The sequence below is a fragment of the Pseudoduganella sp. jia 9 genome (genome assembly GCF_055502615.1).
Genome location: NZ_JBUPWE010000021.1, coordinates 1 through 57,671 on the forward strand (window position 1 = coordinate 1; position 57,671 = coordinate 57,671).

The 57,671-nt window shown below is 62.5% G+C and carries 54 protein-coding genes and 1 pseudogene (1 of these 55 running past the window's edge); 34 read left to right on the top strand and 21 right to left on the bottom strand.

The window, feature by feature from the left end:
• Positions 1 to 191: flagellin (locus ACY34H_RS24915; RefSeq protein WP_464980159.1), on the top strand; the 191-nt coding region annotated here is incomplete at its 5' end.
• 239 nt (positions 192 to 430) lie between these two features.
• Here the strand turns inward: ACY34H_RS24915 and ACY34H_RS24920 are convergent.
• Positions 431 to 586, bottom strand: a pseudogene (locus tag ACY34H_RS24920) (IS1595 family transposase); the annotation flags it as partial.
• Positions 587 to 841: 255 nt separating this feature from the next.
• Between ACY34H_RS24920 and ACY34H_RS24925 the strand changes: the two are divergent.
• The 8 genes from ACY34H_RS24925 (at position 842) to ACY34H_RS24960 (ending at position 8,789) form a co-directional block, all read left to right on the top strand.
• The gene (locus ACY34H_RS24925; protein ID WP_464980160.1) at positions 842 to 2,308 is read left to right on the top strand and encodes a flagellin N-terminal helical domain-containing protein; all 1,467 of its coding nucleotides are present in this window, start codon (positions 842 to 844) and stop codon (positions 2,306 to 2,308) included.
• A gap of 112 nt (positions 2,309 to 2,420) precedes the next feature.
• Entirely contained in the window at positions 2,421 to 2,792 is a 372-nt protein-coding gene (locus ACY34H_RS24930) for a flagellar protein FlaG (protein ID WP_464980161.1), read from the top strand.
• Positions 2,793 to 2,950: 158 nt separating this feature from the next.
• On the top strand, positions 2,951 to 5,605 hold the full coding sequence (gene fliD / locus ACY34H_RS24935) for a flagellar filament capping protein FliD (RefSeq protein WP_464980162.1): 2,655 nt from the start codon (positions 2,951 to 2,953) through the stop codon (positions 5,603 to 5,605).
• Positions 5,606 to 5,631: 26 nt separating this feature from the next.
• A complete protein-coding gene (gene fliS, locus ACY34H_RS24940) occupies positions 5,632 to 6,093 on the top strand; it encodes a flagellar export chaperone FliS (protein WP_464980163.1) in 462 nt (153 codons plus the stop codon).
• 10 nt (positions 6,094 to 6,103) lie between these two features.
• Complete coding sequence (locus tag ACY34H_RS24945; protein ID WP_464980164.1) at positions 6,104 to 6,430, top strand: flagellar protein FliT; 327 nt, start codon at positions 6,104 to 6,106, stop codon at positions 6,428 to 6,430.
• A 28-nt stretch (positions 6,431 to 6,458) separates the two neighbouring features.
• Entirely contained in the window at positions 6,459 to 7,685 is a 1,227-nt protein-coding gene (locus ACY34H_RS24950; RefSeq protein ID WP_464980165.1) for a flagellar hook-length control protein FliK, read from the top strand.
• Positions 7,675 to 8,031: an EscU/YscU/HrcU family type III secretion system export apparatus switch protein gene (locus ACY34H_RS24955; RefSeq protein WP_464980166.1), complete on the top strand. Its 357-nt coding sequence runs from the start codon at positions 7,675 to 7,677 to the stop codon at positions 8,029 to 8,031. Before ACY34H_RS24950 ends, ACY34H_RS24955 begins: the two co-directional genes overlap by 11 nt.
• A complete protein-coding gene (locus ACY34H_RS24960; protein WP_464980167.1) occupies positions 8,031 to 8,789 on the top strand; it encodes a flagellar brake protein in 759 nt (252 codons plus the stop codon). Before ACY34H_RS24955 ends, ACY34H_RS24960 begins: the two co-directional genes overlap by 1 nt.
• Before the next feature lie 196 nt (positions 8,790 to 8,985).
• Here ACY34H_RS24960 and fliE read toward each other — a convergent pair whose 3' ends face one another.
• Entirely contained in the window at positions 8,986 to 9,327 is a 342-nt protein-coding gene (gene fliE, locus ACY34H_RS24965) for a flagellar hook-basal body complex protein FliE (protein WP_464980168.1), read from the bottom strand.
• A gap of 274 nt (positions 9,328 to 9,601) precedes the next feature.
• Here fliE and fliF point away from each other — a divergent pair, with 274 nt between their 5' ends.
• The 13 genes from fliF to fliR all read left to right on the top strand — a co-directional run bounded on the left by fliF (position 9,602) and on the right by fliR (position 20,893).
• Positions 9,602 to 11,323, top strand: coding sequence for a flagellar basal-body MS-ring/collar protein FliF (gene fliF, locus ACY34H_RS24970; RefSeq protein ID WP_464980169.1), 1,722 nt, complete (start codon positions 9,602 to 9,604; stop codon positions 11,321 to 11,323).
• A complete protein-coding gene (gene fliG / locus ACY34H_RS24975) occupies positions 11,316 to 12,314 on the top strand; it encodes a flagellar motor switch protein FliG (RefSeq protein WP_131144344.1) in 999 nt (332 codons plus the stop codon). Before fliF ends, fliG begins: the two co-directional genes overlap by 8 nt.
• Positions 12,315 to 12,342: 28 nt before the next feature.
• Complete coding sequence (locus ACY34H_RS24980) at positions 12,343 to 13,110, top strand: flagellar assembly protein FliH (RefSeq protein ID WP_464980170.1); 768 nt, start codon at positions 12,343 to 12,345, stop codon at positions 13,108 to 13,110.
• Positions 13,111 to 14,520 carry a flagellar protein export ATPase FliI gene (gene fliI, locus ACY34H_RS24985; protein ID WP_464980171.1) on the top strand — a complete coding sequence of 470 codons (1,410 nt, stop codon included), beginning with the start codon at positions 13,111 to 13,113 and terminating at the stop codon, positions 14,518 to 14,520.
• A gap of 34 nt (positions 14,521 to 14,554) precedes the next feature.
• A complete protein-coding gene (gene fliJ / locus ACY34H_RS24990) occupies positions 14,555 to 14,995 on the top strand; it encodes a flagellar export protein FliJ (protein ID WP_464980172.1) in 441 nt (146 codons plus the stop codon).
• A gap of 62 nt (positions 14,996 to 15,057) precedes the next feature.
• Entirely contained in the window at positions 15,058 to 16,248 is a 1,191-nt protein-coding gene (locus ACY34H_RS24995; RefSeq protein WP_464980173.1) for a flagellar hook-length control protein FliK, read from the top strand.
• A gap of 155 nt (positions 16,249 to 16,403) precedes the next feature.
• Positions 16,404 to 16,925, top strand: coding sequence for a flagellar basal body-associated protein FliL (gene fliL / locus ACY34H_RS25000; protein WP_464980174.1), 522 nt, complete (start codon positions 16,404 to 16,406; stop codon positions 16,923 to 16,925).
• A 42-nt stretch (positions 16,926 to 16,967) separates the two neighbouring features.
• Complete coding sequence (gene fliM / locus ACY34H_RS25005; RefSeq protein ID WP_464980175.1) at positions 16,968 to 17,951, top strand: flagellar motor switch protein FliM; 984 nt, start codon at positions 16,968 to 16,970, stop codon at positions 17,949 to 17,951.
• A gap of 9 nt (positions 17,952 to 17,960) precedes the next feature.
• Complete coding sequence (gene fliN, locus ACY34H_RS25010; protein WP_137314279.1) at positions 17,961 to 18,377, top strand: flagellar motor switch protein FliN; 417 nt, start codon at positions 17,961 to 17,963, stop codon at positions 18,375 to 18,377.
• Positions 18,374 to 19,015 (top strand): flagellar biosynthetic protein FliO, encoded by a 642-nt coding sequence (fliO, locus tag ACY34H_RS25015; RefSeq protein ID WP_464980176.1) that lies wholly within the window; start codon positions 18,374 to 18,376, stop codon positions 19,013 to 19,015. The genes fliN and fliO overlap by 4 nt, the downstream gene beginning before the upstream one ends.
• Complete coding sequence (fliP, locus tag ACY34H_RS25020) at positions 19,005 to 19,760, top strand: flagellar type III secretion system pore protein FliP (RefSeq protein ID WP_464980177.1); 756 nt, start codon at positions 19,005 to 19,007, stop codon at positions 19,758 to 19,760. The genes fliO and fliP overlap by 11 nt, the downstream gene beginning before the upstream one ends.
• An 18-nt stretch (positions 19,761 to 19,778) precedes the next feature.
• Positions 19,779 to 20,048: a flagellar biosynthesis protein FliQ gene (gene fliQ / locus ACY34H_RS25025; RefSeq protein ID WP_464980178.1), complete on the top strand. Its 270-nt coding sequence runs from the start codon at positions 19,779 to 19,781 to the stop codon at positions 20,046 to 20,048.
• Between the two features lie 20 nt (positions 20,049 to 20,068).
• On the top strand, positions 20,069 to 20,893 hold the full coding sequence (gene fliR / locus ACY34H_RS25030) for a flagellar biosynthetic protein FliR (protein ID WP_464980179.1): 825 nt from the start codon (positions 20,069 to 20,071) through the stop codon (positions 20,891 to 20,893).
• 279 nt (positions 20,894 to 21,172) lie between these two features.
• Here fliR and flgL read toward each other — a convergent pair whose 3' ends face one another.
• The 11 genes from flgL to flgB all read right to left on the bottom strand — a co-directional run bounded on the left by flgL (position 21,173) and on the right by flgB (position 32,031).
• Complete coding sequence (gene flgL / locus ACY34H_RS25035; RefSeq protein WP_464980180.1) at positions 21,173 to 22,411, bottom strand: flagellar hook-associated protein FlgL; 1,239 nt, start codon at positions 22,409 to 22,411, stop codon at positions 21,173 to 21,175.
• Positions 22,412 to 22,426: 15 nt separating this feature from the next.
• Positions 22,427 to 24,319, bottom strand: a complete 1,893-nt coding sequence (gene flgK / locus ACY34H_RS25040; RefSeq protein ID WP_464980181.1) for a flagellar hook-associated protein FlgK — start codon at positions 24,317 to 24,319, stop codon at positions 22,427 to 22,429.
• A gap of 98 nt (positions 24,320 to 24,417) precedes the next feature.
• A complete protein-coding gene (gene flgJ, locus ACY34H_RS25045) occupies positions 24,418 to 25,404 on the bottom strand; it encodes a flagellar assembly peptidoglycan hydrolase FlgJ (RefSeq protein ID WP_464980182.1) in 987 nt (328 codons plus the stop codon).
• A gap of 12 nt (positions 25,405 to 25,416) precedes the next feature.
• Positions 25,417 to 26,523: a flagellar basal body P-ring protein FlgI gene (locus tag ACY34H_RS25050; protein ID WP_464980183.1), complete on the bottom strand. Its 1,107-nt coding sequence runs from the start codon at positions 26,521 to 26,523 to the stop codon at positions 25,417 to 25,419.
• A gap of 1 nt (position 26,524) precedes the next feature.
• The gene (locus ACY34H_RS25055; RefSeq protein ID WP_464980184.1) at positions 26,525 to 27,181 is read right to left on the bottom strand and encodes a flagellar basal body L-ring protein FlgH; all 657 of its coding nucleotides are present in this window, start codon (positions 27,179 to 27,181) and stop codon (positions 26,525 to 26,527) included.
• Positions 27,182 to 27,190: 9 nt separating this feature from the next.
• On the bottom strand, positions 27,191 to 27,973 hold the full coding sequence (gene flgG / locus ACY34H_RS25060) for a flagellar basal-body rod protein FlgG (protein ID WP_464980185.1): 783 nt from the start codon (positions 27,971 to 27,973) through the stop codon (positions 27,191 to 27,193).
• Positions 27,974 to 28,032: 59 nt separating this feature from the next.
• Positions 28,033 to 28,776 carry a flagellar basal-body rod protein FlgF gene (gene flgF, locus ACY34H_RS25065; protein ID WP_464980186.1) on the bottom strand — a complete coding sequence of 248 codons (744 nt, stop codon included), beginning with the start codon at positions 28,774 to 28,776 and terminating at the stop codon, positions 28,033 to 28,035.
• Positions 28,777 to 28,884: 108 nt separating this feature from the next.
• Positions 28,885 to 30,417 carry a flagellar hook protein FlgE gene (locus ACY34H_RS25070; protein ID WP_464980187.1) on the bottom strand — a complete coding sequence of 511 codons (1,533 nt, stop codon included), beginning with the start codon at positions 30,415 to 30,417 and terminating at the stop codon, positions 28,885 to 28,887.
• Positions 30,418 to 30,483: 66 nt separating this feature from the next.
• Positions 30,484 to 31,170 (bottom strand): flagellar hook assembly protein FlgD, encoded by a 687-nt coding sequence (locus tag ACY34H_RS25075; protein ID WP_464980188.1) that lies wholly within the window; start codon positions 31,168 to 31,170, stop codon positions 30,484 to 30,486.
• A 14-nt stretch (positions 31,171 to 31,184) separates the two neighbouring features.
• Positions 31,185 to 31,589: a flagellar basal body rod protein FlgC gene (gene flgC / locus ACY34H_RS25080; protein WP_131144323.1), complete on the bottom strand. Its 405-nt coding sequence runs from the start codon at positions 31,587 to 31,589 to the stop codon at positions 31,185 to 31,187.
• A 25-nt stretch (positions 31,590 to 31,614) separates the two neighbouring features.
• Positions 31,615 to 32,031, bottom strand: a complete 417-nt coding sequence (gene flgB / locus ACY34H_RS25085; protein ID WP_464980189.1) for a flagellar basal body rod protein FlgB — start codon at positions 32,029 to 32,031, stop codon at positions 31,615 to 31,617.
• A gap of 150 nt (positions 32,032 to 32,181) precedes the next feature.
• On the opposite strand from flgB, the gene flgA reads away from it, so the two are divergent.
• The 3 genes from flgA (at position 32,182) to ACY34H_RS25100 (ending at position 33,774) form a co-directional block, all read left to right on the top strand.
• Positions 32,182 to 32,871, top strand: coding sequence for a flagellar basal body P-ring formation chaperone FlgA (gene flgA, locus ACY34H_RS25090; RefSeq protein WP_464980190.1), 690 nt, complete (start codon positions 32,182 to 32,184; stop codon positions 32,869 to 32,871).
• A gap of 109 nt (positions 32,872 to 32,980) precedes the next feature.
• On the top strand, positions 32,981 to 33,286 hold the full coding sequence (gene flgM, locus ACY34H_RS25095; protein ID WP_464980191.1) for a flagellar biosynthesis anti-sigma factor FlgM: 306 nt from the start codon (positions 32,981 to 32,983) through the stop codon (positions 33,284 to 33,286).
• A gap of 20 nt (positions 33,287 to 33,306) precedes the next feature.
• Positions 33,307 to 33,774, top strand: a complete 468-nt coding sequence (locus ACY34H_RS25100) for a flagella synthesis protein FlgN (protein WP_464980192.1) — start codon at positions 33,307 to 33,309, stop codon at positions 33,772 to 33,774.
• Between the two features lie 122 nt (positions 33,775 to 33,896).
• Here ACY34H_RS25100 and motD read toward each other — a convergent pair whose 3' ends face one another.
• The 6 genes from motD to ACY34H_RS25130 all read right to left on the bottom strand — a co-directional run bounded on the left by motD (position 33,897) and on the right by ACY34H_RS25130 (position 40,403).
• Positions 33,897 to 34,685: a flagellar motor protein MotD gene (gene motD / locus ACY34H_RS25105; protein ID WP_464980193.1), complete on the bottom strand. Its 789-nt coding sequence runs from the start codon at positions 34,683 to 34,685 to the stop codon at positions 33,897 to 33,899.
• Between the two features lies 1 nt (position 34,686).
• Positions 34,687 to 35,433, bottom strand: coding sequence for a flagellar motor protein (locus tag ACY34H_RS25110; protein WP_464980194.1), 747 nt, complete (start codon positions 35,431 to 35,433; stop codon positions 34,687 to 34,689).
• The gene (locus tag ACY34H_RS25115; protein WP_464980195.1) at positions 35,415 to 36,146 is read right to left on the bottom strand and encodes an RNA polymerase sigma factor FliA; all 732 of its coding nucleotides are present in this window, start codon (positions 36,144 to 36,146) and stop codon (positions 35,415 to 35,417) included. The genes ACY34H_RS25110 and ACY34H_RS25115 overlap by 19 nt, the downstream gene beginning before the upstream one ends.
• A gap of 16 nt (positions 36,147 to 36,162) precedes the next feature.
• Positions 36,163 to 36,993: a MinD/ParA family ATP-binding protein gene (locus ACY34H_RS25120; RefSeq protein WP_464980196.1), complete on the bottom strand. Its 831-nt coding sequence runs from the start codon at positions 36,991 to 36,993 to the stop codon at positions 36,163 to 36,165.
• A gap of 77 nt (positions 36,994 to 37,070) precedes the next feature.
• Positions 37,071 to 38,543, bottom strand: coding sequence for a flagellar biosynthesis protein FlhF (gene flhF, locus ACY34H_RS25125; protein WP_464980197.1), 1,473 nt, complete (start codon positions 38,541 to 38,543; stop codon positions 37,071 to 37,073).
• A gap of 960 nt (positions 38,544 to 39,503) precedes the next feature.
• Positions 39,504 to 40,403, bottom strand: a complete 900-nt coding sequence (locus ACY34H_RS25130) for a serine/threonine-protein kinase (RefSeq protein WP_464980198.1) — start codon at positions 40,401 to 40,403, stop codon at positions 39,504 to 39,506.
• A gap of 2 nt (positions 40,404 to 40,405) precedes the next feature.
• On the opposite strand from ACY34H_RS25130, the gene ACY34H_RS25135 reads away from it, so the two are divergent.
• Complete coding sequence (locus tag ACY34H_RS25135; protein WP_464980199.1) at positions 40,406 to 41,389, top strand: DUF4214 domain-containing protein; 984 nt, start codon at positions 40,406 to 40,408, stop codon at positions 41,387 to 41,389.
• A 255-nt stretch (positions 41,390 to 41,644) separates the two neighbouring features.
• On the opposite strand, the gene flhA is transcribed toward ACY34H_RS25135, so the two are convergent.
• On the bottom strand, positions 41,645 to 43,801 hold the full coding sequence (gene flhA / locus ACY34H_RS25140) for a flagellar biosynthesis protein FlhA (RefSeq protein WP_464980200.1): 2,157 nt from the start codon (positions 43,799 to 43,801) through the stop codon (positions 41,645 to 41,647).
• Positions 43,802 to 43,825: 24 nt separating this feature from the next.
• Entirely contained in the window at positions 43,826 to 44,971 is a 1,146-nt protein-coding gene (flhB, locus tag ACY34H_RS25145) for a flagellar biosynthesis protein FlhB (protein WP_464980201.1), read from the bottom strand.
• A 471-nt stretch (positions 44,972 to 45,442) separates the two neighbouring features.
• Between flhB and ACY34H_RS25150 the strand changes: the two genes are divergently transcribed.
• The 8 genes from ACY34H_RS25150 to ACY34H_RS25185 form a co-directional block, all read left to right on the top strand.
• Positions 45,443 to 46,222 (top strand): hypothetical protein, encoded by a 780-nt coding sequence (locus ACY34H_RS25150; protein ID WP_464980202.1) that lies wholly within the window; start codon positions 45,443 to 45,445, stop codon positions 46,220 to 46,222.
• A gap of 74 nt (positions 46,223 to 46,296) precedes the next feature.
• The gene (locus ACY34H_RS25155) at positions 46,297 to 47,343 is read left to right on the top strand and encodes a DUF4214 domain-containing protein (RefSeq protein ID WP_464980203.1); all 1,047 of its coding nucleotides are present in this window, start codon (positions 46,297 to 46,299) and stop codon (positions 47,341 to 47,343) included.
• A 20-nt stretch (positions 47,344 to 47,363) separates the two neighbouring features.
• A complete protein-coding gene (locus ACY34H_RS25160) occupies positions 47,364 to 49,373 on the top strand; it encodes a glycosyltransferase family 2 protein (RefSeq protein ID WP_464980204.1) in 2,010 nt (669 codons plus the stop codon).
• A 19-nt stretch (positions 49,374 to 49,392) separates the two neighbouring features.
• Positions 49,393 to 51,750, top strand: a complete 2,358-nt coding sequence (locus tag ACY34H_RS25165; RefSeq protein ID WP_464980268.1) for a glycosyltransferase family 2 protein — start codon at positions 49,393 to 49,395, stop codon at positions 51,748 to 51,750.
• Positions 51,747 to 52,955, top strand: coding sequence for a glycosyltransferase family protein (locus ACY34H_RS25170; protein ID WP_464980205.1), 1,209 nt, complete (start codon positions 51,747 to 51,749; stop codon positions 52,953 to 52,955). Before ACY34H_RS25165 ends, ACY34H_RS25170 begins: the two co-directional genes overlap by 4 nt.
• A gap of 119 nt (positions 52,956 to 53,074) precedes the next feature.
• The gene (locus ACY34H_RS25175) at positions 53,075 to 55,513 is read left to right on the top strand and encodes a glycosyltransferase family 2 protein (protein WP_464980206.1); all 2,439 of its coding nucleotides are present in this window, start codon (positions 53,075 to 53,077) and stop codon (positions 55,511 to 55,513) included.
• A gap of 15 nt (positions 55,514 to 55,528) precedes the next feature.
• Positions 55,529 to 57,133, top strand: a complete 1,605-nt coding sequence (locus ACY34H_RS25180) for a glycosyltransferase family 4 protein (RefSeq protein ID WP_464980207.1) — start codon at positions 55,529 to 55,531, stop codon at positions 57,131 to 57,133.
• Positions 57,134 to 57,300: 167 nt separating this feature from the next.
• On the top strand, positions 57,301 to 57,671 hold the 5' end (the start) of the coding sequence (locus tag ACY34H_RS25185; RefSeq protein ID WP_464980208.1) for a polysaccharide pyruvyl transferase family protein. It continues 679 nt past the right edge of the window; 371 of the gene's 1,050 nt are visible here — the first part of the coding sequence; its start codon is at positions 57,301 to 57,303; its stop codon lies beyond the right edge, outside the window.

Consider the following 57,671-nt stretch of genomic DNA (forward strand, 5'->3'; position numbering starts at 1 on the left):
TCTCGTCGGCGATCTCGAACCTGCAAAGCACGACGGAAAACCTGTCTGCATCGAAGAGCCGCATCGTCGACACCGACTTCGCCGCGGAAACCGCGAGCATGACCCGCGGCCAGATCCTGCAGCAGGCCGGTACTGCGATGCTGGCCCAGGCAAACCAGCTGCCGAATGGCGTGATGAGCCTGCTGCGTTAATCCGAACGCATGAAGTAACGACAACATCCCCGGCTGGGCAACCAGCCGGGGATTTTTTTCGTCCGCCTTTCCCACCGCCGCCGGAAATTCTGGCCCACGCCCCGTGACGAAGGTGCGTAAAAAAGTATGGCGCTGTTCGCGTGAAGTCGGTTTTGCCTGTGAGTACGAAACTTTCCTTGCCTGTCACTGTCGCGGGGCGTCGGTGCCGCTAGCGATCAGGGGCAACAGCGCAACGGAGCCAACTGGCCGGCGGTCACCGGACCGCGGCCGGTCACGAAGTCGCAGGTTTGCCGGGTGCGGTCGCGGGCAACGAGGATGCAGTCCAGTTCCGCACTGATGCCGCCCCGGGACGCCTTGACGCCGCGTTTGCGCGGCGGGTGGTCCAGGTTCCGCGTTCACCGATTTAAAGCGAACAGCGCCAAAAATTATTTCGCCTCACCCCTCAAGTTTGCTGATGAGCAGCCGACTAAGCGCGCATTCCCGGCATTTATTAAGTCTTACAAGAAAAAATTTCCTCACAAAAATACTCTAAAGGTTCCCGTGTGGAAACCGTTATCTGGAGCAACAGCGGCTTGATCGTCTCGGAACACGGAGGCGGGCCAAAGTGAAAGAGCAAATGCCGATTTGAAGTACCTGTCCGGAGTAATACCATGGCTTCCCCAATCAACACCAACGTTGCATCCCTGAACTCCCAGCGCAATCTGTCGCAGTCGCAGTCTGCCCTGTCCACTTCGCTGCAGCGCCTGTCGTCCGGCCTGCGCATCAACAGCGCGAAAGACGACGCCGCCGGCCTGGCGATTTCCGACCGCATGAGCTCGCAGATCCGCGGCATGACGCAAGCGACCCGCAACGCCAACGACGGCGTGTCGATGGCGCAGACCGCCGAAGGCGCGCTGTCCTCGTCCGGCGACATCCTGCAGCGTATCCGCGAACTGGCCGTGCAGTCGTCGAACGCCTCGAACTCGGCATCGGACCGCCAGGCACTGCAGACCGAAGTCACGCAGCTGGGCTCCGAACTGAACCGTATCGCACAAACCACCTCGTTCAACGGCCAGGCGCTGCTGGACGGCTCGATGGGTACGGCCAACTTCCAGGTCGGTGCCGATGCCAACCAGCTGATCTCGTCCACCGGTGCGAACTTCCTGACCAGCACGTATGGCAACAACAACGTGTCGGCCGACACGGTCCAGGCTGCTTCGGCCACGTCGGTCAGCAGCTCGGGCACGCTCGACATCTCCGGCGTGCGCGGCAGCGCAACGCAGATCACCACCACCGACACCGATACCGCCAAGTCGATCGCCGCCAAGGTCAATGCACAGACGTCGGCGACCGGCGTGACCGCATCGGCCAAGACCGAAGTGCTGCTGAATATGGGCGCCGAGGACTACTCGTTCGACCTGAAAGGCGACAACGGCGACGCGGTCAAGATCAACTTCAGCGTTTCCGGCACCGGTGAAACGGCCGCCGACTATGCCGCCGGTATCAATGCGATCAATGCCCAGTCCGCCAAGACCGGCATCACCGCGGAATACGATGCCACCAACAAGGGCATGAAGCTGACGCATGCGAGCGGCGCAAACATCGACATCGCCAATACCCGCGCCACCAGCAATACGGCGACGTTTACCGCGAGCACGTATGACGCCGCCGGCACTCCGACCGCATCGGCTCTCGACATGAAGACCACGGGTAACACCGCCGTGGCCAATGGCCAGCTCAGCTACGACTCCGAAGGCGCGTTCAAGGTCACGGATGACACCGGCCTGTCGGGTACCGGTTCGGTTGTCTCGACGTCGGACCTGAAGTCGGTCGCTTCGCTGGACATCTCCGACTTCAAGGGTGCCCAGGCAGCAATCAAGATTGCCGATGCCGCACTGGCAACCGTGAACACCCAGCGTGCCGCCTACGGTGCACTGCAATCGCGCTTCTCGTCGGCGATCTCGAACCTGCAAAGCACGACGGAAAACCTGTCTGCATCGAAGAGCCGTATCGTCGACACCGACTTCGCCTCGGAAACCGCCGCCATGACCCGCGGCCAGATCCTGCAGCAGGCCGGTACCGCGATGCTGGCCCAGGCGAACTCGCTGCCGAACGGTGTGATGAGCCTCCTGCGTTAATCGGTACGACACGTGACCCGGCCGGCTCCGCGCCGGCCGTTCACGGAACGCATTCCGCGGTTCCCCGCCTGGTTCATCCGGTCGGGGAATTTTTGCCATTTCAGGAGCCATCATGACAATCGACAAGCTCGGCATGTTTTCAGCCAGGCCAGAGCGCAGCTTCGTTGCAGAAAGCACCACCACGCCGGCAGCACGGCCGGCCGCGGCCGCGAAGCCTGCGGCGGCGGAGACGACGCCAGCGGCCACATCCGTGGCGGAGACCGCGCCGGCAGACGAGCTGGCCAGCGCAGTAAAAAAGCTCAACGAATCAGTGCACGCGCAAAGCATCAGCTTCGAGATCGACGAGGAAAGCAAGCGTACCATCGTCAAGGTCATCGATACCGATACGAAAGAGGTGGTGCGCCAGCTGCCCACCGAAGAAGCTCTGCAGATCGCCAAGTCGCTCGACAAGGCATTCGGCCTGCTGATCCACCAGCAAGCCTGACCCACCGTTCCGGGGCCGCCGCCGACCCGGACGTCGGCCCCGCCTGCTTTGCGCTACCATCGGCCTGATCGCGCAAACTGGCCTTTATTTCCCCCTCTCAAGTCTCGTTTGATTCTGCCGATAATGAACTACATTATCGCTTTCTCAGGAGCAAAGCCGTGGCTACCATCACTACCTCTGGCAGCGTGCTGGACGTCAACAGCATCGTTTCCCAGTTGATGACCGTCGAGCAGCAACCGCTGGCCAAGTACGACCAAAAGACTGCCTCGTACCAGGCCACGCTGTCGGCTTACGGTTCGCTGTCGGGCGCCGTGGGGGTGTTCCAGTCGTCGCTCGGCGGGCTGACCAAGGCCACCGACTTCAACGCGCTCAGTGCCACCCCCGGCAACAAGGACATCTTTTCCGCGTCGGCCAGCTCGAAGGCCGTGGCCGGCAACTACAAGGTCAACGTCACGCAGCTGGCGCAGGCACAAACACTGACCACGCCGGGCATCACCAGCAACAAGTCGGCCATCGGGCTGGGCGGCAAGACAACCATTTCGTTCCAGTTCGGCAGCGTGACCGGCGGGTTCGGCCTGGCCGGGACCAAGCTGGGCAATAACATCGCCACGAGCGGCATCAGCAACGGTTCACTGACGATCAACGGTACCGCCATTGCGACCGACAGCACCACGACCAGCGCGCGTGCCCTGGCCGAAGCCATCAATGCCAAGAGCACGACTACCGGCGTCACCGCCACCGCCAACCCGGCGGAAACCGATGCCACGCTGTTCGGCGGCTTCGGCGGCGTTTCCACGGCCGGCGGCGGCACTTATTCGCTGAAAGTGGGCGGCGTGGAAATCGGTGCGCAGGCGACAGGGAAAGCGTCCGGCGCCGGCGTGACGGCGGCATCGATCGACACCGCGCTCGCCGGCCCGTCCACCGTGCTCACCGCATTGACCGATGCCGGTATTTCCTTCACCGGTACCGCCGCGGCCGGTACGTTGAAATTCACCCGCGCCGATGGCGCCAGCATCGAAGTCGAGGAAGCGGTCACGGGCACCGTCACAGGGGGCATCGGCAAGAGCGCCGCGCAAGCCAATGTCGGCTCGAGCGTCACGGCCACCAGCGGTATCTCGCTCAATTCAACGGATGCCAGCCCGATCACAGTCGCCGGCAGCAACCCGGCCGCCGCCGGCCTGACTGCCGGCACCGGCGGCACCTACCTCGGTGGCGGTTTTACCCAGGACGCGAATATCGCTTCCGGCACCGTGACGATCGATTCCAGCAACAATTCTCTGGAAGGCATCCGCGACGCCGTCAACAAGGCCAACCTCGGTGTCACCGCGACCATCGTCTCGGACGGCAGCGACAAGCCGTATCACCTGGTCTTCACGTCCAACACCACCGGCGCCAACGCGTCGATGAAGATCGGCTTGTCCGGCACCGAAACCGATCCGCCCGATGCCGCGCTGGCCGACCTGCTGGGCTATGATCCGGCCGGCACGCAGAAGATGACGCAAACGTCCGCAGCGCAGGACACCAAGCTCACCGTCAATGGCATCGCCGTCACCAGCAAGTCGAACAATGTGAGCGAAGCGATCCAGGGCGTGAGCCTGACGGTTACCCAGACCGGTGCCAGCACGCTGGCCGTCAGCCGTAATACCTCCCAGGTAAAGAGCAACGTCGAGGCGTTCGTCAAGGCCTACAACGACCTGAACGGCACGCTGAAGAAACTTACCGGCTACAACGCCGAAACCAAGGCGGCCGGCGCGCTGCAGGGCGATGCCACCGCGGCCTCGATCCAGTCGCAGGTGCGCCGCATGATGACGTCGAACATCACCGGCATTTCGGGCGCGTTTACCAACCTGGGCCAGGTCGGCATCAGCTTCGCGAAGGATGGCACGCTGTCGCTCGACTCGAGCAAGTTCCAGAAGGCGATCGACAGCAATTTCGCCGATATCGGCAGCTTGTTCGGTGCGGTCGGCAATACTACCGACAACCTGGTGTCGTTCACCTCGTCCACGGCCGCCACCAAACCCGGCACGTACGACCTGGCGATCACGCAGATGGCGACGCAGGGTGCGCTGACCAGCGGCGCGGCGGTGCCGGCCAGCACCACCATTGCCGCCAATACCACGTGGGCCGTCACGCTGAACGACACCACACCCAGCGAAAGCAAGAACACGGCCACGGTAACGATCCCGGCAGGCACCTATACGCCGGCCGAACTGGCCAAGGTCGTGCAGTCGTCGATCAACGGCACGTCGGCGTTTTCCAGCAACGGCAAATCGGTAACGGCATCGATCGACAGTGACGGCAAGCTGGTCGTCTCGTCGGCGAAATACGGATCGGTGTCGAACATCGCGCTCAGCTCCACCAGCGGCACCACGACCGCCAGCCTGTTCGGCGGCGCCACCGCGGTGGCCGGCCTGGATGTCGCCGGCACGCTGGGGGGCCACCCGGTGATCGGCTCGGGGCAGACGATGACGGGCCTGGCCGGCACGGACGTCGAAGGCCTGAAGATCGAGATCACCGGCGGCACCGCCGGCCCGCGCGGCACGGTCAGTTTCTCGCAAGGCTATGCCTACCAGCTGAACAACCTGGCAACCAGCATGCTGGGCAAGACCGGCCAGATTACCAGCCGCACGGATGGCATCAACAAATCGATCAAGGATGTGCAAAAGCAGCGCGATGCATTCACCGACAAGCTGACCGGCATCGAAGCGCGCTACCGCAAGCAGTACAGTGCACTGGACGTCATGCTGGCCAATATGCAGACCACGTCCAGTTACCTGACCCAGCAGTTGTCGGCCCTGACGGCCAATATGTGACAGTAACAAGGAGCAAGGAGAACACCATGTTCGGAAGTCCCCAACGCGGCGTCAATGCCTACGCCAAGGTCGGCCTGGAGACCGGCATCGCCGCCGCCTCGCCGCACAAGCTGATCACGATGCTGTACGACGGCGCGATCGTCGCGCTGATCAATGCGACGAATCACATGAAGGCCGGCAATATCGAAGCAAAAGGCAAGGCCATTTCGCATGCCATCCAGATCATCGACAATGGCCTGAAGGCCAGCCTGGACAAGGAAGTCGGCGGCGACATCGCCAAGAACCTCGATGCGCTGTACGAGTACATGAGCGCGCGCCTGCTGACCGCGAACCTGCAGAACCAGGTCGAAATCCTCGACGAGGTGCGCGGCCTGCTGACCGACCTGCGCGAGACCTGGAAGCAGATCGGCGACGAAGCGCCCCCAGCGCCAACGGGCGGTGCCCCGCTGGCCAACCAGAAGCAGTTCCCCGCTTTTTCCGGGTATTGAAACGATGACGATGACCAATCATGACGTGCTGTCCGTGTACGCGGCAATGGGTGAACTGACCAGCCAGATGGTGGCGGCCGCCAATGCTTCGGACTGGGAACACCTGCAAGACCTGGAACAGCGCATGAATGCGCATGTGGCCGTGCTCAAGATGAACGAAGGCATGGTGCGCCTGGAAGGCGAGCAGCGCACGCGCAAGGCCACGCTGATCAAGCAGATGCTGGACGACGACCGCAAGGTGCGCGACCTGATCACGCCATGGATGGCGCAGCTGTCCCGGCTGATCAACAGCACCGGCACCGAGCGGCGCCTCGTCAATGCCTACGGCGGCGTCTGAGCCGCGCATGAAGTAAGGACAGCAAGCGGTGCAGACGCGGCTCGATTCTGCCGGGCTGCGGCCCCTGGTACCGGGTGGCGGCCAGTCGGCCGCCGATCCGCGGCAGGCCGCGTTCCAGCGCACGCTGGCGCCGATGGTGGGCAAGAGCGTGCCCGGCGAGGTGCTGGCGAAGATCCCCGACGGCAGCTACCTGGTGCGCGTGGCCGGCACCAATGCCCGCATGATGCTGCCCGGCGGTACGCCGGTCGGGGCTCAAGTGGCGCTGAACGTCGTGGCCGCGCAGCCCCGGCCGCTGCTGCAGGTAGGTACCGGGCAGCCCCAGCCGGCTACCGTCTACACCCCGCCCGGCGAAGCGTCCGCCACGCAATCGCGCCCGATGAGCGCGGCCGCGGTGCTGTTGAACAAGGCGCCGCTGATTGCCGCCGACCGGCTTCCCACGCTCGACCATACTTCCGCGCAAGCCACGCTGAGCCCCGCCGCACGCGCGATCGCCAGCGCACTGACGCAGGCCTACACGGCACCCGGCGCGCCGGTGACGATCCATGGCAAGCACCCGCTGGTGGCCGCCGGCGCGCCCGATCCCGCACGCGTGGAAACCGCCCTGAAGAATGTGCTGGGCGAATCCGGCCTGTTCTATGAATCGCACGTGGCCGAATGGGCCGAAGGCAAGCGCAGCCTGCAGGACCTGGCGCGCGAACCGCAGATGCAGCGGATGACGCAGCAGGGCTCCTCCGAAGCGCTGGCGCGCGCGATGGGCGGCCCGGATCTTTCCGCGGCACAGATGATCAACCTGCAACTGCACGCGCAGGAACAGGGCAAGGTGCAGTGGCACGGCGAAGCCTGGCCGGGCCAGAAGATGCAGTGGGAGGTGGGGCGCGAAGAAAACGAGGGCCGTTCGCGCGGCGGCCGCGACGACTCCGACGAACAGCCGGTGTGGCGCAGCGGCGCGCGCTTTTCGCTGCCGCTGCTGGGCAAGGTGGCGGCCAGCATCACGCTGGTCGGCGAACAGGTGCATGTGACCCTGCAATCCGGCACCGAGGAATCGGCCGATGACCTGCGCGCCTGGTCCGGCGTGCTGCAGCGGGCACTGGAAGCGGCGGGGACGCCGCTGTCGACGCTGTCGATCGGCGCGGATGCGGGGCCCGCGGCAGACGCAGGCGCGGAGACTGGTGTGGGGACAGGTGTGGAAGGTGACGCTGCTGGAGATGTGGCCGCGGCAGGCGCGGCGCCGGAAGGGAACGCCGGTGCGCCGTGACGACGCCCCGAAGCGGCCGCTGAACAGCGCGGTTGCCCTTGCCTACCGCGATGGCGCCGGAGCGCCCAAGGTGGTGGCCAAGGGTCGCGGACTGGTGGCGGAGCAGATCATCGCCGTGGCGGCCGAAGCAGGCGTGTACGTACACGAATCGAAGGAACTGGTATCGCTGCTGATGGACATCGATCTCGACCGGCAGATTCCGCCCGCGCTCTACCGTGTCATTGCGGAACTATTGGCCTGGCTTTATCATATCGAAGCAGCAAAAAAATCCGGCACGGCGCCACCGCCCGCCCCCGATACCGAAGCTGCCCTCCCCCCTTCCACCTCTACCTCTGGCGAACCCTGATGCAACCCTTCATTGCGGACACGGATACCGAAAACTGGCACGATTTCGAGGTAGGATCGCGCCGTGAAATCATCGCGCTGCTGCGCGCAATCTCCGACAAAAAACAGGAAGTGCGCGTGGCCGCGCGCGACGGCGGCGCGGTGTACACCACGTCGGTCCTCGAAGTCGACGGCGATGCCGACCTGATGCTGATCGATCGTCCGCTCGATCCCGATTACGAGCGGGCCCTGCTCTCCGGCGAAGTCTCGTTCGAGACCTCGCTCGACAAGATCCGCATCTTCTTCGGCACCGACCATTTGCAGGCATCGCTGCATGACGGCAAGCCGGCGCTGAAAATGGCCGTTCCCTCCAGCCTGATCCGGCTGCAGCGGCGCGAGTACTACCGGATGGCGACACCATTGACGAATCCGGTGCGCGTCACGATCCCGATGCCCCCCGAGCTGGGCGGCGGCGTCGGTGTATTTCCGCTGGCCGACATCAGTGTCGGCGGCATTGCCATCCTCGACAACCAGTTCCTGCTGGGCGACACGATCGGCCGCGATTATGCGGAATGCCGCATCGAACTGCCGGACCTGGGCAACGTCACCACCGGCCTGCAGATCCGCAACACGCACGACATCACGCTGCTCAACAACAACGCCAACCGCCGCCTGGGCTGCCAGTTCACCGACATGGGCCGCGGCGCCGCAGCCGCCGTGCAGCGCTACATCACCAAGCTGGAACGCGAACGCAACGCCCGCATCGCCGGGTTGGGGTAAGAAAGGGAATTCGCGGAGCACCGCTCCGCGCCTGTCGAACGACGCGGCCATGCAGGGCCACGCCTGGGGCGGCAGGGCAAAAAATAGGGACGGACCCTGTTTTTCGGGAAATTTCCTTAAAAACAGGCGGTCCGGCGATCCGGTCCGTCCCTGATTTTGTTTCCTTAAAAACAGGGTCCGTCCCTGATTTTGTTTCTTACACCTGCATATTCATGATGGTGGTGTAGGCGTCCACCAGCTTGTTGCGCACCTGCACGGTGGCCTGGAAGTTGATGCTGGCTTTCTGCATCTGGATCATCACGTCCGACAGGTTCACCGAATCGTCGCCGAGCTGGAACCGCTTCGACATGTCCTGCGCCTTGTTCTGGCTTTCCGCCACGCTGTCCAGTGCGCCCTTCAAGGCGTTGGAAAAGTCGACTTTCGCGGCAGGCTGTTCGGTCTGCACCACCGGCGGCGCGGCTTGCGGGCGCGTGGCTGCCGCCTTCAGCTGGGCGATCATGGACTGGATCTGGCTGCTGTCGATACCGCCTGTGCGCATGGTGGACTCCGTTCGGTTACTTGGGCTGTTGCTGTCGCGGAACAAATCCACGCACAGCAAACATTGCCGCGCTACAATATGCTTCGGGCACCGGCTGCATGCCAGTCCCTTTTTTGACCCTCGCAGAATATCAGCCGGCACGCCAGCGGCGGCGCCGAAGCAAGCCGGGAAACCGGCTTCTGTTCGGGGGATCGAAAGGCCGGCCACGCACCCATAATTCGCCTCACGCCCGCTGTGTCCGGGCTGCCCAACTCAACGTTCCCGGAATTCATCCATGGCCGCAGCCGCCGAACAACTCGATCTCGACGCCAATGCCGCCGGCGACGCGCGTCCGCCGTTCTACAAGACGCCACTGGGCAAGAACATTATCCGCGGCGGCGCCGTGGCCGCCGTGCTGGCGGTGATCGCGATGGTGTGGATGTGGCAGACCCAGCCGGAATACCGCGTGCTGTTCGCCAATTACTCGGACCGCGACGGCGGTGCCATCACGGCCGCGCTGGACCAGATGCAGGTGCCGTACAAGTTCAGCGAAGGCGGCAATGCGATCCTGATTCCGGAAGAGCAGGTGGCGGCCACGCGCCTGCGCCTGGCCTCCCAGGGCCTGCCGAAAGGCGGCAACGTGGGCTTCGAGCTGATGGAAAACCAGAAGCTCGGCATTTCGCAGTTCCTCGAACAGGTCAATTACCAGCGCGCGCTGGAAGGCGAGCTGGCCAAGTCCGTCGAATCGCTGGGCAGCGTGCAGGCGGCACGCGTGCACCTGGCGATGCCGAAGCCCTCCGTGTTCGTGCGCGAGCAGCAGCACCCGACCGCTTCGGTGGTGCTGACGCTGCACCCGAACCGTTCGATCGATCCCGGCCAGGTCAGCGCCATCGTGCACCTGGTCGCCTCCAGCGTGCCGGACCTGGCGCCGGCCAACGTGACGGTCGTCGACCAGCAGGGCAACCTGCTGTCGAACCAGAACAAGGACAGCAACACGGCCATCAAGAGCCTCGATGCGACGCAGCTGAAGTACGTGCAGGAACTGCAGAACCAGATCATCAAGCAGGTCGAGAACATCGTCAAACCGATCGTCGGCGACCAGAACGTGCGCGCCGAGGCGGTGGCCGACGTGGACTTCTCCGCCGTCGAGCAGGCGGCCGAGTCGTACAAGCCCAATTCGGCGCCGGCGCCGTCGGCGATCCGCAGCCAGCAGAGCAGCGAAACCACGGGCAACCCGAACGCCAACCCGAACGGCGTGCCCGGCGCCCTGTCGAACCAGCCGCCCGGCACCGCGACCGCGCCGCTGGCGACCACGCCGCCCGGCGAGGCGCCCCCCCCAGGCACCGTTCCCGCCGGCGCTGGTGCGCCCGGTACCCTGCCCGGCCACAAGGAATCGACCACCAACTACGAAGTCGACAAGACCGTGCGCTACGAGCAGAAGGCCATCGCCGGCCTGAAGCGGATGACGGTGGGCGTGGTGGTCAACTACCGCCGTATCGTCGGCCCGGACGGCAAGGTGACCGTGCGCCCGCTGAGCGCCGAGGACATGGCCAAGATCAACAGCCTGGTACGCGAAGCGATGGGCTTCAACCAGGACCGCGGCGATTCGGTCAGCGTGGCCAACGTGCCGTTCGACGGCATCGACAAGCCGGCCGATCCGGTACTCGACTGGTGGCGCGACCCGGCAAACCTGCCGCTGGCGGCCGAGATCGCGAAATTCGCGATCGTGGCCCTGATCCTGCTGTACATCCTGCTGCGCGTGGTGCGGCCGATGATGCGGCCGGTGTTCAAGAAGATCGACGAAATCAACGCGCCCGAACCCGAGCCCGAGGAAGAGATCGTCGAGGAGCCCGCCGGTCCGACGGAAGAAGAGATCCGTGCCCAGGAACTGGCGGCAATGGAAGAAAGCACGGCGCGCACGTACCGCGACAACCTCGCGCTGGCGAAGAAACTGGCCACCGAGGACCCGCGCATCGTCGCCAACGTCATCAAGGCATGGATAGGCAACAATGACTGAAAATACCGGACTGCAAAAGGCAGCGATCCTGATGCTGGCGATGGGCGAAGCCGAAGCCGCGGAAGTGATGAAATTCCTCGGCCCGCGCGAGGTGCTCAAGCTGGGCGCGGCCATGGCGACAATGAAGAACGTGCCGCACGAGCAGGTAGTCGACGTGCTGGACGGCTTCCGCGACGAAGTGGCCGCCGCCTCCACCGTCGGCCTGGATTCCGACGAATACATCCGCCAGGTGCTGACCAAGGCGCTGGGCGACGACAAGGCTTCCGTGCTGCTGTCGCGCATCCTGGGCGGCAAGGACGCTTCCGGCATCGAAAGCCTGAAGTGGATGGATTCGCAATCCGTTGCCGAACTGATCCGTAACGAGCACCCGCAAATCATCGCCACCATCCTGGTGCACCTGGAGCGCGACCAGGCTTGCGAAATTCTGGGACACTTCACGGACCGGCTGCGCAATGACGCCGTGCTGCGCATCGCCACGCTGGATGGCGTGCAGCCGGCCGCGCTGCGCGAGCTGAACGACGTGCTGACCAAGCTGCTCTCGGGTAACGAGAACATCAAGAAGTCCACGCTGGGCGGCGTGCGCACCGCGGCCGAGATCCTGAACTTCATGAGCGGCGAGCAGGAAAACTCGGTCATGGAGAACATCAAGAACTACGACAACGACATGGCGCAGAAGATCATGGACGAGATGTTCGTGTTCGACAACCTGATCGATATCGACGACCGAGGCATCCAGCTGCTGCTGCGCGAGGTGCAGTCGGAAATGCTGATCATCGCGCTGAAGGGCGCCTCGCAGGAGCTGCGCGAGAAGATCTTCAAGAACATGTCGGCGCGCGCCAGCGAGATGATGCGCGAAGACCTGGAGTCGAAAGGGCCGGTGCGGCTGTCCGAAGTGGAAACGCAGCAGAAAGGCATCCTGCAGATCGTGCGGCGGCTGTCCGACGAAGGGCAGATCGTCCTCGGCGGCAAAGGCGAAGACTCCTTCATCTAAAGAATTTTTGAGTGGCAAGAGGTAAGGCTTGGCGACTTTTCCAAAAGATGCGCAACCCGCGTTCCAGCGCTGGGAACTGAAATCGTTCGGCGACTTGCGGCCCAGCACGCTCGCGCAGCGGGAACGCGAGGAAGCCGAGGCGCGCGCGCGCGCCGAGCAGGCGGCGCAGCAGCAGGCGGCCGAGGCGGCGGCGCGCCAGGCCGAGTACGAGCGCGAGCTGAACGCACCGCCCGCGCCCGCCGGGCTGAGCGAGGAAGAGCTGGAAGCGATCCGCGAGGAAGCCCGCCAGCAGGGTTACCAGGATGGCTATGCGCAGGGCCACCGCGCCGGCGAGGATGAAGCGATCCGCGAAGGCGAGGAAGCGCTGAAGGCGGCACTGGCGCCGCTGGCCGGCCTGGCCGGCAATTTCGCCGAGGCGCTGCGCGGTGCCGACCAGCTGATCGCCAACGACGTGCTGGATCTCGCCCTGCACCTGGCGCGCAATATGCTCAAGCAGGCACTGCCGGCCAAGCCGGAGATGATCGTGCCGATCGTGCAGGATGCGATTGCCTACCTGCCCACGATGCAGAAGCCGGCCGTGCTGTTCCTCCATCCCGACGATGCGGCGATCATCCGTGGCGCCATCGGCGAGGAGCTGGACAAGGGCGGCTGGATCGTCAGCGACGACGCCACGATCGAACGGGGCGGCTGCCGCATCGATACGCCGAGCAACCAGATCGATGCCCAGGTGCAGGCACGCTGGACGCGGCTGGCGCATGCCGTCGGCAAGAACCTCGACTGGCTGGAACGCGACTAAATGGATACCCAGGTACAAGGCCCCGAGCAGCACGCCAACCGCTGGCGTTCTTACCTGCAAGACTGCGGCACGCTGCTCGACTTTGTGGAGCCGATGCAGGTGTCCGGCCGCGTCACGCGGGTAGCCGGTCTCGTCATGGAAGCGGTCGGGCTGCGCCTGGCCGTCGGTGCCGCCTGCACGGTGCCGCTGCCGGCCGGCGGCAAGGTCGAGGCCGAAGTGGTCGGCTTCGAGGGCGACCGCCTGTTCCTGATGCCGCAGAGCGACGTGGAAGGCATCGTGCCGGGCACGCGCGTGTTCCCGATCGAGCCGTCGATTCCCAAACCCGGTTCCGTCACGCACCCGCGCCGCCGTACCAGCGACCGCGCGCGGCAATTGCCGGTGGGGCCGGAACTGCTGGGCCGCGTCGTCGATGCGGCCGGCCGCCCGCTCGACGGCCTGGGGCCGATCCAGACCAGCGATTCGGCGCCGATCAATGTGCGTCCCGCCAACCCGCTGGGCCGCGCGCCGATCGTGGAAACGCTGAATGTGGGGGTACGCTGCATCAACGGCATGCTGACCGTAGGCCGAGGTCAGCGGATGGGGCTGTTCGCCGGCTCCGGCGTCGGCAAGTCGGTGCTGCTCGGCATGATGGCGCGCTATACCGAGGCGGATGTCATCGTCGTCGGGCTGATCGGCGAGCGGGGCCGCGAAGTCAAGGAATTCATCGAACACATCCTGGGCGAGGAAGGCCTGGCTCGCTCGGTCGTGGTGGCCGCGCCGGCCGATACGCCGCCGCTGATGCGCATGCAGGGCGCGGCCTACTCGACGGCCATTGCCGAGCATTTCCGCGACAAGGGCCAGGACGTGCTGCTGATCATGGATTCGCTGACCCGCTATGCGATGGCCCAGCGCGAGATCGCGCTGGCGATCGGCGAACCGCCTGCCACCAAGGGCTATCCGCCTTCCGTGTTCGCCAAGCTGCCGGTGCTGGTGGAGCGGGCCGGCAATGGCGAACTGGGCGGCGGCTCGATCACCGCCTTCTATACCGTGCTGACCGAGGGCGACGACCAGCAGGATCCGATCGCCGACTCGGCGCGCGCGATTCTCGATGGCCACATCGTGCTGAATCGGCGCCTCGCCGAAGCGGGCCACTACCCCGCCATCGACATCGAGCAATCGATCAGCCGGGCCATGCATTCGATCACGTCGCATGACCACCAGAACAAGGCGCGCCGCCTGAAGCAGCTGTTTTCCGTGTACGAACGCAGCCGCGACCTGATCGCAGTGGGCGCTTACACGCCCGGCACGGACCCGAAGATCGACGAAGCCATCAAGCTGCATGACCGCATCGAGCATTTCCTGCAACAAAAGATCACCGAGCGGGTCGACATGGCCGAGAGCTTGGAGCAATTAGCCACGCTGTTCGACTGATTGATGAATCCGGCGCTCCGTATAATTTTGCATTATGGCCTCGACATCCCAACTTGAAACCCTGATCGACATGGCCCGCACCGAGACGGACGATGCGGCCAAGCGCCTCGGCGCGGCCCTGAAGGCCGTCAGCGACGCGGAAGAAAAGCTGAACATGCTGATCGGCTATCGCGACGAATACAGCCGCAAGTTCCAGGCAACCCAGCAGGCCGGCATCACGCCGATGGCTTACCGTAACTTCCAGGCCTTCATGGAAAAGCTCGACAACGCCATCCACGGCCAGGAGGAAGTGGTGCGGCACACGCAAAGGCGCGGCGAACTGGAAAAGGCCACGTGGCAGGCGGCCGAGCGCAAGCGCGTGTCGTACTCCACGCTGCGCGACCGCGAAGCGGCCAAGCAGCAAAAAGTGGAAGCCAAGCGCGACCAGAAAGCAATGGACGAACACGCTTCACGCCAGGCGTTCTTCCGGCGCTGATTCCCGAACGCAGATTCGAAACGCAGCTCCCGATTCTTCCGCGAAACCCTATAGGCGGCCTCATGCAGACCCAATCCATTCAAAGCCAGCAGCCGAACAAGCCGCAGCCGCCAAAGAGCGCGCCGCTGCCCAGCAACGATTTCCAGGGCGCGCTGGCGCTTGAAATGGAGCGCCAGCCCGTCTGCGCGGCACCGGAACAGCCCTCCCCCGCACAAGCACAATCCCGGCAAGCCAAACCCGTCCAGGCGGCAAAGCCGGCGCAGCAGGCGCAGGGCGCCAGCCAGGCCGAGCGCGCCGATGCTTCCGCGAAGGCCGCCGAAGCCACGGCAACCGAAGGCAAGCCCGCGACGGCCGAGGCAGCGTCAGGCGAGGACACCGAGCAATCCGCGGATGACAGCGCGGACACCACCCCGGCGGCCGACCCCGCCGCCGGCATGCTGGCCATGCTGGCGGCCTATGGCCAGCTGACCGCCAAGGCAGAAGTCAAGGCCGACCTGCCCGCTTCCACAGTGGAGACGGACGCCGCCGCGCTGGCGGCGCTGCAGGCGGAGTCGACCGGCAAGGGCGGCAAGGCCACGCTGGCCGATCTCGCCGCCGACGCCCGGGCCGGCAAGGCGGATGGCATGTCCGCGCTGCAGGATGCGCTGTCGGACAAGGCCGGTGCCGGCCTCGAAACGCCCACCGGCCGGAAGGCCGCCGCATTCGATGCGCAGCTTGCCGCAAGCGTGGCCGACGCCGCGCCGGCGGCCCAGCCGGTGGCGACGCCCGCCGCGCAGGCCCTGGCCGCGACCGTGCAGGCCGCCAATACCGTGGCCGCCAGCCAGCTGCAGGCGCGCGTCGGCACCAATGCCTGGGAGCAGCAACTGGGCCAGAAAGTGGTGTGGATGGTGGCCGGCGGCGACCAGAGTGCCTCGCTGACCCTGAATCCGCCGGATCTCGGCCCGCTGCAGGTCGTGCTGAACGTATCGAACGACTCGGCCACCGCCACGTTCACGGCGCACCAGCCGGAGACCCGGCAGGCGATCGAGAACGCGCTGCCGAAACTGCGCGAGATGATGAGCGAAGCCGGCATCATGCTGGGGGACGCGTCGGTGTCCGCCGGTTCGCAGGAGCAGCAGCAGGCCTTTGCCGACCAGGCTGCCGGGAAGACCGGCGGCGGGCGCTTCGGCAATGGCGGCGAGGCGGGCGCCCAGGAAGAAGCCCGGCCGGTCATCCGCCGCACCGTTCTGGGCGCGGTCGATACCTTCGCCTGAACGAGTACCTCCCTGTACGGCAGAGCTGGCGGGTCTTTGGCCCGCTGTTTCGCGTATCCCGACGCGCCGCCTCTGCCGATAATGCCATAATGGCGATACATATCCATTAGCAAGATCGTGCGACAGCACAAGTAAAGTTGAAAGCAAAGTCAAACATGAAAGCTGACCCAAAGGCTGAAGCGGCGCCCGCCGGTGGCGGCAGCAAGAAACTGGTCATCATCCTCATCGCCGTGCTGGTGCTGGTATTGGCCGGCGGCGGCGCGGCCGCGTTCTTCCTGCTGAAGGGGGGCGACGCCGCCGAATCCGAACATGCGGAAGAAACCGCCAAGCCCAAGAAGAAAAAGAAAAAGGGCGACGAGGGTCCGCCTGTCTACGTGACCGTGGAGCCGTTCACGGTCAACCTGAACCCGGAGGAAGGCGAGCAGTACCTGCAACTGGCGTTCACGCTGCAGGTGCCGGATGCCGAGCAATCGGACGTCATCAAGAACAATATGCCGAAGGTACGCAGCCGCATCCTGCTGCTGCTGTCGTCGAAGAAGGCCTCGGAGATCAACACGCCCGAAGGCAAGGTCCAGCTGGCCAAGGAAATCCAGGCGCAGGTAAACGAGCCGTTCCAGGAACACGACTACGAGCAGGAAGTATCGGAAGTACTGTTCACCTCGTTCATTATCCAGTAAGCATCCTGCAAGTACCCATCAACACCGGAATCCAGCGGAACCATGGCGGATAATTTTCTCTCCCAGGAAGAAGTCGATGCCCTCCTGAAGGGCGTCAACGGCGACCAGGACGACGTTGCGGCGCCGGAAGAAGTCGCGGGAGTCAGAACCTACAACCTGGCCACCCAGGAGCGCATCGTGCGCGGCCGGATGCCGACGCTCGAGATCATCAACGAGCGCTTCGCCCGCCTGCTGCGCGTGGGCCTGTTCAACTTCCTGCGCCGCAGCGCGGAAGTGTCGGTGGGCTCGGTGCGGGTATCGAAATACAGCGAATTCATCCGCAACCTGGTCGTGCCGACGAACCTGAACCTGGTGCACATGAAGCCGCTGCGCGGCACGGCGCTGATGGTATTCGACCCGGGCCTCGTGTTCCTGCTGGTCGACAACCTGTTCGGCGGCGACGGCCGCTTCCATACCCGCGTGGAAGGCCGCGACTTCACGGCGACGGAGCAGCGCATCATCCTGCGCATCCTCGATATCGTGTTCGAGGCCTACACGAAATCGTGGGAACCGGTTTTCCCGGTCGAGTTCGAGTACATCCGCTCGGAAATGAACACGCAGTTCGCCAACATCGCCACGCCGAACGAAGTGGTGGTGGCGTCGACGTTCACCGTCGAACTGGGTTCGGTGTCCGGGCAAATCCACTTCTGCATGCCGTATTCGATGATCGAGCCGATCCGCGATGCGCTGACCTCGTCGCTGCAGGGCGAGGCGCTGGAAGTGGACAAGCGCTGGATCCGCCTGATGACGCAGCAGATCCAGATCGCCGAAGTGGAGCTGGTGGCGCGGCTCGGTACCGCGAAAGTCAGCTTCGACGAGATCCTGAACATGCGCGTGGGCGACGTGATTCCGCTGACTATCCCGGAAACGATCGAGGCCACGGTGGACGGCGTGCCGGTACTCGATTGCACGTACGGCGTGCTGAACGGACAATACGCGCTGAAGGTGGAGCGGCTGCTCGCCAACAGCGACAACTTAAGCAAGTAGGAGAACACCATGGCGGACAACCAGGACGATCAAAGCCTCGACGACGATTGGGGCGCGGCGATTGCCGAACAGGCCAAGGCCGAAGCGGAGGCATTGCAGAAGGAGGCCGCCACCGCTGCCGTGTTCAAGGATTTTTCCAAGGCGGCGACGCGCACGGAAACCCATAACGACATCGACTTCATCCTCGACATCCCCGTCCAGCTGACGGTGGAACTGGGCCGCACCAAGATCGCCATCAAGAACCTGCTGCAACTGGCGCAGGGCTCGGTGGTCGAACTGGACGGCCTGGCCGGCGAACCGATGGACGTGCTGGTGAACGGCTGCCTGATCGCACAGGGCGAGGTGGTGGTGGTGAACGACAAGTTCGGTATCCGCCTCACCGACATCATCACTCCTTCCGAACGCATCCGAAAACTGAATAAATGAAGCGTGTCCTGGTTTCCGCACTGCTGGCGGGCGGCATCCTCGCCGGCAGCGTCGCGTCCGCGCAGGCGCCCGCGCCTGCCCCCGCAACTGCGCCCGCGCCTGCCCCCGTCATCACCAATCCCGCCGACCGCGCCGTCGCCCCCGTGAAGGCCGGCGAACCGGCCACCGTCGTGTCGCCCGAACAGGCGCCGGCGCCGGGCCCGGTGCCGCCGCCCGCCGCCACGCCGGAACAGCAGGCCGTGCTGGCCGGTGCCCGCAGCGCCACGCCGGCCGCCATGCCCGCGGCCCCGTCTGCCGCGGGCAGCCTGCTGCAGACGGTCGTCGCGCTGGCGTTCGTGCTGGCCATCCTGGTTGGCCTGGCGTGGGCACTGAAGCGCTTCGGTCCGCGCAACGTCACCGGCGGCAGTACCGTGAAACTGGTCGGCGCGCTGTCGGTGGGCGCGCGCGAACGGATCCTGGTCGTCGAGGTCGGCGACCAGTGGATCGTCGTCGGCGCCTCGCCGGGCCGCATGAATGCGCTGGCCACGCTGCCGCGGCAGGAAGGCGATGCCGCCGCCCCGGCCGGGCAGCATGCGCTGCCGGCGACCCATTTCTCGGAATGGTTCAAGCAAACGATTGAAAAGCGCAATGGCAAGTAATCTCAAGCGCGCGGCTGTCGCGCTGCCGGCGCTCGCGGCTTTGTTCCTGCCGCTGATGGCGGCCGCCGAACCGACGATCCCCGCCTTCACCAGCACGCCGGCGCCGGGCGGCGGTGTCCAGTACGGGCTGACGCTGCAGACGCTGATCCTGATGACGGCGCTGACGTTCCTGCCGGCCGTGCTGCTGATGATGACGGGCTTTACGCGCATCGTGATCGTGCTGTCGCTGCTGCGGCAGGCGCTGGGCACGCAGTCGGCACCACCGAACCAGGTAGTGGTCGGGCTGGCGCTGTTCCTGACGTTCTTCGTGATGGGCCCCACCTTCGACCGCATCTATACCGAGGCCTACCAGCCCTTGCAGGCGAACCAGATCACGATGCAGCAGGCCATCGAGCGCGGCGCGGCGCCGCTGAAAACCTTCATGCTCAAGCAAACCCGGCAGGCCGACCTGGCACTGTTCGTGAAGATCTCGCGCAGCCCGGCGCTGCAGGGCCCGGAAGACGTGCCGATGCGGATCCTGGTGCCGGCCTTCATCACCAGCGAACTGAAGACGGCGTTCCAGATCGGCTTCGCGATCTTCATCCCGTTCCTGATCATCGACATGGTGGTCGCTTCCGTGCTGATGTCGATGGGCATGATGATGATGTCGCCGGCCGTGATCTCTCTGCCGTTCAAGCTGATGCTGTTCGTGCTGGTCGACGGCTGGCAACTGCTGCTGGGCTCACTGTCCCAGAGTTTTTACTGAATTGACCGAAGGACGACGATGACCCCGGAAACCGTGATGACGATGGGCCGCCACGCCATGGAAGTGACGCTGATGGTCGCCGCGCCGCTGCTGCTGGTCGCGCTCGTCATCGGCCTGGTCGTGTCGATCTTCCAGGCCGCCACGCAGATCAACGAATCGACGCTGTCGTTCATTCCGAAACTCGTCGGCGTGTTTGTCGCGCTGGTGGTGGCCGGGCCGTGGATGATCAGCGTGATGACCGACTACATGCGCGAGATGTTCGGCGGCATTCCGGGCCTGGTCGGCTGACGCCGCGCTTCCTTCATCCCATGCTGGCCCTGACGCTTGCCGACATCAACACGTATATTACCGGCTTCATCTGGCCGCTGACGCGTGTGCTGGGGCTGGTCGCCGCATCGCCCGTGTTCGGCAACGCCCGCGTGCCGCGCACCGCCCGGCTCGGCTTCGGCGTGGTGGTGGCGATGGCCATCGCGCCGCTGGTGCCGGCGGTACCGGCCGCCGATCCCGCGTCATGGGAAGGCTTGCTGATCCTGGCAAAGGAACTGATCACCGGCGTCATGATGGGCTTCGCCATGCGCCTCGTGTTTGCCGCCGTGGAAATGGCCGGCGAGATCAGCAGCCTGACGATGGGCCTGGGCTTTGCCAGCTTCTTCGACCCGATGTCGCAGGGCCGCTCGTCGGCCATCTCGCAGTTCCTGACCTGGATCGCCACGCTGACGCTGCTGGTCGCCAATGTGCACCTGTGGCTGCTCGAAGCGCTGGCCGAAAGCTTCTTCACCCTGCCCATCTCCGGCCGCATGTTCCACGGCGGCGGCTTCTGGGACCTGGCGCTGTGGGGCGCGAAGATCTTCTCGGCGGGAGTGCAGCTGTCGCTGCCGATCGTTGCCGCGCTACTGATCGCCAACGTCGCGCTCGGCGTCCTCACGCGCGCCGCCCCGCAACTGAACCTGTTCGGCATCGGCTTCCCGATCACGCTGGGCGTCGGCTTCATCGTGCTGATGATCGCCCTTCCCTACCTCGCCACCCCGCTCGTCAACCTGCTCGGCCAGGGCGCCGAGAAAGCGCAGATGATCCCCCGCGCCTTGCAGGGCGAAGGCAACATCGCCCCGCGCCCCCAGCCCCCCGTCCGCTAAGCAAAACTGGGGACGGACCCCTGTTTCCTGGAAATTCCCTGCCAAGGATCTCCGCCGCCAAAAATTGCTTATAAACCAGGGTACGTCCCCAGTTTTGCCCCAAAAATTGCCTCTAAACCAGGGTACGTCCCCAGTTTCGAAATTGGGGACGTACCCCTGTTTCCAGGAAATTTCCTGCCAAGGATCTCCGCCGCCAAAAATTGCTTCTAAACCAGGGTACGTCCCCAGTTTTGCCCCAAACATTGCTTCTAAACCAGGGTACGTCCCCAGTTTTGCTGGTCAGATGTAGTTGAACAGCGAGAGCTGGGTGGCGGAGCGGAAGGTTTGCTGGGCTGCCTGCAGGCTGGTGGTCTGCTGCTGGAAGAGCGATACCGCGGCGATCTGGCCGCGCGGGGTCAGGCCGACCAGGTTGGTGATCTGGTCGATGTACTGGATGTCCAGCGCCGAGCCCGCCTCGTCGAGCGAATCCAATTCGTTCAGACGCGAGCCGACCGAGGCGACCACGGACAGCATATTGTCCTGCGCGTTCTGCAGGTTCTGGTTGGCCGTATTCAGCGCGTTGGTCAGTTGTGCCCCCGCGGTCGGGCCCGAACTGGGACTGCGCAGTGCCGTGATCACGTCGCGGATCGTCGTGAAGACGGACTGGTTCTTGCTGGGCTCGACCGTGAAGATGTCGCCATTGGCCGGCGCGCCGGCGATGTCGAAGGTAAGGCCGTCGAACGTGATCGGCTCGCCGGGTTTGAAGTCGGTGGCCGGCAGGGCCTCGGTGCCGTCGGTGGTGTTGGTGACCGAGAACTGCACCGCGCCGGTGGTGGCGTCCTTCGTGAAATTGATCTTGTAGTTATCGCCGGTCAGCGCGCTGGCATCGATGACCGAACCCGGCGCGATGATGCCGGTACCGCCCCGTGCCGCGTTGCCCGGATCGGCCCTGGTCTGGAAGGTGCCGTTGCCGGTCAGGTTCTGCTCGAAGATCTGGCTGCCCGATGCGCTGATCGCCATCTGCCGGCCCGAGCCCACCTGCAGCTCGCGCTGCCCCTGGTCGCCAAAATACGTGGCCCCGGTGCCTGTCAATGCGAACGGCTGCGTGTTGGTCTTGAAGCCCGAGAACAGGTAGCCGCCGGTGCCGTCGGCCGTGTTGGCCTGACCCAGCAGGTCGTTCATGTAGCCTTCCAGCGCCGTGGCGATCGCGTCACGGTCGGACTGGACCTGGCCGGGATTACCGGCCCGCACCACCTCAGCCAGGATGTCTTCCATGACGGTGCTGACGGTATCCATGACCGTGTCGACCAGGCTCAGCGAACCAAGCGCGTTCTGCCGGTTCAGCTCGAACTGCTCGTTCATCTGCTGCGACTGGGTCACTTCGAGCGCACGCGCCGATGCCACCGGATCATCGGCCGGCGTCAGCACGCGGCGGTCGGTGGACAGCTGCATCTGCGTGCGCAGCATGTTCCCCTGCAGATTCGCCATCTGCGACACGTTGCGGTCGTACATCGTCTGGGTACTGATACGGATTGCCATGATCAACCTCGAGAATTACTGTGAGATCGACAGCAGCGTGTCGAACAATGTTCCAGCCACCTGCATCACCTTGCCGGCCGCCTGGTATGCCTGCTGGTAGCGCAGCAGGTCGGCCGCTTCCTCGTCGAGGTTGACGCCGGATACGCTCTGCTGCGCGGCGATTGCCTGGTCGACGGCGGTTTCGCTGGCGGCGCTGCCCACCTGCATCTCGCGCGTCTTGTTGCCGACGAAGTTCACGGTGGCCGCGTAGCCGCCCTGGAACGTCGCCGTGCCGTTGTTCAGGATATTCCGGGTCTGCAGGCCGGCCAGCAGGACGCCGTTGCGGCCGTCGCCGACACCGCTCGTGTTCGGACCGATCGTGAACTTGTCGCCGTTCTGCGGCGTGCCGGAAATCGAGAAATCGATGCCGCCGAAGCTGAGCGGCCCGCCTTCCGTGTAGGCCACCGAACTGCCGTCAGGGAAGCCGGTAATCCGGCCGTTGTTGAACGTCAGGGTCACCGGCGCCGTCAGCGGATTGGCGACATAGGCCTCGTTGACCACGCCGGGGCTGATCGTGCCGTTGCCGGAATTGGTCGTCGGCACCGAAGTGGCCACCGGTGCCGCCAGCGCGATCTTGCGGTAATCCGTGATCGCCACGTCGAAATTGGCCGCGGCCGTGTACGTGGGGCGCACCTGCATCCGGTCGCCCGACTGCGGCGCGCCGGTGAAGGTGTACGTGACGCCATCGATTTCCTGCGGCACCGCCGGGTTGGTGATCGCCGTCACCGCGCCGTCCGAGCGCGTGACCGTGTAGCGCGCGGGCGTGCCACCGTAATTCACTTCGTAGTCGAGGCCGGTCAGCGCCCTCGCGTCGGTGATCGACGCGTCGATCTCGGCCGTGCTGAGCGGCGAATTGCGCGCGTCATAGCCGACATAGCCCTTCAGCGGCGTGAAGAAATCGCCGCCCAGGTCGCCGTTCAGGTCTTGCCCGAGCCGGTGCTGTTCATTGAACGCCTGCGTCAGCCCGGCAGCCACCTGGCCGATCTGGTTCTGCACGCGGTCCAGCGACTCGCGGCGGAAATCCATCACGCCACCCAGCGCACCGCCGGCAAACGTGTCGTCGGCGATGATGGTGCTGCGGCCGGTGGCCGGGTACGACACCACCATGCGCCCCGGATCGGTCGGCGACTGCACGGCCGCCATCTCCAGGTGGCTGGTACCCACCACCAGCGGCTGGCCCGAGCCGAACGTGATGTTCAGCATGTTGTTGTCCGATGGCAGCACGGTGATCTTCACCTGCTGGTTCAGCTCGCGCACCAGCCGGTCGCGCTGGTCCAGCAAATCGTTCGGCGGGTTCAGCGGATCGGTCGTCAGCGCGGAAATCTGGTTGTTCAGGTTGGCGATTTGCGCCGCGTACGAGTTGATGCCGTTGACGGTGTTCGTGATCGTCGTGTTGACGCCATCCTGCAGCTCCTGCAACCGGCCCGACACTTCATGGAAGCGCGCCGCCAGCGTTTCGGCGCCCGACAGCATCGACGTGCGCGACGACTGCAGCGACGGCGTCGAGTTGGCCGTCTGCACGCCGCGGAAGAAATCCTGCAGCGCCGGCGACAGCCCGATCGTCGAGTCGCTCAGCATGTTGTCGATCTGGCTGATCTGGCTGAGGTAGGCGTCGACCGAACCCTGCGTCGACTGCGCGTTCATTACCTGCTTGTTCAGGAAATCGTCGTAATAGCGCTTGATCTGTGCCACCTGCGTGCCGGTGCCCACATAGCCCACGCCCTGGCTCAGCGGCGGCAGCGTCGACTGCACGATGCCCTGGCGCGTGTAACCCGGCACGCTCGAGTTCGTGATGTTGTGGCCAGTGGTGGCGATGCCGGCCTGCGCCGCCAGCAAGCCGGTCCTGCCGATGCTGAGTAGATTGCTCATGCTTACGCTCTTTCCTGATGTGACTAGTTTACGGCAATACGGCGCAGAACTTGAGTTGCCGCAAAGCTAACGTGCGCGGCCAGGTCCTCCGCGGCGCGTTACACCAGCGTCTTGTTGATCACGGCAGCCAGCTTCGCCGCGTAGTTCGGGTCGGTGGCGTAGCCGGCCTTCTGCAGGTTGCGCGCGAAGGCGGCGGCGTCGCCTGCGCTGGCCAGCACTTTTTCGTAGCGCGGGTTATCCGTGATGAGCCTTGCATAATCCTTGAAGCTCTCCGCATAGCTGTCGTAGGCGCGGAAGCGTTCGATCTTGCGCTGCGGCCGGCCGTTGACATACTCGGTGGTGGCCACGTCCACCGTCTTGCCCTTCCAGTCGCTGCCGGCCTTGATGCCGAACAGGTTATGGCTGCTGGCGCCGTTGGCACCCTTGATCTCGCGCCGCCCCCAGCCGCTTTCCAGCGCGGCCTGGCCCAGCATGAACTTGGCCGGGATGCCGGTGGCGCGGCTGGCTTCCTCGGCGTGGCTGGCCAGCTTGTCGGAAAAAGCGCGCACGTGCGCGTGGCGCGACGTGCTTGGCGCCACCTCGCTGGCTGCCGCATTCACCACCCCGGTGCCCCCCGCCCTGGCAGCCTGGGCAGCGTTCCCGCCAGCCGCATCGATCGAGCGCTGCAGCCTGGCCGCATCGAGCATCGACTTCGTGAAGCCGCCGTCCGGCACGCCTGCGCCCGGCGCGGCCGCGGCATCCATGCCGCTCAGGCCGGCGGTCTTCGACAGTTGCCGCACCAGCACGTCCGCCAGCCCGACGCCTTTTTTCGCGATGTTCTGGCTGGTCTGCTGGTCCAGCATCGTGGTGAACATCTTCGTCTGCGAATTGTCCAGCAGGCCTTCCTGCGGCGTGGCATCGCGCATGCTCTTCAACATCATGTTGACGAACATGGCCTCGAATTGCGTGGCCGCCCCCTTCAGCGCCTCGGGCGAGCCCGCCCGGGCGCCCTGGCGCAGCTCCGAGAGGCCCTTGTTATCCAGGGCAAAATTGGACGAAAGGTCGGTGGCGGAAAGATCGGTCGGTGTGCTGGTCTGGCGGATCATGGCGTTCCCCGGTCAGATGATTTCGAGTTCGGCGCGCAGCGCCCCGGATGCCTTCATCGCCTGCAGGATCGCCAGCAGGTCCTGCGGCGAGGCGCCGATCGCGTTCAGCGCCTTGACCACGTCGGCCAGCTGGGCGCCCGCCTGCAGTTGCAGCACCTTGCCCGGCGCCTGCTGGATGTCGACGGCGCCCGGCTGCGTGACGGCGGTCTGCCCGCCGGACAGCGGTCCCGGCTGGCTGACCTGCGTGTCCGGCGAGACCGACACCTGCAGGTTGCCGTGCGAGACGGCGCATGCCTGCAACGTGACCGCCTGGTTCATCACCACCGAACCGGTGCGGGCATTCATGATCACCTTGGCCGCCAGCGCGGCCGGCTGCACGTCCAGCTCTTCCAGCTGGCCGATGAAGGCCACGCGCTGGTCCGAGGCGGCAGGCGATGTCACGCGGATCACCCGGCCATCCAGCGCATAGGCCACGCCGGCGCCGAAACGGTTGTTGATGGCGGTGACCACGCGGCTGGTGGTGGCGAAATCGGCATTCTTCAGTTCCAGGCGGATCTGGCCACCCTCGCCCAGCGCCGTCGGCACGGCGCGCTCGACGGTGGCGCCATTGTTGATGCGTCCCACCGACAGGTGGTTGACGACGGTGGAAGCACCGCCGCCCGGCGCCTGTGCGCCGACGCCGCCGACCACGAGGTTGCCTTGTGCCATGCCGTAGACCTGGCCATCCGCGCCTTTCAGCGGCGTCATCAGCAAGGTGCCGCCGCGCAGGCTGCGCGCATTGCCCAGCGACGACACCGTGACGTCGAGCTGCTGGCCTGGCTGGGCGAACGCCGGCAGCGACGTGGTCACCATCACGGCGGCCACGTTGCGCAGTTGCAGCTGCGAGCCCGACGGCAGCGTCACGCCCAGCTGCTGCAGCATCGACGCCACGCTCTGGATCGTAAACGGGGTTTGCGTGGTCTGGTCGCCGCTGCCGTCCAGGCCCACCACGAGGCCGTAGCCCATCAGCTGGTTTTCCCGCACGCCGGCGATGCTGGCGAGGTCTTTCAGGCGCTCGGCCTGGACGGCCGGTGCCAGCAGGGACAATCCGAAGGCCAGCGCTGCGATGAGTTTTTTCATATTAGAACGGCAACAGGCTCAGGAAGAACCGCGACGCCATCGATGTCAGCTCGGCGCGGTCCAGGTGGGTATTGGTGCGGTACTCGACGCGCGCATCGGCGATCGCCGTGGACGGCACCGAGTTGCCGGCGCCGATCGTATCGGGATTGACCGTGCCGGAGATGCGGATGAACTCGGTTCCCTTGTCCATCGCGATCTGCTTTTCGCCGGCCACCACCAGGTTCCCGTTCGGCAGCACTTCGACGACTGTCACGCCCAGCGTGCCGGTAAACGCGTTGCTGGCCGTCTGCGCGGCCGAGTCGGCATAGTTGTTGTCCGTTTCGGTGGCCAGGCGCGCGCCCAGGCGGCCCTGCAGCGGGCCGGGAATGCCGATGCCGACGCCACCGGTGCGGGTGGCCGAACTGGTGCCGTTCTTGTTGGCGGTGGTGCGCTCGGTAATGATGACGTTGATGATGTCACCCACCAGGCGGCCGCGGCGGTCTTCAAACACGGGCCGGAAGGTCTGCGCCTGGTAGATCGCGCCGTTCGCAGGGACGTTGACCGGCATCGGCGGGATCGGCCGCGCGGAAGTGGGGCCGGCCACGATCGATGGCGGTTCGCTGGCGCAGCCGGCCAGCAGGGTGGCGGCCGCGGCAATGGTGAAAACGCAGTACTTCATGGCGGATCCTTACAGCTGCGACAGGCGCTGCAGCATCTGGTCCGAGGTGGTGATGGCCTTGCTGTTGATCTCGTAGGCGCGCTGCGTCTGGATCATGTTGACCATTTCCTCGACCACGTTGACATTCGACACTTCCACGTACCCTTGCAGGATCTGTCCCAGGCCGTTGGCGCCCGGCGCGTTGGCTTGCGGCGCGCCGGAGGCGCCGGTCTCCAGGTACAGGTTTTCGCCGATCGATTCCAGCCCGGTGGGGTTGATGAACGATGCCAGCTGCAGGTTGCCGATCTGCTGCGCGGCGGCCTGGCCGGGCAGCTGCACGGTCACCGTGCCATCCTTGGCCACGTTGATTTCATCGGCATCGATGGGGATCGTGATCGGCGGTTGCAGCGCGTAGCCGCTGGAGGTGACCATCTGGCCATTGCTGTCGCGCTGGAACGAACCATCGCGCGTGTAGGCGGAGGTACCGTCAGGCAGCAGCACGGTGAAGAAGCCGTTGCCGTTGATCATCAGGTCCTTGTCGTTGCCGGTGGCCTGGGGATTGCCCTGCGTGTGGATGCGTTCGATCGCCACGGGGCGCACGCCGGTACCTTGCTGCAGGCCGGACGGCAACTGGGTCTGCTGCGACGAACTGGCGCCGGGCTGGCGCACGTTCTGGTACAGCAGGTCTTCAAAGACCGCGCGCGATTTCTTGAAGCCGTTGGTGCTGACGTTGGCGAGGTTGTTCGCCACCGTATCCATCTGCGTCTGTTGCGCTTCCATGCCGGTCTTGGCAATCCAGAGCGAACGTATCATGTGCTTTCTCCCTGCCCCGCGGGGCTTTCATCCACGAAAGCATTATGCGACGAGAGATATCAGTTCAAAGCAAGGATCTGGGCGGCTTTCGCGGCGTTATTCTCGGCGTTCTTCAGGAGGCTCATTTGCGTCTCGAACGACCGTGCCAGGGTGATCATGCTGACCATCGCATCGACCGGGTTGACGTTGCTGAGCTCCAGGCAGCCGTCCGCCACGCGCACTGCCGGGTCGGCGGCGGCCGGCTCACCGGACTGCTGGCGGAACAGGCCATCGTCGCCGCGCACCAGCCCGGCCACGTCGGGATTGACCAGTTTCAGCCGGCCGATGATATTGGTCGGCCCGGCCTGCACCTGGCTGGCATCGATGCCGCTGACGGTGCCGTCGCCGGCGATCGAGATATTGGTATTGGGCGGTACGGCGATCGGGCCGTTCTCGCCCTGCAGCGTCAGGCCGCTGGAGGTCTGCAGCAGGCCGTTCTCGCTGACCTTGAAACTGCCGTTGCGGGTATACGCTTCGGAACCGTCGGCCGACTGCACCGCGAACCAGCCGTCGCCGCGGATCGCCACGTCCATCGGCCGCCCGGTGGTCTCCATCGGCCCGGCACGGAAATCCGAGCCGACCGTGTTGTCGACCACGAAGGTCCGGGTCGGCATCCCTTCCGATACCACGGGCACGGCGCGGAAGGCGTCGAGCTGGGCGCGAAAGCCAACCGTGGTGGCATTGGCCAGGTTGTTCGACGTGGTGGCCTGCTGGTCCAGGATGTGCCTGGCGCCAGTCATTGCCGTGTAGATCAGGCGGTCCATGCTTGCTCCTTGTGCTTTCCACTGCAAAAAACTGGGGACGTACCCCTGTTTCTGAGAAATTTCCTTAAAACAGGGGTCCGTCCCCGGTTTTTGCGCTGTTGATGTTTATCAGCGCAGGTTGATCAGCGTCTGCAGCACCGAATCCTCGGTCTTGATGGTCTGCGCATTGGCCTGGTAGACGCGCTGGGCGGTGATCATGTCGACCAGCTGCTCGGTCAGGTCGACGTTCGACGACTCCACCGACGAGGCGCGCAGCTGCCCCATGCCGCCGGTGTTCGGCGTGCCGATCTGCGGCACGCCGGAGGCGCCGCTCTCGGCCCAGGCGTTGTTGCCCAACGGGGTCAGGTTGTCCACGCTGGCGAAGTCGGCCAGCACGACCTGGCCCAGCGCACGCGACTTGCCATTGCTGTACTGGCCCATGATGATGCCGTTCTCGTCGGCGGCGAAGCGCTGCAGGCTGCCGGACGAATAGCCGTCCTGCGTGGAATTCTTCTCGCTGGTGGGGGTGCCGTACTGCGTGCTGCCGTCGAACGTCAGGGTGATCGGGATATCCAGCACGGCGCCATTGTCCGGGAATACCGGCAGGTTCACGTCGAACGGCAGCGTGAAGCCGGCGGCCTGCATGGCGGCCGAGTCGACCAGGCCGTTCTTCGTGAAGATCAGCGTGCCGGCCTTTTCGGCCGGCACGTTGACGGCGGCGGCGAACGCGGCATCGATCATGTCCGGCGTATTGCTGGCCACGTTGCCCACGCTGGTGGCCGGGGCGTACAGTGCGGCGATCTGGGCCAGCGCGGCGGCCGATGCGCCTTCCCTGGTGGCGGCGGCCGTGACGGCGGTGCCGACCGCGGTGGCATACGCCTGGCGCGCGGCGACGATTGCCGCGGCGTCGCCGCCGGTCACCGCCGTGTTGTAGGCCGTGCGGGCGGCGACGACGGGCTCGCTGCCGACGACGTCGCGCATCACGGCCTGCGAGTTGACCTGCACGCCGTCGTTCGCCACGTAAACGTCCCAGGTGCTGCCGCCGGTGCGCACGTAGTACAGGCCCATCGTGTGCTCGTTGCCAAGCGAATCGTAGACCGGAATCACGGTCTGCTTGTTGTAGGTGCGCGGATCGCCGGCATCGAACGGCTGCACGGTTGGCGTGGTGGAATTGGACGACAGGTTGATCTGGAAGTTCGCCCGCGTGGTCTGCACCGGCGCCAGGTCGGCCGCGTCGATCTGCAACGGCACCGGTGCGCCCTGCAGGATCTGGCCATCCACGGTAGCCAGGTAGCCGGTCAGCGCCGCGCCCTGCGCGTTGACGATCGTGCCCGTGTTATCGAGCAGGAACTGGCCGTTGCGGGTGTACTGGATCGCACCATCCTGCACGGTGCGGAAGAAGCCGGCGCCGTTGATCGAAATGTCCAGCGGGTTGTTGGTGGTCTCGATGTTACCTTGCGAGAATTGCTGCGCAAGGCGCGCCACCGTCACGCCGATGCCGGGATTGCGGCCGCTGATGCCGTTCAGCGAATTCGCGTAGATGTCCGCGAACTGCGCTTCGGTGCTCTTGAAGCCGACCGTGCTGGCGTTGGCGACGTTGTTGCCGATGACGTCGAGCTGCGTGGAGGCGGCGTTCAGGCCGCTGAGACCTTGCTGGAACATGGTGTCCTCTGAATGAAATCGTTGTGTCTGTGTTTCGGTGCTATCGGTCCTGCCGCAGGCCCGCCGTTACAGCACCTGCCTGATGTCGTCCATCGTCAGCTGGCCGAGCCCCGGAACGTTCAGCTTCGCGCCGGCCGGCCCGGTCGACACGCTGGCCACGGTGCCGAACGCCAGCGCCTGCGCATCGGTCAGCGGCTTGTCGCCGGTGGTCGCGGTCAGCGCCAGCGTGTAGGTGCCGTCCGGGGCGGTGCTGCCGTCTTCGAGCTTGCCGTCCCATGCCAGCGGCAGCACGCCGGGATCGACATTGGTCAGCGTCATCGAGTGCACCACCTTGCCGCTGCTGTTCTTGATGTCGAGCTGTACATTGTCCGCGTACGAACCCAGCTCGATGCCGAAAATGCCCTTGCCCTCGGTCACCTGCATCGCCTTGCCCGGCGCAAGCACGCCGTGGTTGATCATGTTGACCGCCTCGGCCGACTGTGAGGCGGCCAGGTCGGTCTTCAGCGTTTCCAGCGTATCGTTCAGCTTGTTGATGCCGGTGACCGTGTTCAGCTGGGCCAGCTGGCTGGTGACCTGGGCATTGTCCAGCGGGTTGAGCGGATCCTGGTTCTTCAGCTGCGTGATCAGCAGCGTCATGAACTTGTCCTGCTCGGCCGAGATCGCGTTGCCGCTGGTCGACTTGGTGTTCATCGAGTCCATCAGCGACTGCGACACGGTATTGGAGGCGGCGCTGGGAGTGGTAATGACAGCCATGGTGGTGGTTCCGGTTATTGACCGATGGTCAGGGTTTTCAGCAGCATGCTTTTCGCCGCGTTCATCGTTTCGACATTGTTCTGGTACGAGCGCGAAGCCGACAGCATGTTGACCATTTCGTCGACCACGTTCACGTTCGGCATCGTCACGTAGCCGTTCTCGTCGGCCAGCGGGCTTTTCGGGTCGTACACCTGCTTCATCGGCGAGGGATCCTCGATCACCTGCTGCACCTTGACGCCGGTGGACGCATTGTTCGCCGACGGCGTGGCTTCGAACACCACCTGCTTGGCGCGGTACGCTTCGCCGGTGGCGCTGGTGGCGCTGTCGGCATTGGCCAGGTTGCTGGCCACCACGTTCAGCCGCTGCGACTGCGCGCTCATGGCCGAACCGGAAACGTTGAAAATACTGAACAGTGACATGGCGCTTTCTCCTCGTTGGCCGGGCTTACTGGCCCTGGAGGGCCGTCATCAGGCCCTTGATCTGGCTGTTGATGAACGTGACGCCGGCTTCATAGCGCAGCGCGTTGTCGGCGAACTGGTTGCGTTCAACGTCCATGTCGACGGTGTTGCCGTCGACGGCGCCTTGCACCACGCCGCGGTACAGCAACGGCGTGCCGTCGGCCAGCGTGCTGCCGTCCGGCGCCGGGGTGGGGAAATGGCGCTGCGCCGTGGTGTTCAGCGTGCCCGTCTGTGCAGTATTGTTCAGCGCGCTCTGCAGCGCGCTGGTGAAGTCGATGTCGCGCGCCTTGTAGTTCGGCGTGTCGGCATTGGCGATGTTCGACGCCAGCACGCTCTGGCGTGTCGAGCGCAGGCTCAGGGCCAGTTCGTTGAAGCGCAGGTGATTGTCGAGTTTTCCCAGCATGACGGCATCCTTCCATCGGTGACAGGTTCCATCTTACGGATGCTCCACGGCAAATGATCGAGGGAGAAGCACGGACTTTGCCGCGCTGTTCGCCGCTTTCGGCTCGCCGCGCGCGCGTAAGATGGCGGCATTCCACCCAGGGCACCGCTCATGAAACCGCTGAAAACCGCCTTTGCTTCACTGCTCCTGCTGGCTGGCGCCGCGCAAGCCGCCGCCGGCATGGACCCGGCCGCGCTGCGCCGCGCCGTCGACGGCTTCCTGCAGGTGCAGAGCGCCGGGCTGCCGGGCAAGGTAATGGTCACGGTCGGCAATATCGACTCGCGCATGAACCTGGCCCACTGCCCTGCTCCCGAAGCGTTCCTGATGCCCGGCAGTAAAGCCTGGGGCAAGACGACGGTGGGCGTGCGCTGTGCGGCCCCCTCCCAATGGACGGTGTATATTCAGGCCAATGTGTCTGTGCTGGGCAACTATATAGCCGCGGCCACGCCGCTGTCGCAGGGCCAGCCCATCCTCGATTCTCAACTGGCGACGATGCAGGGCGACCTGACCACGCTGCCGGCCAGCATCGCGACGGACAAGGCGCAAGTCGTTGGCCGCAGTACCAATGTTTCCGTTTCGGCAGGCACGCCGCTGCGCCTCGATACGCTGCGAAGCCAGCCGGTGGTGCTGAATGGCCAGGTGGTGAGGCTGGTCACGGCCGGCAGCGGTTTTCGCATCACGGCCGAGGGCAAGGCGATCGCCAATGCAGCCGAAGGGCAGGTGGTGCAGGTCCGCACGCAGGGCGGACGCAGCGTCAGCGGCATCGCCCGCGCGGGCGGCCAGGTCGAGGTTGCGTTTTAAGAAGATATTCGGCTCCTGCCGCTAAAGTTTGCAATGCGGCAGCCGTTAAGAACTCGTAGACGGAGCAAAAGCGCGGAGCAGGAGCTCCGGCCAGACGAGGGATGATGCTGTGAAAATCAACGATTCAGTAAAAAATGCGGGCTTGCCGGCGACCTCGACGTCGACCGCGAGCAATGCGCGCAACGCCGAAAAAACGGCTGCCACCACTTCCACGCAAACGAATTCGGAAAGCGTCAAGCTGTCGGCCCAGGGCCAGGCCATGGCCACCAGCAGCAACAGCGCCGTGTTCGACACGAAGAAAGTGGAACGTATCAAGCTGGCCATCGCCGATGGGCAGTTCCAGGTCAATTCCGAAAAAGTGGCGGATGGGCTGCTGGACACGGTCAAGGACCTGCTGCATTCCCGCCAACGCTAACACCCATTTGAGGTCATCCCATGCATGACGGCGCCCCGATATCGATGCTGCGCGAAGAGCAGCAGCTGATTACCGACCTGCTCGCGATCCTGAAGGACGAGCAGCAATCGCTGGTGGCCGCCGACATCGACAGGCTGTCCGCACTGACGCCCCGCAAGTCCGAAGTGCTCGGCCGCATGGGCGCGCTGGCCGCCGCACGCCACGCGGCGCTGGGCGAGGCCGGCTTCGAGGCCCGCGAGGCCGGCATGGAAATGTGGCTCTGCACCCACGGCACGCCGGACGACAAGGCGCTGTGGAACGACGTGCTGGCGCATACCCGCGAAGCCAAGGAACTGAACCGCCTCAACGGCATGCTGATCAACAAGCAGCTGTCGCACACCCAGGGCGCCCTGCAGGCGCTGCGTCCGCCCGCCCCCGGCGGCAACGTCTACGGCCCGACCGGGCTGACATCTACCACCACCACCTCGCGCGGCTTCCTCGCCGGCTGACCACCGGCAAAACTGGGGACGTACCCCTGTTTCCAGGAAATTTATAGGGCGCGGCATACCAGTAATCGACACCGCGGCAGAGCTGCCGTGCACCCTGTCTCAACGGAAACAAGGGTACGTCCCTAGTTTTGCGGTGGGGGAGCGGCGGGATCGGTGGGGATTTCGGTTTCGGGATCGGGCACGGCCGACAGGATCGTCACCGCCACGCGCCGGTTGCGGGCGCGGCCGATCGGGTCTTCGTTCGGCGCCACGGGGTGGTTCGAGGCGTGGCCGACGGCCGTCAGCCGTTCGGGGGCGACGCCCGATTCGATGAACAGCCGGACCACGGTGGCGGCGCGCATCGATGACAGTTCCCAGTTCGATGGATAGATGTTGCGTACCGGCTGGTCGTCGGTATGGCCTTCGACCTGGATCGCGTGCCGATCTGTGACCAGCAGCGCGGCCACGGCGGTCAGCGCTTCGCGCGACTCGGCCGTGAGGTTCACGTCGGCCGGGTCGAACAGCACGCTGGCATTGATTTCCACCGAGACGCCGCGGCTGTTCTGCGTCACCCGCACCTTGCCTTCCTTGACCAGCGGCGCCATCGTCGATTGCAGGTCCTGCGCCAGCTTGGTCATCGATGCGCGTTCCTGCCGCATGATTTCCTGGCGCTTCTTCAAATTCGGGTTCGGGAGCGGCTGGTTCAGCACTTCGGTATTGGGCTTGACGTTGGCGCCCTGCCCGCCCAGCGCATCGCCCAGCGCGTCGGAGAAGATCCGGTACTTGCCGATGTTGACCGACGAGATCGCATACATCACCACGAAGAACGCGAACAGCAGCGTGATGAAGTCGGAATACGAGATCAGCCAGCGCTCGTGGTTCTCCGGTTCCTCGTCGAACGGGCGGCGCGCGCGGCGGTACTGGAAACTCATCTCAGTAATCCTGCATCAGCGTGGAGATGCGCTCGTCCATGATGCGCGAGAAGTCGCCGCTGGCGATGTCGTGGAATACGGCAGCGGCGATTTCCTGCTGGTGCACCTGGGCGATGACAATGTTCTTCAGCTTGTTCGCGATCGGGTAGAAGAACAGGTTCGCCAGCCCCACGCCATAGATCGTGGACACGAACGCCACCGCGATGCCGGGACCCAGCCGGGACGGATCGGTGAGGTTCTCCATCACGTGGATCAGCCCCAGCACCGCGCCCAGGATGCCGATGGTCGGAGCATAGCCGGCCGCCGACTCCCAGATCCGCACGGCTTGCCGCTCGGCCGTTTCAAACGCGGTGATCTCGGTATCGAGCAACTGGCGCAGCTTGTCGGGATGGATGCCGTCGATCACCATGCGCAGGCCCTTGGCCAGGAACACGTTGCGCGCGCCGTCCATGTGGCGCTCCAGCGCCAGCGGCCCTTCGCGGCGCACGGTCTGGTTCCAGGCCTGGATGTCGCGCGCGAGCAGGATGCGGTTATCCACCGGCGGCCTGAACACCCACGGCAGCATCAGGATGCCGCGCCGCAGCGTGGCGGGCCGGGTCTGCAGCAGCACGGCGCCAAAGGTGCCGACCACCACGATCGCGAACGCGGCCGGCTGCACCAGCGACGACGGGTTGCCGCCTTCCAGTGCCATCCCCACGATCAGGCCGGCCAGCGCCAGCAGCAAACCCGCTACGCTGGACCAGTCCATGCCTGCTCCCGCAAAGTGGCGCGCAGCCGGGACACCGCCTGGGTATGCAGCTGCGACACGCGTGATTCGGAGACGCCCAGGACGGCGCCGATTTCCTTCAGGTTCAATTCTTCCTCGTAGTACAGGCCCATCAGCAGCTTCTCGCGCGGCGGCAAAGCGTCGATCGCATCGATCACGGCCTGGCGGAAGCCGGTGTCCATCAGCGAACGCAGCGGATCGGCCTCGTCGTCCTGCGCATAGCGGTCGAGGAAGCTGTCGCTGCCGTCTTCGTTCTTGAAATCCTCGTAGTACACGAGCTGGTGGCCGCCGCCTTCGCCCAGCATTTCCTGGTATGCCTCGAGCGACAGCTTGAGCGACTTGGCCACTTCGGATTCGGAAGGGGGGCGGCCCAGCTTCTGCTGCAGCACCGCCATGGCGTTTTCGATCTTGCGCATGTCCTGACGCAAGGTGCGGGGCATCCAGTCGCTGCTGCGCAATTCGTCGAGCATGGCGCCGCGAATACGCATTACCGCATAGGTTTCGAACTGGGCTCCGTGCGTTTCCTCGTAGCGGTTGATCGCGTCCAGCAGGCCGATCATGCCCGCCTGTACCAGGTCATCCACTTCTACGCTGGGCGGCAATTTTGCCTTCATGTGGTGAGCGAGGCGCTTCACGAGGGGCATGTGCTCCGTCAGCAGCGAATCCTTGTTCACCTTCCCTTTGACCGTGTACATAAATCTCTATTCTTGTTCAGTGCTGCATGTGGTGGCCGCCTCCTGCAAAATGCCCCGGCGACGGCGCGGCCAGCGCGAACCGCCCCGCCAGCTGACGGAACGCCACCGAGGCGCCGGCCAGCGGGAATGCGTCCACCACGGCGCGGCCCAGGCGCGCCGCGCGATGCAGGTATTCATCGGCCGGCACCGAACCCATCGAGACCAGATTCACTGCCAGGTAACGGCTTGCTGCCTGTGCCATATTATCGTAAACCACCCTGGCCTCCCGCTCGGACGCGCCGGTGACGACGATGCCGAACGGCCGCCGGCCCAGCTCGTGGTTGAGTCGCTTGATCATCATGTAGGCGTTCGTGATCGACGTGGCGCTGTTCGATACCTGCACCACGATTTCCGAGCTGGCCATCACCGGCACCGGGAACGCCTCGCCATCGAACTCGCCATCGACGAGCACGATGCCGGCCTGCGCGGCCAGCACGTCGAACGCCTTGGCCAGCCGGCGTGCTTCCTGCGGGCCGTTGCGCGGCGCGCCGCGCGTCATCGAGACCACATTGAAACCCTGCGGCACTTCATGGATGACTTCGTTCAGAGCGCATTCCTGGCGCGCCACGTCGAGCAGGCTGGCGCCGTTGTCGACGCCCAGGCGCGAGGCCACGCCGTGCGCGCTGGCGCAGGCATCGACCAGCACCACGTCGTTGCCGGCACGCGCCAGCGAGGCGCCCAGGTTGACCAGCATGGCGCCCTTGTCGTCCTGCGGCGTGGCCGACAGGAACGTGACGATGCGCGGCCGCGGCGGCCCCGCCAGCATCCGCCGCAGTCCCTCCGCCTGGTCGAAATTGAAGTTAGCCAAGGTACACCTCGCGCATTTCGATGTTGTTCAATGCTGCATGACCGGCACAGTCATTCCTGGACAATTCGAAATTGAAGTTAGCCAAGGTGCACCTCGCGCAGTCCATCATTGCCGGCCGCCGCCATCAGCATCGGCAGCTCGCCATCGGTAAAGTCGGAACCATCCTTCTTCAACCGGAACGCGCGCTCCACGAGCTCGGCCGGCTGGGCCAGGTGCAGGTCTTCCGGCACGCGCTGGCCATTCGACACATAGAACAGTTGCAGCTTCTGGCGGATCACCACGTCGAGCACATTGCCCAGCGATGCCGCTTCGTCCAGCTTGGTGATGATGCTGCCGGCCAGGCCGCTGCCCTGGTAGGCGCGCACGACCTCGGTCAGCGTTTCCTGGGTGGACGTGGCGTTCAGGCACAGCAGCCGTTTGACGTCGACATCGGTGCCCTGCAGCATCGCCACCTGCTCGGTGACCATCTGGTCGCGCTGGCTGACGCCGACCGTGTCGATCAGCACCGTGTGCTTGTTGCGCAGCTCCTTCAGGGCGATGCGCAGGTCGGCCTCATCCTTCACGGAATGTACCATCACACCGAGGATCTTGCCGTAAATGCGCAGTTGTTCGTGCGCGCCGATACGATAGGCATCGGTGGTGATCAGGGCCAGCTTTTCCGGGCCATGGCGCATCACGCAGCGCGCCGCCAGCTTGGCCGTGCTGGTGGTCTTGCCGACGCCGGTCGGCCCCACCAGCGCGAACACGCCGCCACGCTCGATCAGCGCATCTTCATTGGCAATGGCGCCGATGTTTCGCGCCAGCACGGTGCGGATCCAGCGCAGTGCTTCGTCGGCGCTGCGGCCGGCCGGCAGCTTGTCGAGCAGCCGGCGCGCCAGCGTCGTGGAAAAACCGGCGGCCAGCAGTTCGCGCAGCACGACCGCCTTGTGCGGCTCGCGCTGCTGCGTGCTGCCCCACGACAGCTCGGCCAGCTGGGTTTCCATCATGCCGCGCATGGCGCGCAGCTCGCTCATCATGCCGTGCATCTCGGCGGCGGCATTGGCCTTGGCCGAGTTGACCGCCTCGGCCACCAGCGCGGTAATGCCGGCCATGTCCACGGCCGGTGCCTGCTGGATGGGTTGATGCATCGGCTGCATTGGCTGATGCATTGGCTGATGCGTCGGCTGCGCCGGCATCGATGGCGCGAACGGCGCCCGTGGCGCCGGTGCAGCCACCATCCCCTGGCGGGCGGCCATCATCGGCTCCGGCGCTGCCGGACGGCCGGCCGGGGCGACGGCGCGCGGGGCCTGCTGGGACTGGTACTGTGGCTGTCGTTGAGCAAGCGGTGCCGGCGCGGCATGGCCGTCGTCCAGGTCCAGGTGCGGGGCGCCCGGCGGCGCGTCGTCGACCGGGCTGGCCAGCGAAGCGGCGTCGTCGTTGGCCAAAGCAAGGATCTCGACCACGCCATCCATCGGGCGGTTCGACAGGATCACCGCATCCGGCCCCAGAGCTTCGCGCACCTTGCGCAGCGCCTCACGCGACGTGGGCGCCGTAAATTTCTTGACGTTCATTGCTGCTCCTGTTCGCCATGCACAGAGTTTTTCTCGATGGTGAAATTATTGACGATGCCGTGGAGTAAGCATCATTGGAACAGGCGGGGAAAAGGGGGGTATTTCGATGCGCGGGGCCGCTGGTCGATCAAATGCCGAACATCTCCCGGGTACCGTCCATTCAGCATGACCGGTGCTGGCCTTGGCGCCGCGCACATCATCCCGCCGCCGGCACCCTGGCATTTGCCGGTCATGGAAGCCCACCATGGCGGCCAGGTGCCAGAAGCATGTCACGTACCAATCAGGAACTGCACGTCCTTGCCAGCTCCTGGCTCAGTCTTTTGCTCGAATTCCCACGGATTGATGGATACAGGGAAAAAATATTTCCTTGAGGCATTTACGCAACAAAAGTGTCTTTGATGCCTGTTAAAATCAACGAATCATTCCATAGGGCAAGATTAATGTTCACTGAAAAATACGATCTGTCGGTAAACGGTTCGTTGTCTTTCCGCCGGCCCATGCTGCCGGGTGATCTGGATTATGAGGAAGCGGCCAGCACTGCCATGTGGGCGGCCGAAGATCTCTACGCAATCAATGCCTATGGCGGATACCTAGGAAGCTACGGCTACGCCAAGGTAACGATCGAAGCCCCGGCCGATGGGCTATATGATTTGTCGATCGCCAGCGCGACCGGTTTCAGCTACTCGGACGAGCCGAACGACACCGATACCATCCTGTGGCTTTACGAGGGCAGTTTCGATCCAGCCAACCCGTTGCTCAACCTGGTGATGGTCAACGACGACATCGATACCTATGCCGACGATGGCAGCGCCGGTAACCGGCTCTCGAAGCTCAGTGCGGTTTCGCTCAAGGGTGGCGAAAAGTACGTGCTCGTCGTCAGCAGCCGTGAGGCGGGTTTGACGGGAACTGCGGAAATCGTCTTTGCCGAGGCGATTACGCCTCCGGAGGCAGAAGCCCCACCTACCGAACTGCCACCGGCGCCGCCCTCCCCGGAACCCGAGCCAGAACCGGCGCCTGCTCCGGAACCAGAGCCACAGCCGGTTCCGGCGCCTGCCCCTGCGCCAGAACCACAACCAGAACCGGAACCGGAACCAGTTCCTGCGCCCGCTCCTGCCCCTGCGCCGGAACCCGCGCCAGAACCAGTTCCTGCGCCCGCTCCGGCTCCGGCTCCAGCGCCAGAACCACAGCCCGAACCAGAACCGGAACCAGTTCCAGCGCCCGCTCCGGCTCCTGCACCGGAACCCGAGCCAGCTCCTGCGCCTGCTCCAGAACCAGAACCGGAACCAGTTCCCGCGCCGGCGCCTGCTCCGGAACCAGAACCGGCACCAGCTCCGGCGCCGGCTCCTGTGCCAGCGCCGATACCAGAACCCGAGCCAGAGCCGGTACCAGTTCCTGCGCCGCCTCCTGCGCCGGTACCCGAACCGGAACCAATTCCGGCTCCTGCCCCGGCACCGGAGCTGGAACCCGAGCCAGAACCGGCTCCAGCTCCTGCGCCAGCTCCGGCACCGGCTCCAGCCCCAGCTCCCGCTCCTGCCCCAGCTCCGGCTCCAGCTCCGGCTCCGGCTCCTGCCCCAGCTCCGGCTCCTGCCCCAGCTCCGGCTCCTGCCCCAGCTCCGGCTCCTGCCCCAGCTCCGGCTCCTGCCCCGGCTCCGGCTCCTGCCCCAGCTCCTGCCCCAGCTCCGGCTCCGGCCCCAGCTCCGGCTCCTGCCCCAGCTCCGGCTCCTGCCCCAGCTCCGGCTCCTGCCCCAGCTCCGGCTCCGGCTCCGGCTCCTGCCCCGGCTCCGGCCCCAGCCCCAGCTCCGGCTCCTGCTCCTGCTCCTGCTCCGGCTCCGGCTCCGGCTCCAGCTCCGGCCCCAGCACCGGTGACCACGCCGCCACTGGCTGGCGAGTCGAAAGCCGGCCTGGAGCTGCTTGGTTCCGGGAAGAATGACCTGCTCAAAGGCAGCGACCGCGACGATGTGTTCACGCCCGGTTCCGGACATGACACGATCATTGGCGGGAGCGGCACGGACAGCGTCCGGCTCGCGGGTCATGCATCCGACTACTCGATCCGTGTGGTGGATGGCACGCTGGTGGTGTCCGGCAAGGCGGATTCAAGCTATGCGATGAGCGACATCGAAGTGCTCGAGTTCACCGGTGGCCAGGGCAACGCGCCCGCCGAGATCGCCGCACGGCTGTATGCAGGCATTCTGGGGCGGGCCGGCAATGCGATGGAAATCGACTACTGGTCGGGTGTCATTGCTTCCGGTGGCTCGGTGCGGGATGTCGCCATCGAGTTCGTCAATTCCGACGAGGCGGCAGGCCTGTTCCGTGCCAGCGGTTCCGCCGGCTTCGTGACCGCGCTTTATGAAAGCGTGATGGGCCGCAAGCCAGCGACCGCGGAAATCAATTACTGGGTCGATGCCCTTGCCAAAGGCGGGCAGCGTGCCGATGTGGCGCTGGAGTTCATCAACTCACGCGAATACCTGGCCAAGGCGGTAAAAGTCGACTTCGGCAGTAGCGAAGTTGGCGTCCTGCTGCGCCTGTATAACACGATGTTCGGTCGCGCTCCGGACGAGGCAGGCCTGAACTACTGGCTCGAACAAAGCGCCGCCGGCGTGACGATGAGCGACATTGCAAACAATTTCGCCCAATCGACCGAGGTAGGGGCATTGAGCAACCGCGACTTCATCGACCAGATCTACGATGCCGGCCTGCATCGCGATGCAACGGCTGCTGAAACGGCACAGCTGCTCGACCTGTTCGACCGCGGCCTCGACCGTGGCCAGATCCTGCTGCAGGTGTCGGAGTCGCCGGACGTCGTTTCGCTGGTCGGCGTGGTCGGCAGCACCATCGAGCTGGCCTAGCAGGCTGCCGGACTGAAATTCGCGTCACTCATGTGGCGCGCGAACAGGCTTGCAATGCAAGCCTGTTCGCGTTTTGCAGCCATCGTTGTGCAGCCAATCCAGCTCAAGCCATCCCCCCCGGATTAAACAGCCCGAGTAAACAGCCCGAGTAAACAGCCCGAGTAAACAGCCCGAATAAACAGCCCGAATAAACAGCCCGAATAAACAGCCCGAATAAACAGCCCGACAGGCTGCCAGCCACGCCCCGGCACCGTATCAGGTGTTGCCGACCAGCGCGGTCACCCGGATCGTCTTCGATTCCGGGATCTCCGCATGCGACAGCACCTTCAGCTGCGGCAGCGCGCGCCGCAGGAAGCGCGACAGCAGCGGCCGCAGCGGGCCGGGCACCAGCAGCACGGCATTGACGCCCAGCGCTTCCTGTTGCGCGGCGGCCTGCGCGGCCTGCTGGGCAATCGTGTCGGCCAGGCCAGGCTCGATGCCGGCGCCGTCGGCGCCGCCCTGGGCCAGCGCCTGCATCAGCAGGCGCTCCAGGCGGTTATCCAGCGTCATCACCGACAGTTCGCCATTGCCCGGGAACAGCTGCTGCACGATCGCCCGGCCCAGCGCGATCCGCACCAGCGCGGTCAGTTCGTTCGGATCCTGCGTATGCGCGGTGTGTTCGGACAGCGCTTCGATGATCGAGCGCATGTCGCGGATGTGCACGCCTTCGGACAGCAGGTTCTGCAGCACCTTCTGCAGCGCCGACAGCGAGATCGTCTTCGGCACCAGGTCTTCGGTGAGCTTCGGGGCTTCCTTGCCCAGGTGGTCGAGCAGTGCCTGCACTTCGCCGCGGCCCAGCAGCTCGGATGCGTGCGAGGTGATCAGGTGGTTCAGGTGCGTGGCGACGACGGTGCCGGCATCGACCACCGTATAGCCCATGCCCTGCGCCTGGTCACGCAGGCTGGCGTCGATCCACACGGCGGGCAGGCCGAACGCGGGATCGGTGGTGGCCAGGCCCGGCAGCGTGCCGCTCGCCATGCCCGGGTCGATCGCCAGGTACTGGCCGTTGAACGCTTCGCCCGTGCCCACTTCCACGCCCTTGAGCGTGATGCGGTAGGCGGAAGGCTTCAGTTCCAGGTTGTCGCGGATGTGCACCGGCGGCGCCAGGAAGCCCACCTCCTGCGCGAACTTCTTGCGGATGCCCTTGATGCGCTTGAGCAGTTCGCCGCTCTGCGCCTTGTCCACCAGCGGGATCAGGCGGTAGCCCACTTCCAGGCCGAGGGTATCGACAGCCATCACGTCGCTCCATGTGGCCTCTTCGTTCTCGGCCGCAGCGCCGCCCTGCCCGCCCGCGGCCGCGCCACCCGCCGCGGCACCGCCGCCGCCGCCCGCAGGACCGCCGGCCGGGCGGGCTGCGGTACCGCCTTCCTCCCCGGCCTCCTTGTCCCGCTTGGCCAGCAGGTAGCCGCCACCAGCCAGCGCACCGCCCAGCAGCAGGAACACCAGGTTCGGCATGCCGGGGATCATGCCCAGGCCGCCGATGATGGCGGCGGTGATATACATGACCTGCGGCTTGGCGAACAGCTGGCCGACCAGCTGCGCGCCGATATCCTTTTCCGACGCCACGCGCGACACGACGGCACCGGCGGCCAGCGAGATGATCAGCGATGGGATCTGCGCCACCAGGCCGTCGCCGATGGCCAGCAGCGTGTAGGTGCGCACGGCATCGCCGAACGCCATGTCGTGCATGATCAGCCCGACCAGCAGCCCGCCGACGATGTTGATGACGGTAACCAGAATGCCGGCAACGGCATCGCCCCGCACATACTTCGAGGCGCCGTCCATCGCGCCATAGAATTCCGCTTCCATCGACACTTCGCTGCGGCGCTGCTTCGCTTCGGCCTCGCCGATCAGGCCGGCGTTCAGGTCGGCATCGATCGCCATCTGCTTGCCGGGCAGCGCATCCAGCGCGAAGCGGGCACCCACCTCGGCGATCCGGCCGGCACCCTTGGTGACCACGACGAAGTTGATGATGGTCAGGATGATGAACACCACGATACCGACCGTGTAGTTACCGCCGATCAGGAAGTGGCCGAACGCTTCGACCACCTTGCCGGCCGCATCCGGCCCGGTATGCCCCTCGGTCAGCACGATGCGGGTGGATGCCACGTTCAGCGCCAGCCGCAGCATCGTGGTCAGCAGCAGCACGATAGGGAACGCCATGAAATCGAGCGGCTTGACTGTATACAACGCGGTCAGCAGCACGATCACCGAAATGGCGATATTGAAGCTGAAGAACAGGTCGAGGATAAAAGCCGGCAGTGGCAGGATCATCATCGCCAGCAGCATGATGATCAGGATCGGCGCGGCCAGGGTCTGCGGCTTGCCGCCGGTAATACCGTTCATCCAGCCGGGCATCTTGAGCGCTTGCATCGTGTTCTTCCTTGGGGATTGCGGTTACGGTTTCGGTGTGGCGGTGTTCGGATCCATGTCCGGCGGAACGTCGAGCTTCGTCGGGCGATCCGGATAGCGCCCGCCCGGCCGATAGGCGCGCAGCTGGTACACATACGCAAGCACTTCTGCCACGGCGGCATACAGCCGCTGCGGAATCTCGTCGCCGATATCGGTATGTTTGTGCAGCGCCCGGGCCAGCGCCGGCGCTTCCAGGATCGCCACCCTGTTTTCCTTGGCCAGCTCGCGGATCTTCGCTGCCACTGCGTCGGTGCCCTTCGCCACCACTTTCGGGGCGCCCTTCGAACCGTCGGCATATTTCAGCGCCACCGCGTAATGGGTCGGATTGGTGACCACCACGTCCGCGGTCGGCACGTCCTGCATCATGCGGCGCCGCGCCATCTCGCGCTGCATCTGGCGGATCTTGCCCTTGATCTGCGGATTGCCGTCCGATTCCTTCGATTCCTGGATCATTTCCTGCCGCGTCATCTTCATCTTGTCCGCGTAATGCCATATCTGGTACGGCGCATCGATCATGGCGATGAAGCCCAGCGCGCCGACCAGGATCAGGAAGCTCATCGCCAGCATGTCGAGCATGTGCGCATAGCCCTCGTTGGCCGGCTCGGCCACCAGGCCGAAGATCGCATCCTTGTAGCGCATCACGACCATGTAGGCGACGGCGCCGACGATAATGGTCTTGATGATGGCCTTGATGAGCTCGACCAGCGCGTTCTTCGACACCATGTTGGTGATGCCCTTGACCGGGTTGAGCTTGCCGAACTTCGGCATGAATCCCTTGGCCGTGAACAGCCAGCCGCCCACCAGCACCGGCGAGGCGATCGCCACCAGCATCACGGCCAGGCCCAGCGGCAGGAAGGTGATCAGCACCTGCACCACGTCGGCCAGGATGCGGTGGCCCAGCACGTCCATGTCGAATGCCTGCTCGCGCGTAAGCCGCAGGCCCGATGCCAGCGTGGCCGACAGCTGGCGCGCCATCGTCGAACCAAACATGTACAGCCCGGCACCCGCGGCCATCAGCACGGTGAACGTGGCCACCTCGCGGGAGCGGGGAACGTCGCCTTCTTCGCGCGCCTGCGTGAGGCGCCTCTCTGACGCGGGTTCTGTCTTTTCGGCGTCGCTGTCTTCTGCCATGTTTCGTGCCTGATGGTTTGCCCGGATGCTCCTGCGCGGGTGCACAGGTTGACTGAGTTTGTATTGTCGGGCATGCGATGCAGCGTCGAAGGGAGGAACAGGGAGACAAATCCAAAGCTGTTCAATGTTTCGTTAACGCAACACTTCTATCCTGAAAGCTTCACCACTGAAGTTTTTTTGACGTTTTGACCAGTTTTGGTAACAATGTGTGAGAATTCGCAAAGAATTTCCGAGTAGAATCATGAGCTCCAGATAACCCTGCAGTTCGTGACGTCATTACGCAACATCGGGCGTCAATATTCACCTAACACGTTTGATGCAATCGAATCATGCTTACGCATCGGTAGTAAAACGTGGCACGCTAACGTCTCAATCAGGTTTTTGGGTTTTATGACAAGTATCAACACATCCGTTGTAACTCTTCGTCCTGGTATGTATCTCCTTCGTCATCCGGGAGGTACGCTCGCACCCATGACCATCGGTCGCGCACCGGGCAAAGGAACGGGACGGGTCCAGCGGCTGGGAACACCGGGCACTGATGATGAAGTCCTGCGATCCGCCGCCGATTGCATCGCGCTTGTCGTGTCAGAGGCACCAGTGGATCTGCTCGTCAGTGCCTTCCTTGCACAGCAGGGTGATACATTGCCGCAACTGCGTGTGGACCGTGTGTCGCTGGAAGAGCCTCGGCGGATCGTACCGCCTGTCCAGCCGCCGGTAGCGCCACCAAAATCGGATTCGGCAGCTGCCGAGGTATCAAAGCCAATCCGTATCAAAGCGCATGGCATATCGTTAATCGGCCATCTCGGTGCAGTCGGGGATGCGGTTGCCGCGGAAGGCGAACTGCTGGGCGATGCAACAGACGGCAAACTGGAAGGTTTTCAGGCCATGTGGCCCGACCGCCCGCAAGGGGTGGATCTCGCTTACCGGATCAGCGTAGAGGGCGCAGGTTCATCTGCCATAGCGCAGTCCGGGAAATTCGTCGGCACGCGGGGGAAAGGACATCGTATCACCGAGGTGGGGTTTGCCTTGGTGGGACCGAAAGCTGCCGAGTACCGGCTGGAAGGCAAGGCACACTTCTCCGGTGGATTCGTTAAGCCGATCGCAAGCGGTGTCTCACTGAGCGGCCCAACTGGAATGGAACATCTGACAGCGCTGTGCTTGCGAGCCCAGCCTGCAGCGTTGAAGAATTCGGCCCCACCAAAGGCGGTGTCGCACAACGGCGGCGTCAAACGGGGGAAGAAGCGGGGCTAGATATGCAGGCCCGTCCTGCACCAAGTTCCCGGAAAGTTTTACCGGGATTTTTATTATCCTAAGAGGAGTTATTCATGTACGAACAAACTGGTGGCGCCATCAGCACTACCCTGGCCTCGGTTTCGAGCCAAGTTTTCACGACTGCGACGATCGAGAGCATCCTGTCGCTGGTTTCGACCACCGCTGACGCAACTGTTCGTTCCGAGGCAGTTACGGCAACCAATGGCACGCTGAACCTGACCCCGGGTACCGAACTGGCCTATGTCCAGACCACGGGCACCGCGCCGACCACGATCGCCGTAAACAGCGATGTCAAGGTCGTTCTGTTCCAAGGTGCGGGCGGCGTCGATGCAACCTTCGACACCCCGGCAGCGGCTGGCGGTAAAGAAGCTGGCGCAGCTGTTGTGGCTGCCGCAGCAGCAGCTGGTACGGTTGAGCGCGTAGTGGTGGGCACCGCTGGCGCCGACAAGATCACGATCGCCGATAACAAGAACACGCAAGTTACGGCTGGCGACAAGGATACCGTCATTGGTGGCGAAGGTCACGACACCGTGATCGCAGCGCAAGGCGACAGCACCGTTGTCGGCGGCACGCATACGATCGTGAAAGCGGTTGGCAGCGATACCGATTACGTGGTTGAAGTCGAAGATGGCCACGCCATCATCAGCAACGCCACCACCGGTGTGGATGTCGACATCACCAACGTTCAGTTCGTTCAACTGGACAACAACGACGCGCTGATCTTCGCAGCCGACGCCAAGCAGGCAGCCGTGGCTAACCTGTACCAGGCAGTGTTCGGCCGTACCGCGGACGAAGGCGGTCTGCAGTACTGGTTCGACGCAGCTGATGCTGGTTCCGACCTGGGCCATATCGCCGCAGTGTTCCTGGCTTCCGCCGAGTACACGAACGACGCTCAGACCAACGAGCAGTTCGTTGCCTCGCTGTACCAGAACACTCTGGGCCGTGCCGGTGACGTGGGTGGTGTTGCATACTGGGTCGAAGCGCTGACAGACGGTGCTGCGCGCGCCAACGTGGCTGCCGAGTTCGCAGAAGCAGCGACCAACCCGCTCGAGGTGAACGTGGTTGGTTCGGTCACCGTGGTTGAAGGCATCATTTCCTAAGATCTGAATCGGTCTGCTCTATGCAACATCTGAAAGGGGGCCCTGCCCCCTTTTTTCTCTCCATGTGCACGCCGCGCTTGCGCGACGATGCATTGCTGACCCACGCGCTGGAAGCTCTAGCGGCGGGTCGACACGCTGACGCACTTCTTGCCGTCGAGAACGTGTGCCGTCGTCTACCTTTAAATAGTATTCCTGCCATCTTGCGTGCCAAAGTGCTGCAAGAAGGCTGTTCTGAAATGGCTGCCCGCGCCTGGTATGGTGCTTGGCAAGCCGAACCCGAAAATCCACTATTGCAAGACGCCATGCTGCAGGCATGGCTGCGCGATGGCGCAAAAGCCGACGTAGCCGAGCTGGGTCCGAAGTTCCTGCCGGCCCGTTGCCGCGCTGGACAATATTTATCTCTCTTGCCTCTGTTACGCGCTGCGGGAGTGGGTTATACCGGTGCATGCTGGAAGGATGGCGATGCAATTGCCGGCATGGTGTTTGCACCTGAAAGTAGCGCTAAGCGGACGCGATTGCTGGTGTCCGATGAAACTCGACAGTATGAGGTCGATATCCCAGCTGACGGAAGTCAATTCCGCGTAAACTGTCCGCGCCCCAACGGCGTCTGGTCCCTCGCGCTAGCGGTGGACAACGGAGGAATTCAGCTTTTGCCCGGATCGCCATTGGCTTTCTACCCGCCCGCCAACGCACTGCGTTTAGCACCTAGCAACGATGAGATACGGCTGCCGGTATCGATTGTGATTCCCGTCTACCGGGACCTGAAACTTGTACAGTCTTGCCTGAACAGTGTGCTCGCCAGCTTGGCACACAACCATACGCCGACAAGTATCGTGGTGGTTAACGATGCCAGCCCGGAACCGGCAGTTTCCTCGTGGCTGGAAAAGCTAGCGGCATCCGGCCGCATTACGCTTCTACGAAATGTATGCAATCTTGGCTTCATTGAAGCGACCAACCGCGGACTACGACACCATCCCGATCACAATGCATTGCTGCTGAATGCGGATACGCTTGTACAAGGGAACTGGATTGACCGCCTCGTAAATGTACTGTTCAGTGCGCCAGACATTGCATCTGTTACCCCGTGGTCAAATAACGGCGAAATCAGCAGTTTCCCCACGATCGCCCAAGCGGCCCCCGCGCCAGATGCCGCGCAGCTCGCACTGATCGACCAAGCTGCAGCTGCGGTGCGTGCCAGCGGGAGTGCGACCGACGTGGAACTTCCTTCGTGCTGCGGTTTTACGATGCTCATCCGTCGAAGTGTGCTTGATGCAGTTGGCTTGCTGGACGGAAGTACATTAATACGCGGATATGGCGAAGAGGTAGACTGGTGCATGCGTGCGCGCGCTTCAGGCTGGCGTCATTTGCAAGCGACTGGTGTCTTTGTAGCGCACGCAGGCACTGTTTCGTTCCGTGCAGAGAAAACCTTGCGAGTTGCTCAAAACCGAAACGTGCTTTGGGCGCGCTATCCCCATTATCACAGGGAATACGCCCAATTCTGCAGTAACGATCCACTTGCGGGTGCTCGCAAGGCCTTACGCGCTGCTCTCGCCAATTCACGCGTTGCCGGCTGGCTGAAAAAAGCAGAGACAGCGCAGCCATCAGCCGCGCTACCGGCAGCCGTCAGCAATCTGCACTCGAGAGCGCTGCGACCGCTGTCTGCGGATTGCAAGCGTATTGCAGTGTGGGGAGTGCATCCTCTATCGGATGGCGGTCGTCATATACTTGGCCTTGCTCGGCAGCTTGCAGCACAAACCGACTTGAGCCTACGCCTTCTTGTTTTTGGTTTCGCAAGTGAAGCCTTGTGGCGGACGGGAGTAGTCGATGTTATTCCTCACGTCGCCGGGCAATCGGCAGCAGTGCTCAGTGATGCTCAGATCATGCAGCTTGCCGGTTGCCGAGTGATTCTTTCCGACCGATCTGAAATTCCAACGTCGAAGCTTCCCTGTGTTCGTTTGGACAAGCATTTCGACAGCGCTAAATGGTTGTCAACGTGGTCCGCCACACGGTCGCGCGACAAAGCTGCCTAGCAAAATACGTTTGTTGATTATGAACCCAGAATCAATCTTTACCGGCATCGCCGGACATGCCGCCCCGGCCAAGACACGCTGGTATGGCGCAGTAGAAGGTATCCACAACGGATTGCTATATGGCTGGGCTTTAGACGCAGAGCGAAATGACGCCCGTGTGATCGTCGAGATACTGCTCGACGAATTCGAGGTCGGCTGTATTGCAGCCGACGTTGCACGAACAGACTTGGCCGACACTCTTCGTTCTGTTTCGGCGAGCGCCGATGTCTGCCATGGCTTTGTCGCAGACCTGCGTGCACTGAGCGTGGAGTTGCGTGGAACCTTAGCCGTGCGTGTGGCCAATACGGGCGTAATCCTCGGGCAAATAAATGCCGAGAGCATGATGAAGCCGCCGGCCAGCGCTACGAGCAATGTCATCGGTGATGGCGGATTGCGCTTGCACGGTTGGGCGTTCAACCCCGCGACCCCAGGCCGAGCGCTAACAGTACGGGCGTTCGTTGGCCATGAGCAAGTCGCGGAATGCCGTGCGAACGTGTTACACCCTTCGCTGCGAGCTTACGTTGACGGCGCTCATGGGTTTGACCTACCACTTCCTGCCAGCTTGGCCGACGGTAATGTACATAGCGTCCGGGTGGTGGATGAGGAAGGACGGCAGCTGAACGGCAGCCCTTTGACCGTATGTTGCTTCCCCGACGGATTGCAAGGTCTGTTGCCAAGTGATGACCTGCTGCTTAGCCAGGTAGCGGATGTGTATGAAAGGCATTTGCCACGGAGTGTTGGCTTGCATACGTATGACGTATGGGCTTCACGTTTCGACAAACCTCAGCCGACCCTCGTTCAATCAACTCTAAAAACCGGCGTCATCATTACTGGGCGCCCCGATCCCGCTGCAATAGTCCGCACTGCCAGTAGCCTGGAGCCCCAGAATGTGCCGCTGCAAACATTTGCGGGGGCCGACTTTCCAATACTGTTGCAACAGGCGCTCAGCGCCGGCTGCGATGTGATCGCATGTGTACGGGCTGGCGACACGCTTGCGCCTGATGCCCTTCAGCATGCGCTGCGCGGCTTCGATCTACCCGGTACACAACTGGTTTATACCGACAGCATTGATCAGGGCAACCCTTGGTTCAAACCAGCCTGGAACTCGGACTATGCCTTTGCAAGCGATTTTCCTCTCGATCTCTTTCTCGTTCGCACCGAGCTCCTCCGTGATTTGTCGCCTCCCTCCGACCAGGCATCGTTTGCATGGAGTGCCATTGGCGCCATATTAGGTCGTGGCGAAGTACAGGCTATCGTCCATGTACCACGCGTGCTCTACCGCTTTGATTCACCTCTGAGCGAAGATGAAGAGGCGTCGCGTCATGCCGCGGCGGCCAAGGTGTTGCGTGGCCTCGAACCCACTTCTTCACTGTTACCACTGCAACGCCATTCCAGCGTTCGTCACGCAGCCCGGCGCCTGCTGCCGGCACTTTCGTCTGACGCTCGCGACCTGAAGGTCAGTCTTGTCATACCGACGCGCGATCGAGCCGATCTGCTCAAACGATGCATCGACACCATTCGCGCCTTTACCGATTGGCGAAATCTGGAAATCATCGTAATCGACAATGGTTCGACTGAAGAAAAAACGCTTGCCTACTTTTCTGCCATCGAGGCTGAAGGAGTTCGGGTACTTGCAATGCCTGGGCCGTTCAATTATGCGGATCTGAACAATCGCGCAATTGCGCAGGCAACTGGCGAGATAGTCGGCTTGATCAATAACGACATTGAAGCGCTACATGAGGGATGGCTCGATGAAATCCTGGCGCAACTGTTGCGTCCAGGTGTAGGGGCTGTGGGCGCCAAACTCTTGTGGCCGAATGGCATGGTGCAACATGGTGGAGTGTTGCTTGGCATAGGGAATGTGGCAGGGCATTTCGGTAATCGCCTGTCCGATGGAGATTGGGGCGATCACGGCCGCAACCAATTGACCCAACAGGTCAGTGCTTGTACCGCCGCTTGTCTATTTCTACGACGCAGTGACTACCTAGCACTAGGTGGCATGGATGCGCACGCGTTCCCGGTGGCGTTCAACGACGTTGATTTATGTTTGAAAGTGAGAGCGTCAGGCAAGACTATTATCTGGACCCCGTTCGCGAAACTGTTGCATGCCGAGTCCGCAAGCCGCGGCCACGAAGACACGCCTCAGAAAAAGGCCCGGGCGCAGCGCGAGGTGGACGAGCTCCGTCGGCGCTGGGGCTTTGTTCTGCTACGCGATCCAGCTTATCACCCGAGCCTCAATCTCGACCCGAACAGCCACGCATTCGGTGGACTTGCACTGCCGCCCCGTCCACGCCTCCCTCGTAAAGGGATGCTGCCAGTCACGCCGGAGGCACCGTGAAATTTCTGTTCATTCATCAGAATTTTCCTGCCCAGTTCGTGCACATTGCAACAGCACTCGCCGAAGAACAAAATCACCGCATAGTGGCGCTAACGATGACAGACCTGCCAGCGCCACGCGGCGTCGAGGTTCGGCGGTACCGCCTGCTCAGGGACGCCGCTCAGCAGACCCATCCGCTGCTGCAGGAACAGGAAAGTCACGTTCTCCGGGCAGAAGCTTGTGCTGCAGCGGCCATGCAATTGAAACGTGAAGGATTCGAACCTAACGTAATCGTTGCCCATCCTGGCTGGGGCGAAGCATTGTTCATCAAGGACGTTTTCCCGCATGCCAAGCTGGTTGTCTATTGCGAGTATTACTACGCGCTGGAAGGCCAAGACGTCGGTTTCGATCCCGACTTGCCACCGTTGAACTTCCAGCAGCGCGCCAAGTTGCGGTTAAAAAACACGACAAACCTGCTGACCATGGAGATAGCAGATGCAGCGATTTCACCGACACAGTGGCAAAGATCCACTTATCCTGCGTGGGCTCAGCAAAAGATCGAAGTGATTCACGACGGCATCGACATCGATCGCCTTCGATTTAACCCGGGCGCGTCTCTTACTCTTTCCCGCCAGGACGGTAGCCAGCGGATCCAGTTCAAACCTGGCGACGAAGTACTGACGTACATGGCCCGTAATCTCGAGCCAATTCGAGGGTTTAATGTTTTTATGCGCACACTTCCTGACATACTGCATCGAAGACCCAACGCGCATGCGATCGTTATCGGAGGCGATGCGACCGGCTATGGTCAACACGCACCTGATGGGCTGACCTGGAAGAAACATTTATTGCAGGAGGTCGGAGATGACCTGGATCTTTCACGAGTACATTTTACTGGCAAGATTCCCAACCAGACATGGATTGATCTTCTCAGCATTAGTCGCGTCCACGCATATTGGACGGCTCCATTCGTTCTATCTTGGTCATTTCTGGAAGCTTGCCTGAGTGGCCTCAAAGTAATTGCATCCGCTACCCCACCGGTGCAGGAATTTCAAGGCGTAATCCCCTATCAAGCAAAAAATTATTTCGACTCAGGAGGATTCGCAACATCGGTAGCTGATGCATTGGCATCACCAGATAGGATAAAAATCTCCCCGGGAACATCAGATCGATTTCGGAGAGAAAAATGTGCTGCACGAATTCGGTCAATAATGATGAGAAAATAGGCTGCCCGTTTGAAAGCGTATCAAGAACCAAAAATTGCATGAGCACGCTACTTGCCGCGTCAATTTCCGAATTGTTCGGATCGCAAGAAAATTGATTAGTTAAGATTCGCGCAGGCAGTATGCAACGTGATTACTTAAAATATGTTGGAAGGAATGATGTGAATATTCAAAAAAACAGTAAGCCAGATATTTCCCTGATCGTGAATGCCCATCGGGAAGGCTTGCTGCTGGTGCCGGCGATCAGGAGCGTCTTGGCCGCGGCAGATGAATGCAAAGCCCGTTCGATAAGCTGCGAGATTATTGTCATCGGTGACAAGGTAGACAAGTCTACGCGGAACTCCATTCAGAAATTCGAAGACCAGCTTTCTGTAATTGAGTTTGTGGACTATGGAAACCTTGGCAGCTCACGCCAACGGGCTATCGAAGCAGCTTCAGGCGAGTTTTACTGTTTCTTGGATGGAGACGATGTCTGGCAACGTGAGTGGCCAGCACTTGCGTATCTATACGCCAAAAAAACTGATCATTTGAACTGCATTTATCACACCGAACTGTTTGCGGGCTTCGGGGCCGGGACGTCGTTCGTGAGGACACAACTTGCAAGCAATGATCCCGCATTCCATCCTCTGCATCTCACAACTTCATGGCACTTCTGCAATAATCTCTTCGCGCATTTTTCCATATTTTCCCGTGTTCATCTTGAACCATATGACCATAGCAATGGATTCGGATCCGAGGATTGGCATTGGAGTTGCGAGACACTGGCCAAAGGTATCGGGCGAGCCTATGTGCCAGGGACTGTATATTTTTACCGTCGAGATCCCTCCAGGCCGACTCTGGGTGCAATAGCCGGCTTAGTATTGAAGCCAACGGAGCTATTCAAAGACCTAGCCATTCTTGACTCTTACAAGGCTTTCAGCGGAGCAGATGACTCCTGCAACGCGCATTTATTGGCTGTAAAAAACCAGATTCGCTACCGGGATGAGGTACCTACATGGCTCTATCATGAAGCCAAGCGTGCTGCGGAGTATGATAGCGATATTTTTGAGCTTATAAAGGCGGCAAGCGATTTACATTGCGAAACTCCTGACATTAATGTTGGAGCCAGTTACCTATTTGCACGTGCAGCTCAATTTTGCGGAGATCAGTATTCGATAGTGGCTGTTGACTGCGAAGCTTTGCCCTCGGACCAAGTAGGCGCTCTTCAACTTGGCCTCAGGCATGCCGCGCAGGACAGCCACCGTATCGTAGTGCTCTGCGGAGATGTACTGACTGCTCAACAGTTAGCCAGGCAAGAAGGGAATGTCTGCTACTTCAATTGCAAAATGATTTTTCGGTCATGCAATAATATTGCATATCTTTTTGATCAGTCGTTTGGCAATTTCCTTTCAAACTTCCGACCGGAATCGATAGTAAATATCAATTTTGAGCTGATCGATTACTTCTGTGGATCTCGGCGGCGCTTCCTGCTGGGCCAAAAAATCAACGTGGCGAGATACCTTATCGCGTCTCTCCGCGACATCAAGGCGGCGTTCTATGAGCGCAGAATTTTGGCACATATCAACCAAACCGTATTTACGTTTACCCATTTAGCCGTGTGCGACGAAGAGAGTTTGGAATACGTTCAAATGCTTTATTCTTCCACTGATGTGAAGACATTGCTTACATCGCGGAAATTAAGCCATATTGGTTCATTGCTATCTCATCTACGGGATTCATCAAAAGATCTGCAAGAGGTGAAGCCTGCTGCATTCACGGCGAAAGGTGAGCAAACAAGGCATGAGATGGATGTTAGTTGCGTACTAAACCTCCATCGTGAAGGAATGATCGTTGCACCGACGTTCAAGTCGATCGCGCGCATGATCGAGTATTCGCAACAACAAGGCATATATTGCGAACTGGTGATTGTTCTCGATAATGCAGATACTCAAACTAGGGAATGCGCACTGCATTCCCAAAGAACTTTACTAGCCAATATTCCGGCGACCCTAATTGAAGTTTCGAATGGTGATTTAGGCTGCTCGCGACGGGATGGCGTTGCAGAGGCAACAGGAAAATACATCGCCTTCCTTGATGGGGATGATCTTTATTCCGAAAACTGGATCGCAGAAGCGTTTTCGCTTGCACAAATTGAGCCTATTGAGGCAGCTGTGATCTATCATCCCGAAGTGAATATTTATTTTGGCGAACAGCACCGAACGTTCTGGCATGTGAATCTTGACGCCATGAATCCTTCCCCGAAGGCGGGTCTACTGCTCGAAAATTATTGGACATCATTATCATTTGCACACCGTTCGGTTTATATCGACAATCCGGTTCATGACAACGGAATCGAAGATGGGTATGGCTATGAAGACTGGCATTGGAATATGGATACGATCGCAAAAAACATCAAGCATCGTCCAGTACCTCGTACGACACATTTTATCCGCTTGAAGCCTAACGGCAGCCTCAATCATAGCTCATCGGCTCGTAGTGTTATCGTTCGTCCATCGTCATTTGCTCGCCAACTGGTTTTCGATGAGCCCGAAACTGCCAACTCCAGCGTATCCGCAAAGTAACCTTACAGACCAAGAATGATGGATCAAAGTAATATTCCGCCAAGTACCAACCTTGGCCAAGACATCCCGCCAAACTGGGACGACAACGCGTATCTCGAGATGTATCCGGACGTCGCATCCGGGGTAAAAAGAGGCGATGTCGCAAGCGGTTACGCGCATTTCATTACCTTTGGAATCTGGGAAGGCCGCGTTCCGGCGATAAACATAAATGCTTCCGAGCATCGACTGTGGCCTTGGTCGGATGAACTGTATTACAGTGCAAACCCGGGATTGAAAGCTAGTCTCGCGGTGCATGGCATATCTGCATCAACGCACTATCAAACGTCGGGTCAAAAAGAGGGACGCCCGACGGGAATAGAGTGGATTGAAGGAGATTTTCGCTCACGCACAACACTCCCGGACTGGATTGCCCGTGACATGAATGGCCAGTCCTATTTCGAGCCTGGGCTTGACCTTATCTCTTACCCAGCGCCGATGCATTACAGCCCACTATACAAGGATGAGTGGGCCAGCGGAATGAAAGAGATCTCCAGTTACCTGAGGCATCAGATTTACGACTACGCCTTTTTCCTTCCGTGGCTAAAAAAAGGCGGGGCCGACCTCGCAAGTTTATACCATATTATGGCGGTCAATAGCCGGGGTCATCGTATCGTAGTATTCTTGACAGAGAATACGGACTCCGAATGGATACGGAGGCTTCCGCCGGAAGTTGACGTCATTCCTTTTGGGAAACTATTTTCCAACGCCGTCCTGCATTGCCAAGCGCAACTTATCTACCACTTGGTATCGGCGCTGTCTGTTAAGAAAATGCATATTATTAACAGTCACAGTGCTTGGGAAGCGTTAAAGCGCTTTATGTTGCCACTGCGAGCGCTATGTGATGTTTACGTATCGCTCTATTGCTATGACTACACTGATCTTGGCGAGCCCGTCGGCTATGCCAGGCACATCAGGGGTTGCATTGATGGTGTAACCGGAATTTATACCGACAACACGACTTTCAAGAACCATCTAGCCAATGACATCGGGATAGACAAGGATATAATTCACGTCCTACCTCATCCCGTTCATAATCGACCGATAGCTAAACCTTATCCGCACTTGTCGCGTAAGGTTTTATGGGCAAGTAGGTTGGACAGACAGAAACAGCCTGGCATTCTGATCGATATTGCCAAGCGCATGCCTTCAGTAACATTTGAGGTATACGGCTCAGCGGTTGTTGAGCATGGCGATGCAATCTTGCAAAGGCTGAATGCGGTACCAAATATCGTGTATCGTGGAGCTTTTTCGAGCCCTGCCGAGCTCACAAAGGAACAATATCGCTGCTTCCTCTATACTTCCTTATGGGACGGGCTGCCGAACATTCTTCTTGAAATGTTATGGGCAGGAATGGCCGTTGTCGCTCCGGATATCGGAGGCATTCGGGCAGACCTCGGCCCGGACAACTGCGTAATTGTTGATGACGTCACGTCCGCGGATGCTTATGTTCAAGCACTTCAGTGGATTATTCAGAATCCTTCGAACGCCGAGAAGCTGCGACTCACAGGGCAAGCCTATGTCAAAGAACGCCATACAAGTGCGAACTTTGAGAAAGTTCTTGAGGACAGCGGCTATTTGTAATGAATTTCATAACTAAACTCGAACGAGATTAGTGCACAACCAATTTAAGAACTATTTCTTAAGCGACAACTATGAAGATATTAATACTTTGGCCCTCTGGTAACGTCGAGGACTCGCCGACTGGACCTGTTGTGCGCAGAAAAATTTGGAATTCCGATACCGAAGACATGAATCGTGGCGATCTCTTTGTATACGAGGCGTCGCTACGGGTCTTGAACTATGAGTATGCTGAGGAGGTTCCCTGGTCGCTCGATGAGATAAACGATGAGCTCTATGATCGCTATAACCGCGAATTCGATTACCTGATGATTCGCGGATCAAACTACATCCGCAACGACGGTGGCCTTGGAGATTGGCTCCCGTTCTTTGAACGCATTCAAATTCCTATTCTTGCATTTGGCATCGGAACCCAAGCACCAAGCGAAGGCGATGAAGTGGTCTTGAATTCCAATATTATTGATGCGCTAAAAGTCATCTCCAAGAAATCTGTTCATTCGATCGGCGTGAGGGGTAAGCATACCGAGAAGCTTCTTCACAG

Coding starts and splice junctions, on each gene's coding strand:
- ACY34H_RS24925 (WP_464980160.1), top strand. CDS start 842: ATGGCTTCCCCAATCAACACCAACGTTGCATCCCTGAACTCCCAGCGC.
- ACY34H_RS24930 (WP_464980161.1), top strand. CDS start 2,421: ATGACAATCGACAAGCTCGGCATGTTTTCAGCCAGGCCAGAGCGCAGC.
- fliS (WP_464980163.1), top strand. CDS start 5,632: ATGTTCGGAAGTCCCCAACGCGGCGTCAATGCCTACGCCAAGGTCGGC.
- ACY34H_RS24945 (WP_464980164.1), top strand. CDS start 6,104: ATGACCAATCATGACGTGCTGTCCGTGTACGCGGCAATGGGTGAACTG.
- ACY34H_RS24960 (WP_464980167.1), top strand. CDS start 8,031: ATGCAACCCTTCATTGCGGACACGGATACCGAAAACTGGCACGATTTC.
- fliE (WP_464980168.1), bottom strand. CDS start 9,327: ATGCGCACAGGCGGTATCGACAGCAGCCAGATCCAGTCCATGATCGCC.
- fliF (WP_464980169.1), top strand. CDS start 9,602: ATGGCCGCAGCCGCCGAACAACTCGATCTCGACGCCAATGCCGCCGGC.
- fliG (WP_131144344.1), top strand. CDS start 11,316: ATGACTGAAAATACCGGACTGCAAAAGGCAGCGATCCTGATGCTGGCG.
- fliI (WP_464980171.1), top strand. CDS start 13,111: ATGGATACCCAGGTACAAGGCCCCGAGCAGCACGCCAACCGCTGGCGT.
- fliJ (WP_464980172.1), top strand. CDS start 14,555: ATGGCCTCGACATCCCAACTTGAAACCCTGATCGACATGGCCCGCACC.
- ACY34H_RS24995 (WP_464980173.1), top strand. CDS start 15,058: ATGCAGACCCAATCCATTCAAAGCCAGCAGCCGAACAAGCCGCAGCCG.
- fliL (WP_464980174.1), top strand. CDS start 16,404: ATGAAAGCTGACCCAAAGGCTGAAGCGGCGCCCGCCGGTGGCGGCAGC.
- fliM (WP_464980175.1), top strand. CDS start 16,968: ATGGCGGATAATTTTCTCTCCCAGGAAGAAGTCGATGCCCTCCTGAAG.
- fliN (WP_137314279.1), top strand. CDS start 17,961: ATGGCGGACAACCAGGACGATCAAAGCCTCGACGACGATTGGGGCGCG.
- fliO (WP_464980176.1), top strand. CDS start 18,374: ATGAAGCGTGTCCTGGTTTCCGCACTGCTGGCGGGCGGCATCCTCGCC.
- fliP (WP_464980177.1), top strand. CDS start 19,005: ATGGCAAGTAATCTCAAGCGCGCGGCTGTCGCGCTGCCGGCGCTCGCG.
- fliQ (WP_464980178.1), top strand. CDS start 19,779: ATGACCCCGGAAACCGTGATGACGATGGGCCGCCACGCCATGGAAGTG.
- fliR (WP_464980179.1), top strand. CDS start 20,069: ATGCTGGCCCTGACGCTTGCCGACATCAACACGTATATTACCGGCTTC.
- flgL (WP_464980180.1), bottom strand. CDS start 22,411: ATGGCAATCCGTATCAGTACCCAGACGATGTACGACCGCAACGTGTCG.
- flgK (WP_464980181.1), bottom strand. CDS start 24,319: ATGAGCAATCTACTCAGCATCGGCAGGACCGGCTTGCTGGCGGCGCAG.
- flgJ (WP_464980182.1), bottom strand. CDS start 25,404: ATGATCCGCCAGACCAGCACACCGACCGATCTTTCCGCCACCGACCTT.
- ACY34H_RS25050 (WP_464980183.1), bottom strand. CDS start 26,523: ATGAAAAAACTCATCGCAGCGCTGGCCTTCGGATTGTCCCTGCTGGCA.
- ACY34H_RS25055 (WP_464980184.1), bottom strand. CDS start 27,181: ATGAAGTACTGCGTTTTCACCATTGCCGCGGCCGCCACCCTGCTGGCC.
- flgG (WP_464980185.1), bottom strand. CDS start 27,973: ATGATACGTTCGCTCTGGATTGCCAAGACCGGCATGGAAGCGCAACAG.
- flgF (WP_464980186.1), bottom strand. CDS start 28,776: ATGGACCGCCTGATCTACACGGCAATGACTGGCGCCAGGCACATCCTG.
- ACY34H_RS25070 (WP_464980187.1), bottom strand. CDS start 30,417: ATGTTCCAGCAAGGTCTCAGCGGCCTGAACGCCGCCTCCACGCAGCTC.
- ACY34H_RS25075 (WP_464980188.1), bottom strand. CDS start 31,170: ATGGCTGTCATTACCACTCCCAGCGCCGCCTCCAATACCGTGTCGCAG.
- flgC (WP_131144323.1), bottom strand. CDS start 31,589: ATGTCACTGTTCAGTATTTTCAACGTTTCCGGTTCGGCCATGAGCGCG.
- flgB (WP_464980189.1), bottom strand. CDS start 32,031: ATGCTGGGAAAACTCGACAATCACCTGCGCTTCAACGAACTGGCCCTG.
- flgA (WP_464980190.1), top strand. CDS start 32,182: ATGAAACCGCTGAAAACCGCCTTTGCTTCACTGCTCCTGCTGGCTGGC.
- ACY34H_RS25100 (WP_464980192.1), top strand. CDS start 33,307: ATGCATGACGGCGCCCCGATATCGATGCTGCGCGAAGAGCAGCAGCTG.
- motD (WP_464980193.1), bottom strand. CDS start 34,685: ATGAGTTTCCAGTACCGCCGCGCGCGCCGCCCGTTCGACGAGGAACCG.
- ACY34H_RS25110 (WP_464980194.1), bottom strand. CDS start 35,433: ATGGACTGGTCCAGCGTAGCGGGTTTGCTGCTGGCGCTGGCCGGCCTG.
- ACY34H_RS25115 (WP_464980195.1), bottom strand. CDS start 36,146: ATGTACACGGTCAAAGGGAAGGTGAACAAGGATTCGCTGCTGACGGAG.
- flhF (WP_464980197.1), bottom strand. CDS start 38,543: ATGAACGTCAAGAAATTTACGGCGCCCACGTCGCGTGAGGCGCTGCGC.
- flhA (WP_464980200.1), bottom strand. CDS start 43,801: ATGCAAGCGCTCAAGATGCCCGGCTGGATGAACGGTATTACCGGCGGC.
- flhB (WP_464980201.1), bottom strand. CDS start 44,971: ATGGCAGAAGACAGCGACGCCGAAAAGACAGAACCCGCGTCAGAGAGG.
- ACY34H_RS25150 (WP_464980202.1), top strand. CDS start 45,443: ATGACCATCGGTCGCGCACCGGGCAAAGGAACGGGACGGGTCCAGCGG.
- ACY34H_RS25155 (WP_464980203.1), top strand. CDS start 46,297: ATGTACGAACAAACTGGTGGCGCCATCAGCACTACCCTGGCCTCGGTT.
- ACY34H_RS25160 (WP_464980204.1), top strand. CDS start 47,364: ATGCAACATCTGAAAGGGGGCCCTGCCCCCTTTTTTCTCTCCATGTGC.
- ACY34H_RS25165 (WP_464980268.1), top strand. CDS start 49,393: ATGAACCCAGAATCAATCTTTACCGGCATCGCCGGACATGCCGCCCCG.
- ACY34H_RS25175 (WP_464980206.1), top strand. CDS start 53,075: ATGCAACGTGATTACTTAAAATATGTTGGAAGGAATGATGTGAATATT.
- ACY34H_RS25180 (WP_464980207.1), top strand. CDS start 55,529: ATGATGGATCAAAGTAATATTCCGCCAAGTACCAACCTTGGCCAAGAC.